General features: G+C 37.1%; 53 protein-coding genes, 2 pseudogenes and 2 riboswitches (1 of these 57 running past the window's edge). Of the genes and pseudogenes, 37 read left to right on the top strand and 18 right to left on the bottom strand.

Annotated elements, in window-relative coordinates; genetic code table 11:
* A protein-coding gene (locus tag ACQKMI_RS12105; protein ID WP_427489165.1) for a hypothetical protein crosses the window boundary here: on the top strand, nucleotides 1-112 show its final stretch. It extends 152 nt beyond the left edge of the window; 112 of the gene's 264 nt are visible here — the last part of the coding sequence; its start codon lies off the left edge, out of view; it ends in the stop codon at nucleotides 110-112.
* Between the two features lie 173 nt (nucleotides 113-285).
* On the opposite strand, the pseudogene ACQKMI_RS12100 reads toward ACQKMI_RS12105, so the two are convergent.
* Nucleotides 286-702: pseudogene (locus ACQKMI_RS12100) on the bottom strand (transposase); the annotation flags it as partial.
* A gap of 1,236 nt (nucleotides 703-1,938) precedes the next feature.
* On the opposite strand from ACQKMI_RS12100, the gene ACQKMI_RS12095 reads away from it, so the two are divergent.
* Nucleotides 1,939-2,070 carry a hypothetical protein gene (locus tag ACQKMI_RS12095; protein WP_427489163.1) on the top strand — a complete coding sequence of 44 codons (132 nt, stop codon included), beginning with the start codon at nucleotides 1,939-1,941 and terminating at the stop codon, nucleotides 2,068-2,070.
* A gap of 142 nt (nucleotides 2,071-2,212) precedes the next feature.
* Complete coding sequence (locus ACQKMI_RS12090; RefSeq protein WP_427489161.1) at nucleotides 2,213-3,106, top strand: LysR substrate-binding domain-containing protein; 894 nt, start codon at nucleotides 2,213-2,215, stop codon at nucleotides 3,104-3,106.
* A gap of 121 nt (nucleotides 3,107-3,227) precedes the next feature.
* Here the strand turns inward: ACQKMI_RS12090 and ACQKMI_RS12085 are convergent, their stop codons facing one another.
* A complete protein-coding gene (locus ACQKMI_RS12085) occupies nucleotides 3,228-4,217 on the bottom strand; it encodes an aldo/keto reductase family protein (protein WP_427489159.1) in 990 nt (329 codons plus the stop codon).
* Nucleotides 4,218-4,603: 386 nt separating this feature from the next.
* Between ACQKMI_RS12085 and ACQKMI_RS12080 the strand changes: the two genes are divergently transcribed.
* From ACQKMI_RS12080 to ACQKMI_RS12025, 12 genes are all read left to right on the top strand, one after another.
* Nucleotides 4,604-5,842 carry a substrate-binding domain-containing protein gene (locus tag ACQKMI_RS12080; protein ID WP_427489157.1) on the top strand — a complete coding sequence of 413 codons (1,239 nt, stop codon included), beginning with the start codon at nucleotides 4,604-4,606 and terminating at the stop codon, nucleotides 5,840-5,842.
* Nucleotides 5,843-5,941: 99 nt separating this feature from the next.
* On the top strand, nucleotides 5,942-6,718 hold the full coding sequence (locus ACQKMI_RS12075; protein WP_427489155.1) for an ABC transporter ATP-binding protein: 777 nt from the start codon (nucleotides 5,942-5,944) through the stop codon (nucleotides 6,716-6,718).
* Nucleotides 6,693-7,400 carry an ABC transporter ATP-binding protein gene (locus tag ACQKMI_RS12070; protein ID WP_427489153.1) on the top strand — a complete coding sequence of 236 codons (708 nt, stop codon included), beginning with the start codon at nucleotides 6,693-6,695 and terminating at the stop codon, nucleotides 7,398-7,400. Before ACQKMI_RS12075 ends, ACQKMI_RS12070 begins: the two co-directional genes overlap by 26 nt.
* 15 nt (nucleotides 7,401-7,415) lie before the next feature.
* Nucleotides 7,416-8,288, top strand: coding sequence for a branched-chain amino acid ABC transporter permease (locus tag ACQKMI_RS12065; RefSeq protein ID WP_427489151.1), 873 nt, complete (start codon nucleotides 7,416-7,418; stop codon nucleotides 8,286-8,288).
* Nucleotides 8,285-9,304 (top strand): branched-chain amino acid ABC transporter permease, encoded by a 1,020-nt coding sequence (locus ACQKMI_RS12060; RefSeq protein ID WP_427489149.1) that lies wholly within the window; start codon nucleotides 8,285-8,287, stop codon nucleotides 9,302-9,304. The genes ACQKMI_RS12065 and ACQKMI_RS12060 overlap by 4 nt, the downstream gene beginning before the upstream one ends.
* Entirely contained in the window at nucleotides 9,301-10,305 is a 1,005-nt protein-coding gene (locus tag ACQKMI_RS12055) for a 3-oxoacyl-ACP synthase (protein ID WP_427489147.1), read from the top strand. The genes ACQKMI_RS12060 and ACQKMI_RS12055 overlap by 4 nt, the downstream gene beginning before the upstream one ends.
* Before the next feature lie 12 nt (nucleotides 10,306-10,317).
* A complete protein-coding gene (locus ACQKMI_RS12050; RefSeq protein ID WP_427489145.1) occupies nucleotides 10,318-11,229 on the top strand; it encodes an alpha/beta fold hydrolase in 912 nt (303 codons plus the stop codon).
* On the top strand, nucleotides 11,213-11,944 hold the full coding sequence (gene fabG / locus ACQKMI_RS12045; RefSeq protein WP_427489143.1) for a 3-oxoacyl-ACP reductase FabG: 732 nt from the start codon (nucleotides 11,213-11,215) through the stop codon (nucleotides 11,942-11,944). Before ACQKMI_RS12050 ends, fabG begins: the two co-directional genes overlap by 17 nt.
* Before the next feature lie 16 nt (nucleotides 11,945-11,960).
* On the top strand, nucleotides 11,961-13,427 hold the full coding sequence (locus tag ACQKMI_RS12040; protein WP_427489141.1) for a class I adenylate-forming enzyme family protein: 1,467 nt from the start codon (nucleotides 11,961-11,963) through the stop codon (nucleotides 13,425-13,427).
* Nucleotides 13,428-13,670: 243 nt separating this feature from the next.
* Nucleotides 13,671-14,036 carry a hypothetical protein gene (locus ACQKMI_RS12035; RefSeq protein WP_427489140.1) on the top strand — a complete coding sequence of 122 codons (366 nt, stop codon included), beginning with the start codon at nucleotides 13,671-13,673 and terminating at the stop codon, nucleotides 14,034-14,036.
* 161 nt (nucleotides 14,037-14,197) lie between these two features.
* Entirely contained in the window at nucleotides 14,198-14,632 is a 435-nt protein-coding gene (locus ACQKMI_RS12030) for a MarR family winged helix-turn-helix transcriptional regulator (protein WP_427489138.1), read from the top strand.
* Nucleotides 14,633-14,651: 19 nt separating this feature from the next.
* Complete coding sequence (locus tag ACQKMI_RS12025; protein WP_427489136.1) at nucleotides 14,652-15,509, top strand: MBL fold metallo-hydrolase; 858 nt, start codon at nucleotides 14,652-14,654, stop codon at nucleotides 15,507-15,509.
* A gap of 75 nt (nucleotides 15,510-15,584) precedes the next feature.
* Here ACQKMI_RS12025 and ACQKMI_RS12020 read toward each other — a convergent pair whose 3' ends face one another.
* Nucleotides 15,585-16,145 carry an AAA family ATPase gene (locus tag ACQKMI_RS12020; protein ID WP_427489133.1) on the bottom strand — a complete coding sequence of 187 codons (561 nt, stop codon included), beginning with the start codon at nucleotides 16,143-16,145 and terminating at the stop codon, nucleotides 15,585-15,587.
* A 522-nt stretch (nucleotides 16,146-16,667) separates the two neighbouring features.
* Between ACQKMI_RS12020 and ACQKMI_RS12015 the strand changes: the two genes are divergently transcribed.
* The 7 genes and pseudogenes from ACQKMI_RS12015 (at nucleotide 16,668) to ACQKMI_RS11985 (ending at nucleotide 24,165) form a co-directional block, all read left to right on the top strand.
* A complete protein-coding gene (locus ACQKMI_RS12015; RefSeq protein ID WP_427489131.1) occupies nucleotides 16,668-18,362 on the top strand; it encodes a methyl-accepting chemotaxis protein in 1,695 nt (564 codons plus the stop codon).
* Between the two features lie 580 nt (nucleotides 18,363-18,942).
* Complete coding sequence (locus ACQKMI_RS12010; protein WP_427489129.1) at nucleotides 18,943-19,470, top strand: hypothetical protein; 528 nt, start codon at nucleotides 18,943-18,945, stop codon at nucleotides 19,468-19,470.
* Between the two features lie 291 nt (nucleotides 19,471-19,761).
* Nucleotides 19,762-20,211, top strand: coding sequence for an HTH domain-containing protein (locus tag ACQKMI_RS12005; RefSeq protein ID WP_427489127.1), 450 nt, complete (start codon nucleotides 19,762-19,764; stop codon nucleotides 20,209-20,211).
* Between the two features lie 209 nt (nucleotides 20,212-20,420).
* Nucleotides 20,421-21,879 (top strand): annotated as a pseudogene (locus tag ACQKMI_RS12000) (IS1182 family transposase).
* A 287-nt stretch (nucleotides 21,880-22,166) separates the two neighbouring features.
* A complete protein-coding gene (locus ACQKMI_RS11995; protein WP_427414122.1) occupies nucleotides 22,167-22,430 on the top strand; it encodes a YhdT family protein in 264 nt (87 codons plus the stop codon).
* Nucleotides 22,430-23,875, top strand: coding sequence for a sodium/pantothenate symporter (gene panF / locus ACQKMI_RS11990; RefSeq protein WP_427489124.1), 1,446 nt, complete (start codon nucleotides 22,430-22,432; stop codon nucleotides 23,873-23,875). The genes ACQKMI_RS11995 and panF overlap by 1 nt, the downstream gene beginning before the upstream one ends.
* Before the next feature lie 80 nt (nucleotides 23,876-23,955).
* Nucleotides 23,956-24,165 (top strand): hypothetical protein, encoded by a 210-nt coding sequence (locus tag ACQKMI_RS11985; RefSeq protein ID WP_427489122.1) that lies wholly within the window; start codon nucleotides 23,956-23,958, stop codon nucleotides 24,163-24,165.
* Between the two features lie 17 nt (nucleotides 24,166-24,182).
* On the opposite strand, the gene ACQKMI_RS11980 is transcribed toward ACQKMI_RS11985, so the two are convergent.
* Nucleotides 24,183-24,335 carry a hypothetical protein gene (locus ACQKMI_RS11980; protein ID WP_427489120.1) on the bottom strand — a complete coding sequence of 51 codons (153 nt, stop codon included), beginning with the start codon at nucleotides 24,333-24,335 and terminating at the stop codon, nucleotides 24,183-24,185.
* 199 nt (nucleotides 24,336-24,534) lie between these two features.
* Here ACQKMI_RS11980 and ACQKMI_RS11975 point away from each other — a divergent pair, with 199 nt between their 5' ends.
* Nucleotides 24,535-28,359, top strand: a complete 3,825-nt coding sequence (locus ACQKMI_RS11975; RefSeq protein ID WP_427489118.1) for a S8 family serine peptidase — start codon at nucleotides 24,535-24,537, stop codon at nucleotides 28,357-28,359.
* A gap of 447 nt (nucleotides 28,360-28,806) precedes the next feature.
* Here ACQKMI_RS11975 and ACQKMI_RS11970 read toward each other — a convergent pair whose 3' ends face one another.
* Nucleotides 28,807-29,580: a TSUP family transporter gene (locus ACQKMI_RS11970; RefSeq protein WP_427489116.1), complete on the bottom strand. Its 774-nt coding sequence runs from the start codon at nucleotides 29,578-29,580 to the stop codon at nucleotides 28,807-28,809.
* A gap of 126 nt (nucleotides 29,581-29,706) precedes the next feature.
* Between ACQKMI_RS11970 and ACQKMI_RS11965 the strand changes: the two genes are divergently transcribed.
* Nucleotides 29,707-30,489 carry a TrmB family transcriptional regulator gene (locus ACQKMI_RS11965; RefSeq protein WP_427489114.1) on the top strand — a complete coding sequence of 261 codons (783 nt, stop codon included), beginning with the start codon at nucleotides 29,707-29,709 and terminating at the stop codon, nucleotides 30,487-30,489.
* An 85-nt stretch (nucleotides 30,490-30,574) separates the two neighbouring features.
* Here ACQKMI_RS11965 and ACQKMI_RS11960 read toward each other — a convergent pair whose 3' ends face one another.
* Nucleotides 30,575-30,946 (bottom strand): nucleotide excision repair endonuclease, encoded by a 372-nt coding sequence (locus ACQKMI_RS11960; protein WP_142510422.1) that lies wholly within the window; start codon nucleotides 30,944-30,946, stop codon nucleotides 30,575-30,577.
* A 580-nt stretch (nucleotides 30,947-31,526) separates the two neighbouring features.
* A riboswitch (SAM riboswitch) is annotated at nucleotides 31,527-31,638 on the top strand.
* Between the two features lie 149 nt (nucleotides 31,639-31,787).
* Here ACQKMI_RS11960 and metA point away from each other — a divergent pair.
* Nucleotides 31,788-32,723 (top strand): homoserine O-acetyltransferase MetA, encoded by a 936-nt coding sequence (metA, locus tag ACQKMI_RS11955; RefSeq protein ID WP_323645828.1) that lies wholly within the window; start codon nucleotides 31,788-31,790, stop codon nucleotides 32,721-32,723.
* A 57-nt stretch (nucleotides 32,724-32,780) separates the two neighbouring features.
* On the opposite strand, the gene ACQKMI_RS11950 is transcribed toward metA, so the two are convergent.
* The 6 genes from ACQKMI_RS11950 to plsY all read right to left on the bottom strand — a co-directional run bounded on the left by ACQKMI_RS11950 (nucleotide 32,781) and on the right by plsY (nucleotide 38,697).
* The gene (locus tag ACQKMI_RS11950) at nucleotides 32,781-34,622 is read right to left on the bottom strand and encodes an endospore germination permease (protein WP_427489110.1); all 1,842 of its coding nucleotides are present in this window, start codon (nucleotides 34,620-34,622) and stop codon (nucleotides 32,781-32,783) included.
* 36 nt (nucleotides 34,623-34,658) lie between these two features.
* Entirely contained in the window at nucleotides 34,659-34,892 is a 234-nt protein-coding gene (locus ACQKMI_RS11945) for a hypothetical protein (RefSeq protein WP_427489108.1), read from the bottom strand.
* A 3-nt stretch (nucleotides 34,893-34,895) separates the two neighbouring features.
* Entirely contained in the window at nucleotides 34,896-36,095 is a 1,200-nt protein-coding gene (locus ACQKMI_RS11940) for a Ger(x)C family spore germination protein (protein ID WP_427489106.1), read from the bottom strand.
* A 14-nt stretch (nucleotides 36,096-36,109) separates the two neighbouring features.
* The gene (locus ACQKMI_RS11935) at nucleotides 36,110-37,657 is read right to left on the bottom strand and encodes a spore germination protein (protein ID WP_427489104.1); all 1,548 of its coding nucleotides are present in this window, start codon (nucleotides 37,655-37,657) and stop codon (nucleotides 36,110-36,112) included.
* 127 nt (nucleotides 37,658-37,784) lie between these two features.
* Entirely contained in the window at nucleotides 37,785-38,075 is a 291-nt protein-coding gene (locus ACQKMI_RS11930; protein WP_427414110.1) for a HesB/YadR/YfhF family protein, read from the bottom strand.
* A gap of 19 nt (nucleotides 38,076-38,094) precedes the next feature.
* The gene (plsY, locus tag ACQKMI_RS11925; RefSeq protein WP_427489102.1) at nucleotides 38,095-38,697 is read right to left on the bottom strand and encodes a glycerol-3-phosphate 1-O-acyltransferase PlsY; all 603 of its coding nucleotides are present in this window, start codon (nucleotides 38,695-38,697) and stop codon (nucleotides 38,095-38,097) included.
* 694 nt (nucleotides 38,698-39,391) lie between these two features.
* Here plsY and parE point away from each other — a divergent pair.
* The 3 genes from parE to ACQKMI_RS11910 all read left to right on the top strand — a co-directional run bounded on the left by parE (nucleotide 39,392) and on the right by ACQKMI_RS11910 (nucleotide 44,425).
* A complete protein-coding gene (gene parE, locus ACQKMI_RS11920; protein ID WP_427489101.1) occupies nucleotides 39,392-41,368 on the top strand; it encodes a DNA topoisomerase IV subunit B in 1,977 nt (658 codons plus the stop codon).
* Nucleotides 41,365-43,797: a DNA topoisomerase IV subunit A gene (gene parC, locus ACQKMI_RS11915; RefSeq protein WP_427489099.1), complete on the top strand. Its 2,433-nt coding sequence runs from the start codon at nucleotides 41,365-41,367 to the stop codon at nucleotides 43,795-43,797. The genes parE and parC overlap by 4 nt, the downstream gene beginning before the upstream one ends.
* A gap of 238 nt (nucleotides 43,798-44,035) precedes the next feature.
* On the top strand, nucleotides 44,036-44,425 hold the full coding sequence (locus ACQKMI_RS11910; protein ID WP_427489097.1) for a YidH family protein: 390 nt from the start codon (nucleotides 44,036-44,038) through the stop codon (nucleotides 44,423-44,425).
* A gap of 109 nt (nucleotides 44,426-44,534) precedes the next feature.
* On the opposite strand, the gene ACQKMI_RS11905 is transcribed toward ACQKMI_RS11910, so the two are convergent.
* The gene (locus tag ACQKMI_RS11905) at nucleotides 44,535-45,818 is read right to left on the bottom strand and encodes an MFS transporter (protein ID WP_427489095.1); all 1,284 of its coding nucleotides are present in this window, start codon (nucleotides 45,816-45,818) and stop codon (nucleotides 44,535-44,537) included.
* A gap of 64 nt (nucleotides 45,819-45,882) precedes the next feature.
* Entirely contained in the window at nucleotides 45,883-46,491 is a 609-nt protein-coding gene (locus ACQKMI_RS11900) for a TetR/AcrR family transcriptional regulator (protein ID WP_427489093.1), read from the bottom strand.
* A gap of 338 nt (nucleotides 46,492-46,829) precedes the next feature.
* A riboswitch (TPP riboswitch) is annotated at nucleotides 46,830-46,940 on the top strand.
* A gap of 132 nt (nucleotides 46,941-47,072) precedes the next feature.
* Here ACQKMI_RS11900 and ACQKMI_RS11895 point away from each other — a divergent pair.
* From ACQKMI_RS11895 to ACQKMI_RS11875, 5 genes are read left to right on the top strand one after another with little or no spacing between them, the layout of a single operon-like run.
* Complete coding sequence (locus ACQKMI_RS11895) at nucleotides 47,073-48,068, top strand: ABC transporter substrate-binding protein (RefSeq protein WP_427489091.1); 996 nt, start codon at nucleotides 47,073-47,075, stop codon at nucleotides 48,066-48,068.
* A 1-nt stretch (nucleotide 48,069) separates the two neighbouring features.
* Nucleotides 48,070-48,363 (top strand): thiamine-binding protein, encoded by a 294-nt coding sequence (locus tag ACQKMI_RS11890; protein WP_323645848.1) that lies wholly within the window; start codon nucleotides 48,070-48,072, stop codon nucleotides 48,361-48,363.
* Nucleotides 48,360-49,130 (top strand): ABC transporter permease, encoded by a 771-nt coding sequence (locus ACQKMI_RS11885; RefSeq protein WP_427489089.1) that lies wholly within the window; start codon nucleotides 48,360-48,362, stop codon nucleotides 49,128-49,130. Before ACQKMI_RS11890 ends, ACQKMI_RS11885 begins: the two co-directional genes overlap by 4 nt.
* Entirely contained in the window at nucleotides 49,108-49,857 is a 750-nt protein-coding gene (locus tag ACQKMI_RS11880) for an ABC transporter ATP-binding protein (protein ID WP_427489087.1), read from the top strand. Before ACQKMI_RS11885 ends, ACQKMI_RS11880 begins: the two co-directional genes overlap by 23 nt.
* The gene (locus ACQKMI_RS11875) at nucleotides 49,847-50,596 is read left to right on the top strand and encodes a TatD family hydrolase (RefSeq protein WP_427489085.1); all 750 of its coding nucleotides are present in this window, start codon (nucleotides 49,847-49,849) and stop codon (nucleotides 50,594-50,596) included. The genes ACQKMI_RS11880 and ACQKMI_RS11875 overlap by 11 nt, the downstream gene beginning before the upstream one ends.
* Before the next feature lie 255 nt (nucleotides 50,597-50,851).
* Here the strand turns inward: ACQKMI_RS11875 and ACQKMI_RS11870 are convergent, their stop codons facing one another.
* Nucleotides 50,852-52,270, bottom strand: a complete 1,419-nt coding sequence (locus ACQKMI_RS11870; protein WP_427489083.1) for a PLP-dependent aminotransferase family protein — start codon at nucleotides 52,268-52,270, stop codon at nucleotides 50,852-50,854.
* Between the two features lie 113 nt (nucleotides 52,271-52,383).
* On the opposite strand from ACQKMI_RS11870, the gene ACQKMI_RS11865 reads away from it, so the two are divergent.
* From ACQKMI_RS11865 to ACQKMI_RS11850, 4 genes are all read left to right on the top strand, one after another.
* The gene (locus ACQKMI_RS11865; protein ID WP_427489082.1) at nucleotides 52,384-53,307 is read left to right on the top strand and encodes a DMT family transporter; all 924 of its coding nucleotides are present in this window, start codon (nucleotides 52,384-52,386) and stop codon (nucleotides 53,305-53,307) included.
* A 265-nt stretch (nucleotides 53,308-53,572) separates the two neighbouring features.
* On the top strand, nucleotides 53,573-54,235 hold the full coding sequence (locus ACQKMI_RS11860; RefSeq protein WP_427489081.1) for an MBL fold metallo-hydrolase: 663 nt from the start codon (nucleotides 53,573-53,575) through the stop codon (nucleotides 54,233-54,235).
* 203 nt (nucleotides 54,236-54,438) lie between these two features.
* Nucleotides 54,439-55,011, top strand: coding sequence for a TetR/AcrR family transcriptional regulator (locus ACQKMI_RS11855; protein ID WP_427489079.1), 573 nt, complete (start codon nucleotides 54,439-54,441; stop codon nucleotides 55,009-55,011).
* Nucleotides 55,012-55,024: 13 nt separating this feature from the next.
* Complete coding sequence (locus ACQKMI_RS11850) at nucleotides 55,025-55,447, top strand: DUF5360 family protein (RefSeq protein WP_427489077.1); 423 nt, start codon at nucleotides 55,025-55,027, stop codon at nucleotides 55,445-55,447.
* Here ACQKMI_RS11850 and ACQKMI_RS11845 read toward each other — a convergent pair.
* The 3 genes from ACQKMI_RS11845 to ACQKMI_RS11835 all read right to left on the bottom strand — a co-directional run bounded on the left by ACQKMI_RS11845 (nucleotide 55,444) and on the right by ACQKMI_RS11835 (nucleotide 57,618).
* The gene (locus ACQKMI_RS11845; RefSeq protein WP_427489076.1) at nucleotides 55,444-55,626 is read right to left on the bottom strand and encodes a hypothetical protein; all 183 of its coding nucleotides are present in this window, start codon (nucleotides 55,624-55,626) and stop codon (nucleotides 55,444-55,446) included. The genes ACQKMI_RS11850 and ACQKMI_RS11845 overlap by 4 nt on opposite strands.
* Before the next feature lie 100 nt (nucleotides 55,627-55,726).
* Complete coding sequence (locus ACQKMI_RS11840; protein WP_427489332.1) at nucleotides 55,727-57,271, bottom strand: solute symporter family protein; 1,545 nt, start codon at nucleotides 57,269-57,271, stop codon at nucleotides 55,727-55,729.
* An 8-nt stretch (nucleotides 57,272-57,279) separates the two neighbouring features.
* Nucleotides 57,280-57,618 carry a DUF485 domain-containing protein gene (locus ACQKMI_RS11835; RefSeq protein ID WP_427489074.1) on the bottom strand — a complete coding sequence of 113 codons (339 nt, stop codon included), beginning with the start codon at nucleotides 57,616-57,618 and terminating at the stop codon, nucleotides 57,280-57,282.
* Nucleotides 57,619-57,671 lie beyond the last annotated feature (53 nt).

The following is a 57,671-nucleotide window of genomic DNA, read 5'->3' as shown; positions in this document are numbered from 1 at the left end:
ATCGATACCGATTTTATTATTCGGCAATAAAATTGTCCTACAAATAATGATCATATTCGTCATTATTATTATTGTTTTACTATATTTTCGATCAAGAAAGATGAAAAAATAATAAGAGGTTAAGCTACAAGTTAAAAAGTTTTCTTGTTCAACTAAACCAGCTAATAGATTGTCAATAAAAATCTTTTAAATTAAAAAACACTTCATGCTATACTAAAAAGCGCAACCCAAATAACCCTCCGAATTCAATTTGGAAGGTTTTTGTTGTATTTGAAAATGCTGTTACTACATGGTTTCTTGGAATGGTGTTTTCGTTTTTATAATCGCATAAATCCAGTGTGAAAGCTTATTAGCACAAGCAATAATAGCTACTTTATATGGTTTTCCTTCTTCGCGTTTTAAATCGTAGAAGGCTCGTAATCGTTTATTTCGTGCAATAGTCTCATCTGTTGTTTTCTTTTTACGGCTATCTCGAATGGAACAACGAACAGCTGTGTAAAGCATGTGGCGAAGCCTAGCCGAACCGCGTTTGGTAATGTGATTTTTCGTGCCTTTAAAGCGACCTGATTCAAACACACTTGGGTCTAGACCCGCAAAGGCTACTAACTTTTTTGGATGATTAAACCGGTCAATCTCCCCAATTTCTGAAAGTATCGTGGCTGCGATTTTTTCACCTATACCGGGAAGTGACTGGATTAATTCAAGTTATTTTAAATAGATATACAAAAGTGGGATTTTAAGTTTCATCACTATATTGAATGAATATCTGAAAGATAATGTTCAGCTTTACGTATAGGAAGGAGGAGCATAGTTTTGAAATTGATAGGATTAATCATTCTAGGTGGCTTATTTCTTCTTTTATTAAGTTTCATCTACATAATTATTAGTGTAGTGTTGCGAAATAAAAAAGAAAAGTAATTCTGGTTATTTTAATAGATTTGAATTATTTAATGGCTTCGCAAATATTGTGTTTTAGATGTTATGTTGGTTTATGTAATCAGAATTTTACTGCACAATATAAGGAAATTAATAAGTAGGGTTATCAACTACTTACTGCGAATATCAAAGAATTTGTGAAGAATCATACTTTAACTAACGGGGGCTTTCCTTGAAGAAAAAAGAGCTGTTTAGACAGCTCTTTTTTCTTATTGTACTCCCATGAAAGAGCTGGAATCATCTTTCATTTTCTGTGGTGAAGTGCTGATTTTTGCGCTTCATGGATGGCTAACGGGGCAGTTTAGTTGAAGAGTATTGTTTAACTTGTTGTTCAACAATCGGGCCATTTAATTGAATAACGTCCTTATAGAGGTTGAATAGTTATGTTAAAATTTAGATGTTTATTAAAGTATTAATTACTAAAGAAAAATGACTGGTTTATTGAGGAGGAGTATAATGCGCTTTCTTTTTTGGCTAAGTGTTGTAATCTCGGGAATTGTGAGTGTTGTCGGTTTTACATTCACTAATATGACTACTTCTTCTTTCGACCCCACAGGTGACAATTTTTTTGGAAACGGAAACCCAGGCTTAATGTTTGTTATGTTTCCGATGTTAATTATTCTTTATTTTTTCTTTGCAATGATGTTTGTTTTTGAAAAGTTACATGAACGTTTTTCAATGAAAAGGAAACTGTTTCAAGCATGCTATTCAGGGGCGTTTATGCTGATTTCAGGAATGACGATTTACCGAATCGTTTCATTTCGAAATGAAATCAATCCATATTTTGAATACGAAATGTCCTATTTAAACCCTTTTTCTAATCATTTATTTTTTAACTTCTGGACGTTTATAGCCTGCCTTTGTTTTTCAGGATTTTGCTCATTTTATTTCAAGAAAATAATGTGAAGAAATCTACTTAGGGGTACTTTAGTTAAATAACAATATTCAACAATCGGGCGCGATTATTGAATAAGCGTCGCTGTTCTTATTATATTTTCCTCATTGGAATCTATATCAATTTTTATAGTCTTAAGTTTTTCTTTAGTGACTTTCCCATCGTTATCCATTGTACGAATTATTGGCGTAATGAATATTGCGGAAGCATTAGTATTAAAGTTACTTATTATTGCTTGACCATTTGATTAATCCTCGGTTCCTTTTCCTAAACCAAAGAGCCGTAAAACATTAAAAGTATGGCTACGAAAATACTAGGCACTAAAATGAGTTTGGTATTAAAAGAATACCTTAATAGATTTAGTAGAAGGGATAGATGCAAATGGATATTAGGAAAATGCGATATTTCATAATGGTGGCAGAAGAATTGAATTTTAGTCGTGCAGCAGAACGACTTAGGATGGCGCAACCTCCTTTAAGCCAAGAAATTCGTAAATTAGAAGAAGAATTGGGCGTTCAACTTTTTCATCGAACGAAAAGAATGGTTGAACTTACAGATGCTGGAAAGATATTTTTAGAAGGATCTCAACAAACACTGCTTCAATTAGAAAGAACCATAAAAGAAACCCAACTCGCGGCTGAAGGGAAAATAGGGAGCTTAATAATTGGTTTTGTCGATTCCACAGAAATTGTTATAGAAGTTCTTAATAAATTTCGAGAACGCTTTCCTAAAATCCATCTTATATTACGTGAAATGACAACAGAGCAGCAATTAAAAGCACTTTATGAGAAACAAATTCATATTGGATTTATTCGTTCTAAACAGAACAACGGGATACTTTCTACTGAAGTTTGTTCGGAAGAATTTTTAAGATTGGTTTTACATCAAGATCACCCTTTCGCCTCATTGCCCGAAATACCACTCCGATTATTAATTGATGAACCATTTATTTTGTTTCCGCGTCATATGGGTCCAAATTTTTATGATTTAATTATTAGCTACTTTTGGGATCATGGTGTAAGTTTAAATGTTGTTCAAGAAGCTATTCAAATGCAAACGATTGTTAATTTAGTGGCAACCGGAATGGGAGTATCTGTCGTTCCATCGTCGGTGGAAAGTTATAAACATCCCGGGGTTATCTATAAAAAAATCCAAGAGGCTACACCAAAAGTAAATTTATATGTTGGTTGGAGAGAAGATGAAAAATCTGCAGTAGTAAATCATTTCTTAACAGTTGTTAGAGAGATGTATTCGATTTTGCAACTTAATCACTAATAATAAAAGCCCATCCTAATGGGATGGGCAATTAAAAATTAGCAAGGAAGAATTCTAATTTAACTTGAATTTTAAAGGAAGACTTAAAAGATATATATTTTTTGTAAAGTCACGTGCAAACTTAACCTGTTTTACTCGGATCGTACTCAACGAAACCTTCTAATACTTTGTCAATCTGATTCATTATTTCAATGTCTAGTTTGACACCAGATGCGAGCGCATTCTCTCTTACCTGTTCTGGGCTCGAGGCACCGATAATTGCTGAGGAAACGTTCTGGTTTTGTAGTACCCAAGCTACTGCGAGTTGAGCGAGGGTCAGATCAATCTCTTGTGCGATGGGGTTAAGCTTCTGAATAGCAGTGAGCACATTGTCGTTCATCCAACGTTGTGCAAGTTTATTAAAGAATGGTTTGCCAGCCGGAGAATTGGCACGCGAATGGGCTGGTACTGGTCTTTGGGGAAGGTATTTCCCTGTGAGAACACCTTGTGCGAGAGGTGACCATACTACTTGCCCAAGTCCCTCACGTTGACAGGTTGGTATAACATCGCTTTCGATAACTCTCCACAACATTGAATATTGGGGTTGGCTTGCGATGAATGGAATTTTCAATTCCCTTGAAAGTGCTGCACCACGGGTGATTTGTTCTGCTGTCCACTCACTTACACCGATATAAAGCACCTTACCTTGTCTTACAAGATCTGCGAAAGCTAACATCGTTTCTTCAAGAGGAGTAGTTGGGTCAAATCTGTGTGCGTAATAGACATCTATATAGTCTGTCTGTAACCGACGCAAAGATGCATGACAATTTTCTAGAATATGTTTTCGTGATAAACCCTTATCATTTTGCCCATTCCCAGTCGGATGGCACACCTTTGTACATAGTTCAATGCTCTCCCGGCGAATACCTTGTAAAGACCTGCCGAGTACTTCTTCAGCTTTAGTTTCAGAATAAACATCAGCAGTATCGAATGTTGTTATACCGACATCTAGTGCCGCTTTAACACACTCTTTTGCAGTATCCTCATCTACTTTACCCCCATGATTTATCCAGTTTCCGTATGCAATCTTGCTTATTGTTAATCCGCTATTGCCAAGTTTACTAAACTCCATTCCAGCCCCTCCTTTTAAAAGTGCTATCTTCATTATAAAAACCAGATTTCAATATGGATAATATATTATTACTAATGAATTAATATGAAATTTATATAAAACTGCTTTGCTGTCGTTGCAGAAAAAGCGGGGGATATCGATATTTTTCAAAAGTTGGGCGATAAACAATCAAAAGTTATCGATAAATCTCAAAAATGTCTCGATAAACTTCAAAAATGTTTCGATAAACCCCATCCCCGGAAAAAAAAACACTTTCGCCGCTGAAAAATGAGCTCCTCTAAAAAGAGAGCTCATTTATTGTAACTAATTTGTAACTGAAGTTTTATATAGTGTTTACATAGCACCGAAAGCGCTTTCTTTTAGTTCATTATGAAAGGGGATATGGGATGAAGAAGCATTGGTTGTTTGTGCTTTTATTTATGCTGACGATGTTGATGGCGGCTTGTAATTCGGATGAGACGAAGGATAGTTCAACTGGTAGTAAGTCTTCTGAGGACGATACAAAGGGGACTACGGAGGAAGGCGGCACAATAAAAATCGGTGTGCTTGCGTCATTGACGGGTGCTCTTGAATCGTATGGGAAACAAACACAGCGTGGCTTTGATTTAGGAATTGAATATGCGACTGGCGGCACGATGGAGGTTAACGGTAAGAAAATAGAAATTGTTTATGAAGATACAGAAACAAAGCCTGAGGTTGCGGTCCAAAAAGCGACAAAGCTCTTAGAAGATGACAAGGTTGATTTTTTAGTAGGTTCCTCAAGCTCTGGTGATACGCTTGCTGTTTTACCACTTGCGGAAGAGTACGAGAAGATTATGGTGGTGGAGCCTGCGGTAGCGGATAGTATTACGGGCTCTGAATTTAATAAATACATTTTCCGTACAGGTCGAAATTCTTCTCAGGATGCTTATGCAGCAGCGGCAGCAATCGCGGGAAAAGGTGTGAAAATTGCAACGTTCGCGCCGGATTATTCTTTTGGCTTGGATGGGGTAAAAGCCTTTAAGACAGCTGCGGAAAAGCTTGGCGCAGAAATTGTTTTAGAGGAATATGCAGATCCGGCAGCAACTGATTTTACATCCAATTTGCAAAAAGTAATTGATGCCAAACCAGATTATTTATTTGTTGTATGGGCTGGTGCAAACTCGCCGTGGAATCAAATTGCCGATTTAAAAATTCAAGAAAAGGGCATTAAAATTTCAACGGGTGCACCAGATATTATTGCATTAAAATTTATGAATCAATTAATTGGTATGGAAGGATTCTCTGTTTATTATAATACGTTACCACAAAATGATGTAAATAAATGGTTAGTTGAGGAACATAAAAAACGCTTTAATGAAGTTCCGGATTTATTTACGCCAGGAGGCATGTCTGCAGCCATCTCAATTGTAGATGCTCTGAAAAAATCAAATGGAGATACAGATTCAGAAAAACTGATCGGCATTATGGAAGGGATGTCATTTGAAACACCAAAAGGAACGATGACTTTCCGAAAAGAAGACCATCAAGCATTACAGTCGATGTATTCGATCCGTTTAGAAAAACAAGAAGGTGTAGATTATCCGGTACCGGTGCTAGTACGTGAGCTTAGCCCTGAAGAAACGGCCCCTCCGGTTATGAATTAGTGAAATTGGAGACAGATAGCTTTATTATTCTGTCTCTCTTCACCCACTTTCATATGAGAATGGGTGAAGAGAGATAGAAGTACTAGAAAGGAGAATACGATGGAACCCATTTTACGGACAGAAAACTTAACCATTCGTTTTGGCGGGCACACAGCTGTCGACCATGTGAATTTTAATATGCCAGAAAAGCATTTGAAGTCAATTATTGGACCAAATGGAGCTGGAAAAACAACCTTCTTTAATTTGATTAGTGGAGAGTTAAAGCCGACTACCGGGGATATCTATTTTAAGGGGCAATCACTCGCGCAAAAATCAGCAATTGAAAGAACACGCATGGGGCTAGGGCGATCTTTTCAAATTACGAATGTTTTCCCGAACTTGACAGTTTTAGAAAATGTCCGTTTGGCTGTGCAATCCAAGGAGAAAATTCGTTACCAATTATTTCGCCATTATAAAAGCTATAAGGCGATTACAGAAAAAGCGGAGGAGCTATTAACACTTGTTTTGCTTGACAATAAAAGAGATGCGCTCACGACAATGCTATCTCATGGAGAAAAGAGAAAGCTTGAGATTGCGATGCTGTTAGCACTTGATACGGAAATCCTTTTACTGGATGAACCAACGGCAGGCATGTCTTTAGAGGAGGTACCGACGATTTTAGAAGTGATTCGCACGATTAAAAATCAGGGTGATAAAACCATTCTCCTCATCGAGCACAAGATGGACATGATTCTAGATTTGTCGGACTCGATTATGGTGCTATTTAATGGGCAGCTTCTTGCAGATGGAACACCAGAGGACATCATGAAAAACGAAACCGTACAAAATGCATATTTAGGAGGTCTGTACGATGAACACCTTACTGAAATTAAATGATGTCCACACCTATATCGGGCAATACCATATTTTGCAGGGAGTTAATTTTGAGGCATTGGAGGGGCAAGTAAGTGTACTGCTTGGCAGAAATGGCGCAGGTAAAACGACTACTTTAAAAACGATTATGGGGTTAACGCCTGCTTCAAAGGGAGAGGTAGAATTTCGCTCACATTCTATTAAAAAAAACCCAACCTACAAAGTAGCGAAATTAGGAATCGGCTATGTACCTGAAAACCAAGGGATTTTTGCAGATTTAACGGTAGAGGAAAATATGAAAGTGGCAATGCGTAAAGAAGATACGGCTACTCTAGAGCGACAAAATTATGTGCTAGAGCTGTTTCCTGATTTAAAGAAATTTTGGAAGAAGGCTGGTGGCCATCTTTCGGGTGGTCAAAAACAAATGCTGGCCATGGCACGTGCATTTATCAATGATAGTAAGTTGATATTGATTGATGAGCCTTCGAAAGGATTAGCGCCCATTGTTGTAGAGAAAGTGATGGAGGCCATCGTTGAAATGAAAAAGCAAACGTCCATCGTTCTTGTAGAGCAAAACTTTATGATGGCGAGCCGAATTGGCGATACGTATACATTGATTGATGATGGCAGAACTGTTCACTCGGGCAAAATGCAAGATCTTATCCATCATGAAGAACTAAAAAGAAAATATCTTGGAATCGGATAAAGGTGGTGTACTTTATTGGAGCTTTTCGTCAATTTAGTCATTAATGGCCTTGCAACCGGCATGTTAATTTTTTTGTTGGCGGCTGGTCTGACGTTAATTTTTGGATTAATGGATGTTTTGAACTTTGCGCATGGTGGTTTATTTGTTTGGGGGGCTTATGCTGGGATCTTTACGTATATGTTCACAGAGAGCTTTCTCATTGGAATTGTAGGTGCCATCGTAACGGGAGCTTTATTGGGACTCATTACTGAAAAATTAATTATAACACCTGTGTACGGCAATCATATCCAGCAAATTTTAATTACATTAGGGTTGATGCTCGTGCTGCAGGAAATGATTAAAGTTGTTTTTGGTCCAAATGGTGTAGCAGTGAATACGCCGAGTTACTTATCAGGTAGCTGGGAAATTGGAGACGTTATTATCATAAAATATCGATTATTTATTATTGTTGTAGGTTTTATCATTTTTGGTATTTTCCAATACATGCTAAAGAAGACGAAAATCGGGCTTATCGTTCGGGCTGGTGTACAGGATAAAGAAATGGCACAGGCACTTGGTATTCATATAAAGCGAGTATTTTTATATGTCTTTATGGTTGGTGCGGCGCTAGCAGCACTTAGTGGTATGTTAATGGCTCCGTATTCAGGTGTCATCTATGCGGAAATGGGCATGGAGTATGCGATTTTAGGCTTTATCGTTGTCGTAATCGGAGGAATGGGTAGTTTTTCAGGCTCGCTATTGGCAGCTATATTAGTAGGTTTAGCAGGCAGCTTTATGGCTTATTATGTGCCAGTGTTATCGCTTGCGGTCAATATGATTTTAATGGCCATTGTTTTAATTTTCCGTCCACAAGGCTTATTTGCTATGAGAAAGGAGAGATCAACATGAAAATGGAGCTTTCATTGCAGCATCTATGTTTTTTCCTCATGTTAGCTATTTTAGTGCTTCTCCCTTTCGTCAATGATTCAAGGACGCTCATTATTTTATTAACGCAAATCTTTATTTTCGGTATTTTAGCGATGAGTTATGACATTCTCCTTGGTTATACAGGTATTGTGTCGTTCGGGCATGCGATGTTTTTTGGTATAGGTGCTTACACAACGGCTGTCATGCTGAAACAAATGGAGCCAACACTCTCAATATTTTTTTTATCGATCGTAGTCGGCATGTTGCTAGCAGGGTTCATTAGCTTTTTAGTAGGATTACTGACACTTCGATTAAAAAGTCATTTCTTTGCGATGCTGACATTAGCTTTTTCAGGACTATTTTTAGTGGTGGCAGAAAAATGGCGTTCTGTTACATACGGAAATGATGGCTTTACATTTAGAGCACCCGAAATATTTAGAGATCGAATGACGTTTTATTTCTTCGTGCTAGCATGCTTAGTCATTATTTTTATTGCGTTATATCGCTTCGTGAACTCGCCAACTGGTCGAATTTTAATTGCTGTTCGGGAAAATGAACAACGAACAAAATCATTAGGTTACAACACTTTGTACTATAAAGTGATTGCTTCAATTGTCGCAGGTACCGTTGCGAGCTTAGCAGGCTCCTTATATGCTATCTCACTCCGATTTGTTAATACGAGTGTGATGACAATGGACATTACGTTAGATGCATTATTAATGACGATTATTGGCGGTGTTGGCACATTAGTTGGACCATTACTAGGATCTGCTGTTATTGAATATGCACAGCATGCACTTTCAGGGTTAGCTCGTGATTATCCAATATTTGAACGTTGGATTATCTTTTTTGGGATTCTTTATATTTTAGCTGTTATCTTTTTCCCAAAAGGAATTATTGGATCACTGCGCATGATGTTTTGGAAATGGCGATTAAAGCACAAGGGAAAAGATCAATCATCGGTTGCCATGTCGCGGGAAAAGGAGCGATTTGAATGACTGTAGGCATTATAAGCACAGGACTCTATATTCCGAAAACGAAAATGACATCAAAAGAGATCGCGACGCTTTCCAATATTCCAGAGGATATTATTCGGCAAAAAATGGGTATTTATGAAAAGCCTATCCCTGGTGAGCACGATCATACGGTTCAAATGGGGATATGGGCCGCGCAGGACGCTATAGGCAAGGCTAGTATCGACCCGAAGGACATTGATGTTGTGATTTATATGGGAGAGGAGCATAAAGAGTATCCCTTGTGGACTGCTTCTATAAAAATGCAGGAGGAGCTAGGAGCCGTAAATGCTTGGGCATTCGATGTGCAATTAAGATGCGGCACGACCATTATGGCACTAAAGCTAGCGAAAAGCTTAATGGCGTCGGATGATTCCATTCATACCGTACTCCTAGCTGGTGGCTATAGAAACGTTGATTTTATCGATTACAGCAATCCTCGAACACGCTTTATGTACAATTTAGCAGCTGGTGGTGGCGCTATTCTTTTACAGAAAAACTATGACAAAAATCATTTATTAGAGGCGGATATTATGACGGATGGCTCGTTCTCAGAGGATGTCGTCGTGCCTGTCGGCGGTACAAAAAAACCTTTGACGCCTGATGATTTAGAAAATAATCTGTATCAGCTTGAAGTGATAGATCCAATTGGGATGAAGGAGCGCTTAGAGCAAAAATCTTTAAGCAATTTTTTGAAGGTAATTCGAACATCCTTGGCGAAAAGTGGATTCAATGAGGGCGATATTGGTTATTTAGCGATGCTTCACATGAAAAGATCGGCTCATGATTATATTTTATCTGAACTAGGGTTAAGGCAGGAGCAGTCCATATACTTACAAGAGTATGGTCATATCGGACAGATTGACCAAATCGTATCATTGCAGCTAGCGTTAGATGAAGGCCGTATCCGCGATGGAGACATCGTCACGCTTGTTAGTGCAGGGATTGGCTATGTATGGGGAGCTATTACGATTCAATGGGGATAAGGGGGAAATGCGATGTTAAAAACGGTTCAGCTATCAAATGGAGAAACGATTGCTTATCGCAAACGTCAAGGGGGAGAACGTGTTTTATTACTGATTCACGGTAATATGACATCCTCTAAACATTGGGACGTTCTAATCGACGCGTTGGATGAAAAATATACAATTTATGCAATGGATTTACGGGGATTCGGTGGTTCGTCTTATCATAAACCGATTTCCGCGATTAAAGATTTTAGTGATGATGTGAAGCTTTTTGTGGATGCCATTCGATTGCAACAGTTTGACATGATTGGCTGGTCAACGGGCGGAGCTGTATGTATGCAGTTTGTCGCTCAGTATCCAGGCTATTGTCAGCAGCTTATTTTACTAGCCTCGGCTTCTACGAGAGGCTATCCATTTTTCACGGATTTAGGTACTGGCAATCCAGCAGCATTCAAAAGGGCTTTTACCTATGAAGAAGTACTCGTTGATATATCTAAAACAAAATTAGTACAAGGCTTCTATGATTCGAAAAATGTGCAGGGCTTACAGTCGGTCTGGAACGCACTTATTTACACACATAAACAGCCTAGCCCAGAACACTATCAGAACTATGTAGAGGATATGCTGACGCAAAGAAATTTAGCCGAAGTTTATCATGCGTTAAACGTCTTCAATATAAGTGCAGTTGATCATGAGGTCACAAAAGGTACTCATGAGGTGCAACAGATCACTATTCCAGTTTTAGTGTTAAGAGGGGATCGTGATTACGTTATAACAGAAGGAATGAATGACGAGACAATGCTCGATTTAGGTGAAAATGCACAATTCGTTAGTTTAAAAGACTGCGGTCATTCCCCACTAATAGATGATTTACCACAGCTGACATCAGAAATTGAAGCTTTTTTAGAAATAGGAGGAAAAAAATATGCGTTTAAACAATAAAGTTGCCATTATTACGGGAGCTGCAAACGGGATTGGCTATGCTGCTGCTGAACGATTTATTGAAGAGGGTGCATTCGTTGTCATTGCTGATTTTAATGAGGATGCTGGTGTCTCAGCTGCCCAGCAATTAGGGAACCAGGCATTATTTGTGCAAGTAGACGTTGCGGATAGAGGAAGCGTCAAGAACTTAGTCGCAACAGTCATAGAGCAAATGGGCCGAGTCGATATTTTAGTGAACAATGCAGGTATTACACGTGATGCCATGTTAACAAAAATGACAGAAGACCAGTTTCACCAAGTGCTTGATGTGAATTTGACTGGCGTGTTTAATTGTACGCAGGAGGCCATTCCACATATGATTGCTGCCGGTGGGGGCAAAATTATTAATACATCTTCTGTTAGCGGTGTCTATGGCAATGTCGGCCAAACGAATTACGCTGCCACAAAGGCCGCTATTGTCGGCATGACAAAAACTTGGGCGAAGGAATTGGGGCGCAAGGGGATCAACGTTAATGCGGTGGCCCCTGGCTTTACAGAAACAGACATGGTGAAAAAAATGCCGGAGAATGTTCTGGCACAAATGCGCTCCATCGTGCCATTGCAAAGATTAGGAACACCTAGAGATATTGCTAATGCTTATTTATTTTTAGCATCTGATGAGGCTTCTTATGTCCACGGTCACACGCTTCAAGTGGATGGAGCAATTATGATGTGATAAGGGGGCTTTCAAGATGTTTGTAGAGCAATCCTGGATTTTAAAACGTGCATCGTTAACACCGACACGTCTAGCATTGGTGAACCTAGAAACTAAGGAGCAGTGGACTTATCAGCAATTAACAGAGGAAATTACAAAATGGAGTCATTTTTTGGAGCGCCAAAACTTGCGGGCAGGAAGTCGTGTTGCCGTATTTGCAAAAAATCATATCCAGCTTTTTGCTGTCTTATTCGCCTGTGGATTAAGAGGACTGATCTACGTCCCATTGAATTGGCGTATGAGCACGGAGGAATTACATGATATTTTAACGGATGCTACGCCTTCTATACTGCTTTACGATGAAACAATGAATTGTCCTATATGTTTAGAAAATATGCATTCTCTTCGTTTAGCTTGTGAAGAAGCTGTTCTCAACATTCGAGAAGTAGACCTGAATGATCCTTGGCTAATGATTTATACTGGGGGCACAACCGGCAAGGCAAAGGGTGTTGTCCTATCCTTTAATTCTGTGAATTGGAATGCAATTAATACGATTATTAGCTGGGGCTTGAGTGATAGTGATTGTACGTTAAATTATATGCCGTTGTTTCATACAGGAGGTTTGAATGCCCTCTGTATACCGCTATTAATGGCTGGCGGAACAGTGGTGATTGGTGATAAATTTGAGGCGGAAAACGCTCTACAGGCAATTAATCAGTATAAAACTACAATTTCACTTTTTGTGCCAACAATGTACCAAGCGATGATAGCGACAGATTACTTTAAGAAGAGTAGCTTCCCGTCCATGAACGTATTTTTATCAGGGGGGGCACCATGTCCTTATCCAATCTATGATGCATTTTTTAAGAAGGGACTATTTTTTAAAGAGGGCTATGGCTTAACAGAAGCGGGGCCCAATAATTTTTATATTTCCCGAGAAGCAGCCTGGTTGAAAAAAGGTGCCGTAGGGAAGAGTATGCAATTTAATGAAGCTAAAATTATTAATAGCGCTGGAGAAAGTTGTGCATCAAACGAAGTGGGAGAGCTATTGGTCAGAGGGAAGCATATGTTTCGATTTTATTGGAATAATCAGCAGGAGACTGAAAAGATCATGCATGAAGGCTGGTTGAAAACAGGTGACTTAGCCATGATGGATGAAGATGGTGACTTTTATATTGTCGGTCGCAGTAAAGAGATGATTATTTCTGGTGGGGAAAATGTGTACCCGCAAGAAGTAGAGCAATGTATTTTGCGCCATCAGCTAGTGCAAGAGGTAGCGGTGATTGGAGTAGCCGATGATTATTGGGGAGAAATCGTGGTGGCTGTTATCGTTTGTCAGGATCAGGATGAAACTATATTAGAGGAAATTAAAGAAATCTGTAGCAAGCATTTAGGTCGCTACAAAATCCCCAAAAAAATTATTGTCATCGATGAATTGCCAAAAACAAGTGTTGGGAAAATTGATAAAAAGGCATTACAAATGTATGCGAAAGCCGCAAAATAACAAAAAACGCTTGGAGATCCAAGCGTTTTTTAGCTCAATAAATGAAATGTCTCCTTAATTCTTTATTCGAGGAAGGAATAATACCTGTTAATGAAGGGGATAAACGGATAGAAGAAGCTATTCAATTGGGCCAGATGTTGAGAAATCCTCAATGTATTTATGTTAAAATATTGCGAGTGAAATCAGGTTCTTAACGATATTCTCACTTATCATTATTCGAAACGAAGAAAGGGCAGTACTCCTATGGAAAACGTATCAAATGTAGAAAAATTGGAATCAATAAAATCTTTACAATCGACAATCAGCAAACTCGAAAATGCCTTGTCTCAGATGACCCAGAAAGGCGCAAATACTACCTTAGTAAAGAAACGACTCAAAGCTGTTTGCATTGGTTTAGCAATACTAGAAAGCGTATGGAATCAAAGCCCTCATCATTATACCGAGGAAGATTTAGCAGAAGCGCGCAATGTTCTCGCTGGTTTATTACCATCAATTGAGAACATATATATGAAGTCAAAAGTTGGTAGTCCCCAAAGAACGCTTTTAGAAAGAAGAATTAAGGCCTTGAAACTAGCTGTTCAAACGATTGATGAACTTTTAACTCACTAACAACCTTTACTATTTTTAATATAAATGAGCTGTTAGTGAGCAGTGGCTATGAAAAAATAAAGAAGGATTACCATCTTTAATAAGTAAATACAATAATTTACAAATAAAAAATAGTTAAGTAAACTTAACTTAACTGAAGGTGAATTGGAGATGATAAATCTGTGCACGAATATTTAACAATTGTAGACAAAATCAATCAAAAGTTTGAGCAGTTCAAGTTGTTAGTTTTACAAGAAACCAAACAGGTTGAGGAATTAGAGAACTTTCACTTAACTCCTCAACAAGAAATTATTATGTTTTATATTATTCGAAATGAGCCTGTAATCGCGAATGATATTGCAAATCATTTTGGTATTTCAAAAAGTGCAGTTAGCCAAGTCATTTCAAAGCTAGAAGAAATGAAAATGATCTATCGTCAAGAGAATTCAATAAACCGTAGAGAGACCTTTATTTATCTTGGGGATAGAGGTCAAGAATTTCATCAGCTTCTAAATAAAATTGACGCCATTCTTGTGGAAAAATATTATTCGAAAGTTAGCTTAACCGAGTTAAAAAATGTTCTTGATACATTAAATAAGATTGTCGGAACTAATTAAAACAAAGGGAGTTAAGATAATGGAGAAAAATTTGAAACAACTAACCAATCGTATACATTATTTACCGCATGATCCAGAAACAGATCGACCAATACTGTCTGCCATTTGTGGGGATGACGAAACATTAATTGTAGATGCAGGAAATTCTGATAAACATGCTAAGTTATTTCTTGGTGAACTAAATCAAAGTCAAATTGCTAATTATCATTCTGTAGTATTAACACATTGGCATTGGGATCATAGCTTTGGAACAAATCAGATGAATCTATTAACCATAGCACATGAAAACACAAAAATGCATCTTGAAAAAATAACGGAATATGATTGGTCAGATGAAGCTTTAGATAATCGCGTCGAAAAAGGACTAGAGAATCAGTTTTGCTCCGACATGATAAAAAAAGAATTTGGAGAAGACAGAAATATCACCATCACTTTACCAAATACTATTTTTAAAGATAAATATGAGATTGATTTAGGTGGTATTCGATGTGTTGTCAAACATGTAGGTGGAGATCATTCTGATGACTCATCACTCATTTTTGTAGAGGAAGAAAAGGTACTTTTCTTAGGAGATTGCTTGTATCCGAGTATATACACACAACAACCACAATATAAAGTTGATAATGTTAGACATCTCTTAGAAATCATTGAAATGTTCGATGCCGAGATCTATGTACTTTCACACGAACCTCCATTATCTAAAGAGGATTTTATGGGTTATATAATGCTATTGAAGTTAATTTGTGATTTAACAGAAAAACACAATAGAAACCACTCGAATTTGGTTAATGAGCTATCTTCTCTACTAAATCGTAAATTAATTCAGTTAGAAGAAGAAATAGTATATTGTTTTATTAACGGATTATCGGCTGATTAAAATAAAGTTACAAGTGTTATGTAGTTCCAATTATAGAATCGAAAAAACGCTTGGAGATCCAGGCGTTTTTCAATTCTATAAATGAAATGCTTCCTTAATGCTCAAAGCAACTTCTTCAGCACTCAAGTTTGTGTTGTTGATCTTGAGATAATTTGCATAATTTAATTCGCCCTCTAAGGAATTTAATCTGTATTTTTCCATCGAGCTTTTCAAATCTTTTTCGGACCATTCAACATCTCTTTTTGAAGGTTTATGCTCAAGTCGATTACCGCTTTTATTTCTTTCTAATCTTTCTACTACATCAGCTTCAAGCTCTACAAAATAAACAGTACCTCCTCTAGATTCAAAAAGCTTTGCAAGATCGTCGACATAATCCCAATCCTCCTGCATATCAAAAGCCCAGACATAAGTAAAAATTAAACCATACAAATTACTATTGGATACCTCTTCAAATATTTCCTGACGAAACAAATTGACCAATCTTTTTCCTTCTGTTGTACCATAACCAAAAAAATGACCCACCAAATCAATCGTCATATGGTTATGAAAAAGTTTCAAATCCGTTATTTTAGCTAATTCCTGTCCAACAGTCATTTTTCCTACTGCTTGAGGACCAAATATTAGAACAAGTTTCATAAACTTCCCCCTTTTAAAAGATATATTAGCATAAATTTAAAATTACACCATAAAAATGAAGGATTTTAGTTCACCAGCGAGAGATGGTGATGACATTATGTTAAAGCATATGTTATGCGGATAAGTTGATTGGAGTGGAGACTGGGCGACTCCTCGGGATTAGCAATAGAGGAACGAAGGCTAAGTGCAACACATTCTGTGATAACGCCTTCGTGACCAACATCGTGCTGTTGCTGTCGCTGCGCTTTCGCACAAAAAACATCTGTTGGCCCGAGAACCTGCAGCAAAGCGAAGCGGCTCATCGGACGCCCCAGGAAAGCGCCCGGTCGGAACGGAAATCAACCACACGTTGTGAATTCATTGTATTCTCCTTAGCCACTGCTCATTAACAACTCATTTATATTAAAATTGTTAATTTATTGATAATGTATTGAAACTATTTATAGAATCATGTTTAATAAAAATGGTTTACGTTTTATACATAATATTCCTAATTAATGTGAAAAAGGAGAGATGAATTATTTGCGCACTTTTAAAATTAGTACCAAATTTAATTTACTTTTAGTGGGAGTTATCTTATTTTTAAGCGTGATGATTGGATTTGTATCCCATATACAAGTGAAGCAAATTATGCTTAGCAATTTTGAGCAGAGTGTAACCCATATTTCAAAGGTCGGCTATAAGCTTCTTGAAGAACGATTTAAGGGAGAGTGGACTATAAAAGATGGGGAACTTTACAAAGGGGATACAAAAATAGTTGATCAGGAAGCCTTTGTAGATGAGGTGGGAGAAAGCATCGATGGTGGTGTAACCATTTTCCAAGGCTCAAAAGGGCTTATCACCAATCTAAAGCTAAATGGAGAACGTTTAGTTGGCAAAGATGCGGATCCAAAAGTCGTTGAAAATGTAATGAAAAAAGGGGAAACCTTTATTGGCGAGGCAGATGTAGTAGGAACGAAATATTTAACACTCTATGCACCCATTAAAGATGCAAATGGAGACATCATCGGGATGTGGTTTGTCGGTGAAACGATCGATGGGGTGAATGCTATTATTTTTGCATTTATCGGTAAGCTTCTCATTGTATTGTTCATCGGAGCTGTTGTTGCTATATTAGGTAGCTTCCTGTTTACAAGAGCATTTGTGAAGCCACTTCGTGAAATGAATGCTCAACTTCGAGATATTGCGGATGGAGAGGGAGATTTAACAAAACAGCTACAAATTAATTCTAAAGATGAAGCAGGCGAGCTTGCGCAATCGTTTAATAAAATGCTGACAAGCTTAAAGGTAGTTATGCAACAAATAGCACAATCCTCTAAACAAGTTGATGTATCGTCTGACGGCTTAACATCTAAATCGCAGCAAACTGCGGATATGACGAGACAGTTAACATCAACACTACAAGATTTAGCGGATGGTTCAAGAACAACATTACATAGCACAAGTGATAGCTTAACGGCCATGCAGGAAATGGCAATTGGCATCCAACAAGTTGCTGAAACCGCTTCAACGGTTTCAGATGCTGCTGATTTAATGAGTGATGAGGCTGCCCAAGGAAATGACTCTTTAAATCGCGTATTGAATCAAATGACAATTATTAATGAATCATCTGACCATGTAGAGGCGCAGGTCCGAATATTAGGTGATCAGTCACAGCAAATTGGCAATATCGTTGATGTGATTACAAGCATCGCCGATCAAACGAACTTGCTTGCCTTAAATGCAGCCATTGAAGCAGCTCGTGCGGGTGAGCAAGGAAAAGGCTTTGCTGTCGTTGCAGATGAGGTTCGTAAATTAGCAGAACAATCAAAGGAATCTGCTGATCAAATAGCCTCACTTATTCATTCTATTCAAAATGATACGGCCAATGTTATTACGGCCATTTCTAGTAACTCGAAGGAAGCTGCAGCGGGTATGGATGTTGTTGATGATACAAAACTGGCCTTCCACAAGATTATGCAATCGATTAAGGGAGTTAGTACACAGTTGCATGACATCTCAGCTGTAACGGAGCAGATGTCCGCAAGTGTTGAAGAAGTTACTGCCTCAACAGAAGCAATGGCACGCATTGCAAGCAACGCAACTGAAAGTACGGAACATGTTACGATAACAGCAGAGGAGCAATTAGCTTTCATAGATAATATGGCTTCTTCAGCAAAAGAAATGGCACAACAGGCAGACGAGCTTCAAAGCTTATTAAAGAAATTCCAATATTAAAGATGGTGAAAAAACGCTGAGCCTAGCAATTTGAAGTACAAACAAGTACACAAATGGGAATCGTTTTTCTCAATAAAATTTTATTAAAAGGATAGAAGAGCTTAAATAAATTGGCTCTATCTATCCTTTTTTTACCATAAATAATCCTATTTACTTCAACAACTAATTGTTCGTTCATCTTTCTAACGCTGTGGTAATTAAAAAAGAAGTTTATATAGGATAGACTTTTTTCAAAGTGTTTATCTTATCGGGTACAGTTTATTAATAGTGCGGCTTTATTTTAAACAGTACAACTCTGTATTATATCGAAAGTAGTATATTATTTTCAGACTTTTATCAATTTTTGCTCAATTTATGACAAAAATTGATTTTTAAATATTTATAGCTAATGATATGCTTATTTAATACCCGGGTAAAAGCAAGACCAAAGCTAATTAAATTGCATACTTGATTACGATAACACTGTAACAAGTATCCATAATGGTATTATCGCTACACTTTAACATTACTTCAATATCCTTAATATTATATTTTTAAATAATTCATGTAATTAATACACATTTTATGGGAGGGTAAGAAATTGAAGCATTTATTTCCATTAGTTTTAACGATATTACTATTTATTGGATTGATGCCAATAAATAGTGCGCGAGCTGAAGAATATTCAGAAACTGAGGAATACTCGGAAGATTTTCTAACAACAATTAGTGTTCCGATTTATGAAGATAATAATGTTTTAGAGTTTGAAGAGGATACAGAGAATTCTGAGGATGTAAAAAACGAAACTTTTGCAATCGAAACTTTTTCTGCAGCGAAAGAAGTTGCTAAAGTGAATTTCGGTGTTGATAAAAATAATTTAATAAGTTACCAAGTGGTTATGAATAAAGGTTATACGTTTAAATCTTTTTCTGGATCATTAGTTACAACAGACTTAACAAGTGGTTTATCACAAGGCAGAAAACAACTTTCTGGAAAGAGTGGATCGGTTCAAATTGCTCAACTTAATGGTCATACATTCCGTTCCACATTAACTGGTACTGTTACTACTACAACGGGTTATGGTTCTAATCTCGCTGGGGCTAGTATAATGTGGATTTATAAAAAATAATTATTAAATTATTATTGAAGTTACTAAAAAAGAATGCGTCATGATGAAAAGAGGTATAAAGCATTCTATTTATTTTCAATACAAACCATATTTTTTTTGAACGATCCGAGCAAATTTGACTTCTACTAGTCTGATCATTACCTATGAAAAATTGTAATATCAATTGTCCTAGTTTTTTGTATTCTTTGAAAGAAGAAAAATTTAAAATATCATTTTAGGACCCTTTGCATTTATTTTAAGGGAATCATATACTATATTGTGATTAACAAATAAACGATGAGGTGTGATTTAATGGAGGATTATGAGAATGAAATGGAATTATTTGCTGTATCTAATCACTCAAAACAATATGACTACCTTAAAGATCAAACTCTAGAATTAGTAAAAAAATTCAATTTAAATAATAAACAACTAGCCAAATTATTAAATTTATCTGTAAGCGAGATAGGAAACTTAATGAATGATTCAGATATCATCACGAATGAAAAGTCTGAAGAAATTGATAATAAATTAACAATGTTGAATTTTGGATTTGAAAATTTCGATGTAAAGGAAAGAGTAAAATTAATATTGAATGATTTGCTAACTGATTACATGTTAACAACAGAAAAATTATCTAAAATCATTTATGTAGAAGAAAAAGATCTTATAGATTTTAGAAAAAAAACACTACTTGATAGAGAGATAGAATTAAAAATATGTGTAAATATTATCTTTCTTCATTTTATTTTACACAAATAATTATAGAAATTAAAAGTGCACCTATTGTAGTGACCCCTTAAAGTAGAGTTTTTATTATGCAGCTAATTGGCTGGCATGAGTTCGGTATTTTTCGAGGGCACTGAAAAACTTCAATTGGTTCCACTTAGCGAGGTATTCGACGATTCAATCGTCGAATACCTCGCCTTTTTAATTTATAATTGAGAGACTAAATGCAGGTGGTGTTCTCAATGATTTCAAACCAAGAGACTTTCAACTTAAGTCCATATATGGCCATTTACGATATTGTCGTGCCAAAAGATAATATGCTTCGTCAAATTAACGAACTAGTGGATTTCTCATTCATTTTAGAAGAATTGAAAACAAAATATTGTTTAGACAATGGAAGAAATGCGATTCCTCCGATTCGAATGTTTAAGTACTTATTGTTAAAAGCCATTTTTAATGTATCTGATGTAGACCTTGTCGAACGTTCAAAATATGACATGTCTTTCAAGTGTTTTTTAGGTATGGCGCCAGAAGATGACGTGATTGATTCAAGCTCACTCACAAAATTCCGCAGACTTCGTCTTCAAGACGTAAGTTTATTAGATATGCTCATTGGAAAAACAGTTGAAATCGCACTCGAAAAGAACATTATCAAAAGTAACGATCATTGTGGACGCAACACATACCAAAGCACGTTATAACCAAAAATCACCGAAAGAATTTTTACAAGAAAAATCAAAACATACCCGCAAAGCAGTGTATCAATTTGATAAATCCATGAAAGAAAAATTTCCAAAGAAGAATACTTCTAACGAAGTAAAAGATGAATTAGCTTACTGTGAAAGATTGATTGCCATTATTGAAAATAAACCACAAATCGCTCATCTACCAGCTGTAAAGGAAAAATTGAACGTGTTAAAAGAAGCTGTAGAAGATACGCAAGAACATCTAAATTATTCAACAGACACCGATGCACGAGTAGGACATAAAACAGCAGACAGTTCTTTCTTTGGTTATAAAACACATTTAGCAATTAATGATGAACGTATTATTACAGCAGCAGTCGTTACAACAGGTGAAAAACCAGATGGACATTATCTACAAGAACTGATTGAAAAAAGTAAAGTAACAGGAATGGAAGTTGAAACAGTCATCGCTGACACGGCTTATTCAGGGAAAAACAATTTACTTTATACAAAAGAACAAAGCATTCAACTGATTTCTAGGTTAAATCCAATGATTACTCAAAATGGGCGAGCAAACGGAAAAGGATTTAACTTTAATAAAGATGCAGGTTTATTTGTATGTCCAACAGGACATTTAGCAAATAGAAAAAGTAAAAAACCAGATTCACATCCAGGAGCAAGTGCAAGAATGGTTTATTTTTTTGATATTGAAAAATGTAAGGTCTGTCCACTCCGAGAAGGATGTTTTAAAGAAGGTGCAAAAACTAAAACCTATTCTGTTGCCATTAAATCAGAGGAACATTTAGACTAACAAGCTTTTCAAGAAACAGAAGAATTTAAACGCTTAGCTCGAGAACGTTATAAAATCGAAGCGAAAAATAGTGAGTTAAAAAATAAACACGGGTACAATCAAGCATCGGCTGCGGGTTCATTTGGCATGCAAATTCAGGGAGCAACGACGAAATTCGCTGTCAATCTAAAAAGAATCTTGAAGCTTCTGAATGGAAAAGGGTAATAAATAGGTAAAAAATTAGGGCGTTTCCTGTTCAAAATTGAACAAGAAGCGCCCTATCTTTCTATAAAACGAATTTATTTATAAAAAACGCAAGTTTTTCAGTACCCTCGTATTTTTCTGGACTCATGCCTTTTCATTTTGTTTTCATTTTTGTAGCGGCGATGCTAAACAATCTAAATAATGTCTCGAGAAGTGAGTCTTATTTTAAACAAACATTTATTTTTCTCACAAAGGTTCCCATAATACGAACATATCAGTAAAATAGAGAAGGTTAGGGGGACTGTATTTTGAAAGATCAACGCTTTAAAATTGCGCATCGAGAGGCGCTAATTGGTATCGGGCTTGTTATCGTTAACTTTGCGATTTGGTTCGGATTTGCTTACGGACTAGGATCTGGTGATCCAACAAGCTATACGTATGTATTCGGTTTCCCTGCATGGTTTTTCTATAGCTGTATTGCAGGGACAGGCTTTATGATTATTTTAATCTGGTTCGTCATGAAACTCTTTTTCAAAGAGGTACCATTTGACGATGAGGAGGTGGATCAATAATGCATTGGCAAGTTATTGTTCCGCTGCTATTATTTTTAATCATCATCTTTGGCATTGGTATCTGGTCAAATAAACATATACGCTCATCCAATTCATTTTTACAGGAGTACTTCCTTGGTGGTCGTGAAATGGGCGGCTTCATCCTTGCGATGACAATGATTGCTACGTACGGTAGTGCAAGTAGCTTTATTGGTGGTCCAGGTGTTGCTTATACGAAAGGGCTGGGTTGGGTATTACTAGCGATGGCTCAGCTTCCTGCAGGTTATTTTGTTTTAATGATTCTCGGGAAGAAATTTGCTATTATAGCAAGGCGTTATCAAGCCATCACGTTAATAGATTTTTTACGAGAGCGCTATAAAAGTCATGCCATAGTTATCTTATCAGCCATTAGTATTATTATCTTTTTATTTTCTGCCATGATGGCACAATGGGTAGGTGGTGCTCGATTAATTGAATCATTAACTGGCTTAAACTACACAACGGCACTCTTTATTTTTGCGATTTCCGTTTTAGTTTATGTGATCATTGGGGGCTTCCGCGCTGTTGCATTGACAGATACGGTGCAAGGCTCAATTATGGTTATCGGAACAATCATTTTATTAATTGGGACAATCATCGCTGGCGGAGGAATCGATAATATTATGGCCTCACTTGTCGCTGAGAATCCGAATCTTGTGTCTCCATTTGGAGCAGAAGGTGAATTAACGCCATTATACGTTTCTACATTTTGGATTTTGATCGGTGTTGGAGTGGTCGGGCTTCCACAAATCGCAGTTCGTGCGATGAGCTATAAAGATTCCAGAAGCATGCATTTAGCCATTATCATTGGCACTATTGCCATTGGGACAATCATGTTTGGGATGCATCTAATTGGTGTTTTAGCAAGACCAGTGATGCCAGGTATTGAGATTGGTGATAAAGTTATGCCACTGCTAACATTAAAGGTTTTACCGCCATTTTTAGCTGGCGTTGTCTTAGCAGCTCCAATGGCAGCAACGATGTCTACAGTTAATGCGCTACTAATGCTTGTTAGCTCAACAGTAGTGAAAGATATTTACTTAAATTATATAAAGCCAACAGCTAATGACACGGAAATTAAGCGTGCAAGCTTTATTGTTACTGCAGTGATTGGTTTAGTCGTTATCGTTTTTGCACTAAATCCACCAGATTTATTAGTTTGGCTTAATTTATTTGCCTTTGGCGGACTTGAGGCAGTCTTTATTTGGACCGTAGTATTAGGACTATATTGGAAAAAGGCCAACAAATATGGTGCAATCGCGTCAATGATTTCTGGTATGAGCTTGTATATTATCATTGATCGTTTTTATCCTTCCGTCTTTGGCATGCATACTGTGACAATCCCAATTGTCGCATCCTTTTTCATTTTTGTTATTGTTAGCTTATTAACAAGTCATAAATTTAAAGAAGAAAAGTTGTTTATCTAGCTAATAAAACGCCGTAGAGATAGAATATCTACGGCGTTTTATATTGTAGACAATAAGAGACGGATAGAACCTGCGAAATGATGGATAGAACGTTCAAAATCGTGGATAGAGTCTCTGAAATGATGGATAGAACATTCAAAATCGTGGATAGAGTCTCTGAAATGATGGATAGAACATCCAAAATCGTGGATAGAATCTTTGAAATGATGGATAGAACGTTCAAAATCGTGGATAGAACCTCTGAGGTGATAGATGATTCACCACAACCTATTAGCTGGTGGTTTTTTTAAAATAATCGCCAGTTATTTTAATTTCCCAGATCACTTACTAAACCGATTCTCTTCCAATCACTCATCTTACTCTCTCCTAATTTTCTATAAGCAACTACACCACCTACTGTTCTTTCAACTGCCGCATTGATAGGATTAATAGAAAAAATTAATGAATTACTGTAAGTCATTTCTCATTTGAAAGTTCTACTTTTTTTATTAAATTACTAGGAAGATAGATTTAAAATATATTTGATAAACTGATACTAATTATCAATATTTTAGAATGTTTAAATATTTCGATATTCGAATTAGTTCCCTTGTGATAAATTTGAAATATCACACTAAACTGAAAAGTGTGACAATTAAAGGTGGAGGGGGAAATGAGATTTGAAAAAGTTTAAGTTTACGAAGTTCTTTAGTAGTATTCTAGCTTTCGTTATGGTGCTTTCTCTATTGGTTCCATTGTCGGTTGCTAATGCTGAGGAATCGAAACCATTCAAGCAGGATAGTCAAAGTGAAAGTATAATTCAACAAAAGGCGGCTATCGCCGAACAGCTAAGCTTGTCTAAAGATGGTCCAACTCTTCACGAAAGCTTACAAAATGTATCAGGCAATCAAGATGTTGCAGTCATCGTTCATTTATCTGAAAAGCCTGTAGCACTAGAGCAAGGAATGAGCGAAGTCAAAGGCAAAAAATTCTCAAATGCCCGAGCAAATGAAGTTCGTTCAAATGTAAAAGCACAACAAGCAGAAGTTAAAAAAGAGTTAGCTGCTAAAAAAGTTCAGATGACTCAAGGATACACATTTGATACTGTTTTAAACGGTTTTGCGGCAACTGTGAAAGCAAATGATCTCCCAAAACTGCTTACAGTAGAAGGAATTACATTAATCGAACCTGATGCAATTGTTTACGCATCAGAAGATAATACGATGAAATCATCGGAACTTATGAAGGAAGATCAATTAGAAGCTCAAATGAATACAAGTAATTCTTTCCTTGGCATCGAACAGCTTTGGAAGGAAGGACTTGAAGGACAAGGAATAAAAGTAGCGGTATTAGATACTGGTATTGATGCAGATCACCCTGAGTTTGCCGGAAATTACAAAGGTGGAAAAAACTTCATTCCAAATTCATCAACATACACGAAGCCTCGGACAGATGACGATGCATCGGAAACATTGCCTTCGGAGCGTCCAGCCGGGACACCTGAATTTAATGAAAAGGGAAGCGCGTTCTATACTTCTCACGGTACACATGTTGCTGGAACAATTGCAGCAATCGGAGCTAACGAATTCGGTATTAAAGGAATTGCTCCAAAAGTAGACCTTTATGCTTACCGTGTTCTTGGGGCGTACGGAAGTGGAGCTACATCTGGTATTATTAAAGCAATTGAAACTGCTGTAAAAGAAAAAATGGACGTTATCAACCTTTCACTTGGTGGGGGAGCTAACTCTGAAACGGATGCTGGTTCATTTGCTATTAATAATGCAATGATGGCTGGAACAATCGGGGTTATTGCAACAGGGAACGAAGGTCCAAATCGCGGAACAATGGGCACGCCTGCAACCGCTCGTTTAGGAATTGCTGTTGGTAACACAACAAATCCTGAAACAATGTATAACGGGGAAGTGAATGTTACAGTTGGCAACTACAACTTAACAAAACAGCTTCCGTTAATGGGAACGACTTTTGGGAAAGATTTAGCAACACAGCTTCAAGGAGAATTTGACCTAGTTGCTGTTCCTGGAAACGGGGAAGTAAAAGACTTTGCAGGAATTGATGTAAAAGGTAAAGTGGCATTGATTTCTCGTGGCAGTATCGCATTCGTTGATAAAATTGCGAATGCAAAGGCAAAAGGAGCAGTCGCAACAATTATTCATAACTTTGCTGGTGGAACGAATGCACCGAACATTTCAGGCACATTCCTTGGTGATTCATTTGAGTTTCTGCCAACATTTGATATGTCACAAACGGATGGCGCTGCAATTCGCGCAGCATTAGCAGGTGGAACCGGAAAAGTAAGCTTTAGTAAATTTGCTTCCACAAAGACACTGGGAGATGATGTAAACGATTCAAGTTCACGTGGACCATCTACACCAAACTTTGATATTAAACCAGATGTAAGTGCACCTGGAACAAACATTATGTCAACGATTCCAATGTATAAAAAAGATTTCCCTGATGCAGATTACGGGGAAGCATATGGTCGTAAAACAGGAACTTCTATGGCAACACCGCATATTGCAGGTATTGCTGCATTAGTTAAACAAGCAAATCCTGATTGGAACGCGTTCGATGTAAAAGTGGCGCTTTCTAATACAGCAAAGGTTATAGATACAACAAAATACGATGTGTTTTCTCAGGGTGCAGGGCGTGTAGATGCTTATGCAGCAGCTCATCCGGAAATTCTTGCCTATGCACTTGATAGCGCAATTTTAGATGGAACTGGTGTAGTTACAGAAAACTTGAAAGGTACGGTTACTTTCGGTCCACAATCACTTAAAGACCGAGATATTTCTGTAACGAAACAAGTTTTAGTAAAAGATATTAAAGGGAACGGCGGCAATTATAACGTATCAATTGATGTAACAAAAACATTTGGTGATGCAACTGTTACAGTAGATCAGCCGACATTTAATCTAGATGGTGAGCAAGTTTTAAATATTACATTAACTGCTTCACAAGCTACGGCACCAAACGGCTCTGAAATACTAGGGTATATTAACATCAGCGGCGGAGATACAGAAATTTCATTGCCATTCGCAGCTGACTTTGGCGGCGCGGCAGCAACTCAAATCAAAGATTTTAAGATGACAGAAACAGACCTATCTTTTAACGGAGATGGAGTGAAAGACTCAGCTGTACTCTCATTCACATTAACTGGAGATGTAACAACTAACTATATCGAGCTTTGGGATATTATGAATCCTGAAGGTGGAGAATACGGAGACGGTTACATTGGTTATCTTCATGCAGGTACTGCGCTAGGGAAAGGCTCTTATACGCTGAATGTTGGAGGGCAGTACAAACCATGGGGAACAAAACCTGCCACAACGATTCCAGATGGTTTGTATACAATTGACTTCACAGGTCTTGCAGCATCAGGAGTAGTTTCCGATTATGTTGGACCAATTGTCGTGAAAAAGACTAAACCAGAAATTGCTGGTTCAGTAGCTGAAGGTGTCGTTACAGGACAGGTAACAGATAAGTATATCGACTACAATGAAGAGTTATCTTTATACGGTTTAAATTACAATTTAAATGATAAATTAAAAGCTTCCTATGTTTCGACGGTAAGTGGCCAGGTACAAGCGCCAGTTGCTTTTGAATTAAGTCAAGACGGTAGCTTTACATTCCCAGTAACAGCAGAAACTAATGCAGTATCAGTAATAATTAAAGACGCTGCCGGGAATGTTGGTGAAGCGAAGATATTTGAAAAAGAAGTAGTAGAACCAGTAGTAGCACTTTCTGTAAATCCAACTGAACTAGACCTAACAGCTGGAGAAACTGCACAACTTACGGTAACAGAAACATCAACACCTGCAGAAGGTGATGCAACAAAGAAAGACGTAACTTCAAAAGCTACTTATCTTGTTGGAGATGAAAATGTTGCAACAGTAGTAAATGGATTAGTAACTGCAGTGAGTGAGGGCACGACTACAATTACTATTTCATACGGTGGTAATGAAGTTACTGTAGATGTTACAGTTAAAGCACCTGGTGTTGAAGTACCAATAGTAACACTAGAAATTGACCAAGCTCAGGTTGAAACGAGAATAGGTAAAGAAGTTCCAGTTAAGATTACTGAAGTAACTACGTTTGATGGTAAAACAACAGAAAAAGATGTTACAAAGCTTGCAACCTACGAAGTAGCGAATGATAAAATAGCTACTGTAAAAGCAGGGGCTGTAAAAGGAAAAGGTCAAGGTAATACGACGATTACGGTAACGTATGGTGACCACACACTAACATTTGATGTGTTGGTTGTAAAGCCAGGAAATGATAATGGAAACGGCAACGGCAACGGCAACGGCAACGGTAATGGAAACGGTAATGGAAACGGCAACGGCAACGGCAACGGTAATGGAAACGGTAATGGAAACGGCAACGGCAACGGCAACGGTAATGGAAATGGCAATGGAAATGGCAACGGCAATGGAAATGGTAATGGTAATAAAAATAATAATGAAGTTACCGAGGATGAGTTATAATTAATTTCAGTTCAAGCAAAAAGAGAAATTGCACAGCGCAATTTCTCTTTTTGGTATTTAATATAAAGCAATCCCTTTAAAAAGATTATCTCCTGCTAAACTAACTGTGACATATTCTTTCTGATTTTTTTGCCATATTTTGAAAAGCCATGCCCGAACATCTTTTTTGCCGTTAAATTGAAAAACGTATAACTTTTATTACTTAGAAGTTTAAGAAATAGGCTTTTGCTCCTTTTAAATTACTGCAACATAAGATTGATTTAATTGTTGTAGTAAATAGGGTCATCGGTAGTAAAAAAGAGGATAGATAGAGCGAATTTATTTAAGCTCTTCTATCCTTTTAATTTCTATACAAATAATGTGTGCCATTAAATAAGAATTCACTATTTAAAATAGTTTCAGCTTATAACTTGACTTTAAAAAAAGTAGCATATCTACGGCGTTTTTTCACTGAACTATTATGTAATCATAAGCATTTTTAGTGAGCAATGTAATCGTTACGATAATAAACAATACGCGAACAAAGCCGCTACCTTTTTTAATTGCTAACCGTGAACCTACAAGTGCACCGGCAATCTGAGCTATACCCATTAGTAAACCATAGACATAATAAATTTGACCTAAGTAGGCGAACATTAAAAGACCTGCAAAATTACTTGCTAAATTTAAAAATTTGGCATTTCCTGCTGCCTTTAAGAAATCGAAGCCAACTAATAAAAAGCTAAAAATTAAAAATGAGCCAGTTCCTGGACCAAGAAATCCATCATAAAAACCAATGCTAAATAACAACAGCATGAATAAAACTAAGTGCGTAAACTTTAAATTTTTGACCGCAGCTACTGAACCCCAGTCTTTTTTAAAGATTGTATAGACTGCAACACTAGCAAGCATTATTAGCATAATTGGTTTTAATAATTCAGGGTTTATTAAATGTACTGTCCATGCACCACAAAGTGATCCTATGAAGGCTAGGGGAAAGTATTTGATAACCGAACGTATTTCTAGCTGACCGGAACGATAAAAGGCAATAGTTGATGTCAACGATCCCATTGTACCAGCAAGCTTATTGGTTGCTACAGCAGCTGCAGGATTTAACCCAGCAAACATGAGGGCAGGTAATGCAATTAAGCCACCACCACCAACGACCGCATCCACAAAGGCGGCTAAAAATCCAAAAGATATTAATAATATGACTACATTTAAATCTACATCAAATAGCATGCTTACACCTCTTTAGATAGTTACTACTGAAATAGTAACTAAATTTTACGTAGCTGTAAAGACAAATTTTTTTCGTTGGCTAATCCTCATAGCCTTCAACTATAATAGAGGAAATGGAGGGATTCGATGGAATTATTAATCGCCCAATTAAAAGAACTGGGATTCACAGAATATGAGGCAAAGGCCTATACGGCACTCGTACAAAATAGTTATGTTAGTGCCTATCAAGTAAGTAAAAACTCCGGTATCCCACGTGCAAGAATATATGACATACTAAATGTACTTGTTGAAAAAGGGTTAGTACTGAAAGAAGAAACCGCAGATCAAACGACATACTCTTCCATTCCTGTCGCTGTGTTTTTACAACAAATTCAGCAACGCTGGCAATCGAATTTCACGTCGATTAGTGATCAATTAGAAAAATTAGAGGTAAAAGAGCAGGAAACGGAGCATAAGGTTGTCACGTTAAAAGGAAAAGAGGCAATCATCAATTATTGTCAGTCGTTATTAAAAAAAGCGGAGAAAAAAGTTCTTTTATCAATGTGGGAAGATATGTATGAAGAATTGCGAGAAGATTTACATGAGGTCGCTCAGCGCATTCCGGTTCATGGCATTACATTGTATGTGGATGAAAATATTGCATCCGTTGACCAGCATCGCATTACTCAATATACGAGGAAAGCTTCTACGCCCCATTGGTTTATTCTATCTGTAGATGGTCAAGAGATGATTTATGGTCACTCACCGTCCAATCAAGAAACGGCTTTTATTACAAATGACCCTGTGCACATCTATTTATTAGAGGATTATATATGGCATGACGTGCTTGTCAATCGACTGTTAAAGCGCGATAATTCGGATCTTGGGGAATGGATTACTAAAGAACGTAAAGCCTTTTTTGTAGAGTGAAAACATAAAAAAGAATCTACAAGCCATCATGTACATTACAGATGGCGAGCAGATTCTTATTTTTTGTTAAATAGTAATTTTTATCTTAATAAAATACTTTATCAACATTGTATTTAGCGCGGAATGAATTGATTGCGTATGTTTCGTAAATTTCACGTTCCATAGGATCTTCCACTTCATACACTTCAATTTTGAAAATTTCATCACGATGATTTTTCATCGGTGAAACATTGTCCTCAAAATGCTTTTTAATACGTTGACGAATTTTACGTGCTTTACCGACAAATAATAGCTCGTTCTCTTCATTGTAGAATAAGAAAATGCCGCCATTTTCACGTGTGATTTTATGGAAATCAATAAAACCATGGTACGGCGTGATTGGTACATCACCTGGCTTTAAATCTTGTTCGCGTTGGCGAATTACTAAATCTGGTTTTGGAAAATCAATTTTAATCAAACTATTCACGTTCCTCTCTGTTACTAAAGGTATATGTTAACATAAGTACAGCATGTTTACCATCAAATTTAACTTTTTTCAGCAGTAGTCTCTCACCTCTATAGATGATGAGATGAATGCGGTTTTAAGTCACTTTCCAGCGGGTGTCCAAACATCAGCTGAAATAGAGGAACTCAGTCTAAGAACGCCACGTCCTGTGGCAACGACTGAGTGACCAACATCACGTTGGCCCAAAGCCTCCGGCGGATGTCACGGAATCGGAAAGGAGTTCTTAGGATGTTAGCCTAAAATCATCGCATCCATGCGATAACGGCTAACTGACCTGCATCGGTAAAAACGCCACGTCCTGTGGCATTACCGAAATGACCGACATCGTGTCGGCCCTCGTGCAGGCCTAAGCACAAAGCCGATTCCGGACGCAATTATGCCGAGGCATAATTGATTTGATTGATGTAAACTTAGTTTGCTTCAATATTAGTGTTAAACAAATTACATCATGACATGCATGGTTAATAACAAAATATTCTATGTATTATTGATATTCTTAATTGTTCATGTTACAATTCTTTTTAATTAAATAATCTTATCAAGAGAAGTAGAGGGATTTGGCCCGATGACGCTTCAGCAACCTCTAACAAAAGTTAGAAAGGTGCTAATTCCAGCAAAGGATAATGTCCTTTGAGAGATAAGAGTGAACGTGGTAAATCCTTCTCATTCTATCTCAAATGGAATGAGGGGGATTTTTTAATTTTATCGAAAAAGAAGACTTAATGAGCTTTGCGCAGGGCCTGTGAATGGAGACTAAGGCCAAATTGATTTTAACTAGAGAGGGGAAAGCAAGATGCCAATTAATATTCCAAAAAACTTACCAGCTGGAGAACATTTACGTGAGGAAAAAATCTTCGTTATGGAAGAGGACAGAGCGAAAACGCAACAAATTCGTCCATTAAATATATTAATTTTCAACTTAATGCCGGAAAAAGAAAAAACAGAGCTGCAATTACTACGTTTATTAGGTAATACCCCGTTACAAGTGAATATTACATTTTTAAATACTGCTACTCATGAATCGAAAAATGTTAGTAAATCACATTTACAATTATTTTATACGACTTTCAATCAAATTCGCCATCGTCGCTATGATGGCATGATTATTACGGGTGCACCAGTAGAAAAAATGGCGTTTGAAGAAGTGAACTACTGGCAGGAAATTTCAGAAATTATGGATTGGTCCAAAACAAACGTAACATCGGTCCTTCATATATGTTGGGGAGCACAGGCAGCATTATACCATCATTACGGTATTGGTAAAATTGGGCTTTCTGCTAAATGCTCAGGTGTATATTCTCATGTCATTACGGATTTAACAGTGGATTTAGTAAGGGGCTTTAGTGATTTGTTTACGGCACCACATTCACGTTATACATCTGTATCTATTGACGAAGTACGCAACCATCCTGATTTACGATTACTATCTTATTCAGAAGATGCTGGTGTTTTCATTGTGCAATCTAAGGACAACAAAAATATTATGATTACCGGTCACCTTGAATATGATGCGACAACTTTAGCGGATGAATATAGTCGTGATGTTGCGAAAGGAATAGATATTGAGGTACCCGTGAATTACTTCCCAAATGATGATCCAGGAAATGAACCGATTAATACGTGGCGTGCCCATACACATTTATTATTCTCGAATTGGCTGAACTACTATGTTTACCAAGAAACACCATATGAATGGGATTTTGTTGATCAGATTGAATATCATATTTAATGCTATAAATGGTGACCTTGATCATTTCAGGTCATCATTTTTTTTGCCATTATGCTGTTAATTTTCTGATGAATCTTTATTTTTATCACTGTTTGGCGTATTTCCGGTATCGCTATCATTCTGTGTAGTATTGCCGGCATCGTTTTCACTTTTACTTTGAGTAGTATTTTCGCCATTACTACTATTTGTACTTTCAGAAGCGTTTTCGTTATTGCTACTACTTGTATTTTGAGAAGCATTACCGGCATTGTTGTTACTTGAACTTTGAGAAGCGTTTTCGTTATTGCTACTACTTGAACTTTGAGAAGAATTACCGCCATTGTTGTTACTTTCACATTGAGCAGAATTTTCGTTATTGCTACTACTCGCACTTTTAGAAGTATTACCGTCATTGCTGTTACTTGAACTTTGAGCAGAATTTTCGTTATTGCTATTACTTGTACTTTGAGAAGAATTACCGCCATTGCTGTTACTTGAACTTTGAGAAGCGTTTTCGTTATTGCTACTACTTGTACTTTGAGAAGCATTACCGCCATTACTGTTACAATCACTTTGGGTAGAATTATCGTTATTGCTATTATTTGCACTTTGAACAGAATCATCGTTATTGCTATTACATGTACTTTGAGCAGAACTTTCTCCATTGTTGTTACTTGTACTTTGAGAAGAATCTCCACCATTGCTACTACTAGCATTCTGAGCAGAATTATCGTTATTATTACTACTGTCATTTTGTGTAGTATTCCCGCCAGTACTACCATTTTCATTTTGTGTATTACTATCGCATTGCGTTGTATTTCCTTGATTACCATTAATTTTACGAATCATCGCGACAAGTAATAAAACTATTGGTAATAAGATCATGAAAACGAAGGAAAACATAGGCCATGTTTCTCTATTGTAAATATCTGAATGAATGATATTAGGATGAACAATTTGTGAAAGTCCAAGGATAATCATACCGAGTGGAAAAATGAGCGGTCGATGATTTTTAATTTTAAATATTTGTGCAATACCGATCACCGAAGCATAAAAATACATAAAAGTTCTAATATAAATTGATATAATCCACATGGCTGCCATAATCACTTCAATGCGTTGTAAAAAGTTCCCGATTGAAATTCTTTGAGCTAATGAATAGCTAGGAAATGTCCTAGAAGCTGTATTTGCCGGACCTAGGACAAGGATAGACAGTGCGATGGTCGTAATTAAGACAATCCCTCCAATAATTGCGCCAATGTAAAACCCTTTTTGTGCAGATTTTTGGACGTTAACTGTGTAAGGGAAAATCATTAATAATACAGCAAGCGGGAATGAAAAAAGACTTATAAATCGAATTATACTAAAGAATATTGATTTTTTTGGTGTTTCCATTATTGGCTGTATATTTTCAATTTGGATGGATGGTGAAATAAAAATGACAAAGAAAATAAAAATTAAAATAAAAATTGGACATAGTACTTCTGCAGAACGGGCAAATACTTCAATTCCTAAAAATGCAGCATAAATAATGATAATACTGAACATAAATGCAAAGGCCATCGTAGGTGTTTCTGGCATTATTTCCGTTTTCATGAAAATTCCAATGAAATATAATAATTCACCGGCAGAAAGTAAGCATATAAGAATAAAGCCAATCGCAGTAAATTTTCCGAAAAAACGACCTAATATCTTTTCATTCGCCTCTACAAATGTAAGGGTAGGAGTTCTATTTCCTAAAGCAACGAAAAGCTTTAGTATGGGCAAACTTATTACGACACCAATGATCGCTGCAATCCAGGCATCTTGCTTTGCTTCGCTTGTTACACTTGCAGGGATAATTAAAATGGCTGTACCAATTGAAAAGAGAAGGGTAATGATCATAAATTGTCTTGAACTAATTATTTCTTTTTCCATCATGAACGATACCCCTTTTCTTAACATAAAGTTGCCTTATTATTTTGTCAGAGAGACGATTAAATCTTTAATTGGTGAAAAAATAAAGGAAATCAAATCTAGTGGGCTCGGTATTTTGAGCTTTAATAAGATCGCAATATTTAATGCAGTACCTAGCAATAAAAAAATCGAAAAAACAACGATCGTTTTCGTTTCTTTTTTTCTTTTTAATGTTGGAATAAAGGCAAAGGCAATACTAGCAGAAATGATTAGTATGAATATCGTCATAACCATAGCTTATTCTCCCTTCGGCTTATTCACTAATGAGTTTTCCATCGTCCCTAATCCTTGTGTGTTCACATGTACGTCAACTTTAACTGGTAGTTCTTGAAATATAGTTAGCCAGTCTTTTTTGATTTTTTTCCACTCTTTAGGGTTTTTGCGATGAAGTGCTTCACCAAATCCAAAAATATCGACCCGGTAACTTTGCTGAACTGTTTTGACTGTTTCTTCGATTCGCTTTTTTATAAGTTCTGCCGTTTTTTTATTGACGTAGTGAATCGATTTTTCCTTTGTAAGGTCTATATTACATTCAACTTCTCCGACATTTTGGTTAACATCTATAGAAACATTGATTTTGGGGGTTCCATTTTCAAATTTACCTTTTATTTTTGTCTTTGAGTGTGTAATTTCAGTTGATATCGTACCTCCCTTTGGGCAAGCAAGAATTTCAATTGTACTGTCTATTTTGTCCTTTAAAAAACCCACGCTTCTACTCTCATCTTCCGTTAAAAGCCCAATGAGTTTATCTTCTTTAAAAACAGCCAAGCCAGCATACTTCAACATCACAGAAGCCTTCGATTTTTTAATATTCGATTGGTTCATTCCCGCACTTTTATCCCCATGTATTTCAATGGCAGACATGACTATACTTGTTTCTTTGTTATTTAAAGTATTGATTAATTCATCAATTTTAATGGATTGGGTTGTACCCCAAGTTTTCTCCGCCGTTTTAAGAGAATTTAGCATTTTATTAGCTGGTACTTTTTCGATAGGTGTTAATACATTTAAAACTTCGTCGGCAGTCGCGTCATGAGCAACGATGACATCGAAATCATTTCTGAATTCATGATCTCTTGAAATTAAATCTAATGGCTTACCAATTCCTTCTTTTGCTAATTCATCGCCGAGCACAACTATTTGAAGATGAGAAAAATAAAGTTTTCTAGCTGTTACTGTTGTCATTTTTCGAATGGCCTCAAAGACCGTTTTACCTTTTGAATGGTAGGTAATAACGGGAGACCGTCCTGAAGTAGGCCGTTTGGAAGAGATTTCACCAGGATCTACAACTTGAACAGTTATGTCAAATTCATTATCTACTTTATCTATTCCTAATGCTGCGACAATTGCTAATTCATTGAGTTCACGCTTACTCCAGCAACCACTTAAAAGTAAAGTAAGAATCATTAGTAAACATATTGCCTTAGATTTTGACATAGTTTATTCCTCGTTTACACATTCTTTTGGTTCCTTTTTTTCGTATTAAAATATTTATGACCTCTGACAGTATTTTTTTGACTAATTAAGCGTGGTCGAGTCAATAAAGCTCTACGCGGGAACAATACTAGTGCATCTTTTTGATCCTTTAAAATTAATGGACCGAATGGACTTAAATATGGAACACCGAAAGTTCGTATGCTGCATAAGTGTAGAAGGATGATCATAAGGCCAAACATCACACCATATAACCCAACTATTGCTGCTACAATCATTAATGGGAAACGAAGCGCACGAACTGTATTGGATAAGCCATAAGCAGGGAACAAGAAGCTACAAATGGCTGTTAACGCTACAATAATGACCATTACGGCAGATACAACTCCTGCTTCTACAGCAGCTTGACCGATCACTAATGTTCCAACAATGGATACGGCTGGTCCAATAGTTCTTGGCATTCGAAGACCTGCTTCTCTTAACACCTCAAAGGCAATCTCCATAATGAGTGCCTCTACAACGGCAGGGAAGGGGACTCCTTCTCGTTGAGATGCAATACTTATCAGCATAGGAGTTGGTAGCATTTCTTGATGGAAGGTGGTGATCGCTACGTAAAGAGATGGCGCTATCAAGGCTAGGCCAATTCCGAAAAATCTCAATAAGCGTACAAGAGAACTAATCATCCAATGCTGATAATAATCTTCGGCAGATTGTAAAAAGGATGTAAATAAGGCTGGCACAATTAGGACAAACGGTGAACCGTCCACTAAAATAGCAATTTTACCGTCTAATAACTCACCAGCAATAACATCAGGCCGTTCAGAATTATAAATAGTAGGGAATATAGTGAATTTGTTATCTTGAATAAAATCTTCGATGTAGCCACTTTCTAAAATACCATCAATATTAATACGATCTAATCGGGCAAGAACCTCTGCTACTATTTTGTCATTAGCAATGCCATTTATATACATAACTGCAACATCCGTTTTTGTTACTTCACCGACAATTCGAGTCTTGATCCAAAGATTCGGACTTTTAATTTTTCGACGGACCAGAGCCGTGTTCGTACGTAATGTTTCCGTAAATGATTCCCTTGGACCTCTAATTACCGACTCTGTGGATGGTTCCATAACGGCTCTATCTTTTGGACCTTTTGTACTTGTCACGATACCAGTTGAAGATTCATCTAATAAGATGACCGTATCACCATTTAAAATAGAATTGTACAGTGCTGAAAAATGGAAAATATCATTCACATCGCCGGCTGTTAAACAAGAATCTCTCAAATATCGAATAATCTTTTCTATTTCTGTATCTTGATTATCTTCAATATCAAGCATTAATTTATCAATTACAGCATTAGAGATGCTTATTTTATCGGATAAGCCATCTACGTAGATAATCGCTAACGTATATTTTTCAGCTTTTCCAATGGTAATTTCTCGTATGACAAGGTCATTACTATTCCCGAGTGTGTTTTTAATCATCTTTAAATTTTGAGAAAGAGAACTATATAGTTGGTCATTGTTTTGGGAGGTATCTGCAATTTTAGAAATAGACATGTTCTTTCCTCCTCAAGTTTTAACATAAATATAGAATGTACAACTTTGAGAGAAGATAAACCAAAATTAGAAGTTAACTCATATAAAAAAGCAGTGTTCCCTTCGTCTAACGAAAGGAAACACTGCTTTATTTTTTATACTCATATTTTAATTCGTCATTTGTAGCATCCACATCTACATATAAATGGTGATCATTGAAGAACCATAAATCTTTTTCATCAATATAGTAGGTTACATCGTCAATAACTGTCTTAACACCAATTTCGATTGGTTCTTCACGTGTCATACCAAGAGAAAAGCCTTCGTGAAAAGGACTGGAACCGCCATATCTAGCATAAAAACGAATAGTATCTCCGGATTCTACTTCCATCTCTTGTTTGAACCATTGTAGGGCTTCATCTGTTAATACGATATTCATTAGAATGTTCCTCTCCTTGTTACAGCCATTTTACCTTTGGCTCGGTGCCATTTTTAATGCGGGCAATATTTGCTCGGTGACGATACATGATAAAGGTAAATAAACATGCTACTAAAATACCTAATGCAAAATCACCGGTAACAAAATAATAAACGATTGAATAAATAAGTGCTACTAAAGCGGCAATCATCGAAGTTAAACTTACAATTTTCGTTATTTTTAATGTTACAAAAAAAGCAATAAATAGTAAGACAAATAGAGGCCATGAATATCCTAAGAGAACGCCTGCTGATGTTGCCACCGCTTTCCCTCCACGGAAACCTGCAAAAATAGGGAACATATGACCAATAACGGCTACTATCCCAAGAATTAGCGAGTGAATGGAGACTTCAGAGAATATAGGGAGAGCTACAAGTAATACGGCTGCTGTACCTTTTAAGACATCCATAATCGTAACGACTATTCCTGCTTTTTTTCCTAAAATACGAAATGTATTCGTTGCACCTAAATTACCGCTTCCGTGTTCACGAATATCCGTTTTATAAAAAATTTTGCCTACCCATAATCCAGAAGGTATAGAGCCGATTAGATAAGCACATAAAATAATAAGTCCATTTAGCATAGCTGGACTCCTTTCATCCAAAGATTATCACTTGGTACTAATAATATGTAATAAATATTCTACACTTTTTCTCTACAATCTACAATGTCATGAAGGAGATTTCTTAGTGTATCTTGAATTCATTATAAAAGATAACTATTTTTTAAGGATTTTTATATGTAGTTAAATTTATTTTAGGCTTTTTGACATGATTCATGTTGGCAGCATGAATGTCCTTTCTAAAAATATAGGTATAAAGGCAATTTTGTCAATCATCCATTCCTTTGGTAGAATAGAAGTCTATCTTTAATTTCTAGAGTAAGTTAGTATAAATTTTCTAATAGACAGAAGAAACCTATGAAGTACTGTACTGTATATTTTTCAGGGGATATTCAAATGCTTCTGTAAGGAAGACCAAAACCTATAGCGATCGGCATCGTTTTGAAATGAGAGAAATGACCAGAAGTTAGCCATATGTAGTTTTATTTATGCAACTAATGTTTATGATCCTGCGTCAAGGGAATAGGATAGTTAGTAATACATATTAAAGCAACTATTGCAACTTTTTCTTCAGGTAAAAAGCTCAAAACGACTAAGCTGTGAGGAAATTTTAAAAATTTATTGGGTCTGTCACTAGCTATTGACAGGAAATGCTATTATTATTAGGAAGAGAACATAAATAGAACATGCGTTTTGTTTTTTGGAGGGGAATTTTTTGGCGAATAAACAGTCACCAAGCGTCTATAATGATGACGCCATTCAAGTATTAGAAGGATTAGAAGCGGTACGAAAACGACCCGGCATGTATATCGGTTCTACAGATGGCCGTGGACTTCATCACCTAGTATATGAAATCGTAGATAATGCGGTGGATGAAGCACTGGCTGGCTTTGGTACTCATATCATTGTCAATATTCATAAAGATCAAAGTATCAGCGTTCGAGACTTCGGCCGTGGAATGCCAACAGGTATGCATAAGATGGGGAAACCCACTCCCGAAATTATCTTTACTGTCTTACATGCTGGTGGTAAATTCGGGCAAGGTGGCTATAAAACAAGTGGTGGCTTACATGGTGTAGGTTCTTCTGTTGTTAATGCTTTATCCACTTTTTTAGAAGTAACGATTCATCGTGACGGTAAAAAGTATCGTCAACGCTTTGAAAACGGTGGCCATCCTGTAACAACATTAGAAGAAATAGGACAAACAAAACAGACAGGAACACTTGTACATTTTCTACCAGATGACACAATTTTCTCTGTAACAAAATTCAATTATGATACGCTTGCAGAACGTTTACGAGAGTCAGCATTTTTATTAAAAGGCTTAAAAATTGAGCTAATCGATGAACGCGAGGAAGGCAAAGGTGATGTTTTCTTTTATGAGAACGGCATTGAAGCTTTCGTTGCGTATTTGAATGAGGAAAAGGATGTCCTTCATCCCGTTAAGTATGTGGAAGGGATTCAAGACGATATTGAAGTAGAATTCGCCTTCCAATTCAATGATGGCTACTCAGAAACAATCCTTTCATTTGTTAACAATGTACGTACCCGTGATGGTGGGACACATGAAACAGGTGCCAAGTCAGCGTTAACTCGTGTTTTCAATGAATATGCACGGAAAATTGGGCTGTTAAAAGATAAAGATAAAAATCTTGAAGGGACAGACATTCGAGAGGGCTTAGCAGCGATAGTTTCTGTTCGTATTCCAGAGCATTTACTACAATTCGAAGGTCAAACGAAGGGTAAGCTCGGAACTAGTGAGGCACGCTCGGCAGTAGATAGTGTTGTTTCGGAGCAAATTTTATATGTGCTTGAGGAAAACGCTGAATTGTCTGCTTCTCTTGTGCGTAAAGCTATTCGTGCGCAGCAAGTACGTGAAGCGGCTCGTAAAGCACGTGAAGATGCACGAAACGGCAAAAAGAGCAAAAAAGGTAGTACGATTCTTTCCGGAAAATTAACACCTGCACAATCTCGAAATGCGGCGAGAAACGAGCTGTATTTAGTCGAAGGGGACTCTGCAGGAGGGTCTGCAAAACAAGGACGAGATCGTACGTTCCAAGCGATCTTACCATTGCGTGGTAAAGTTATTAATACTGAAAAAGCAAAGCTTCAGGATATAATGAAAAATGAAGAGATTTCAACGATTATCCATGCTATTGGTGCTGGCGTTGGAACAGATTTCTCTGTCGAAGATGCAGCGTATGACAAAGTCGTGATTATGACCGATGCGGATACGGACGGAGCGCATATTCAAGTGCTGCTGCTAACGTTCTTCTATCGTTATATGCGACCATTGATTGAATCTGGAAAAGTATTTATCGCATTACCACCACTTTATAAAGTATCAAAGGGTACTGGTAAAAAAGAAGTGATTGAATATGCTTGGACCGAAAATGATTTACAAAAGGCCATTAATAAAGTTGGAAAGGGTTACATATTACAGCGCTATAAAGGTCTTGGTGAGATGAATGCTGACCAGCTGTGGGATACGACGATGAACCCTGATACGCGTACATTAATACGTGTAACGATTGAGGATGGTGCACGTGCTGAAAGACGTGTGACAACATTAATGGGCGATAAAGTAGAGCCACGCCGTAAATGGATCGAAGCGAATGTAAACTTCGGTATGGAGGATGATTCAAATATTTTAGAAAATGAATTCATCCAACAAGAGGAGGACCAAGCATGAGTAGTACGGAAAAGTATCAAGATTTACCTTTAGAAGAAGTAATGGGTGACCGTTTTGGTCGCTATAGTAAATATATTATTCAAGACCGCGCGTTGCCAGATGCACGTGACGGTCTTAAGCCTGTGCAACGACGTATTTTATTTGCGATGTTTACAGAGGGCAATACGAACGATAAACCATTCCGTAAATCAGCCAAAACTGTCGGTAATGTTATCGGTAATTATCACCCACACGGTGACAGTTCAGTCTATGAAGCGATGGTGCGCATGAGTCAGGATTGGAAGGCGCGCCATATGCTTATTGAAATGCATGGGAATAACGGCTCTGTTGATGGTGACCCACCGGCAGCGATGCGTTATACAGAGGCAAGACTTTCTGCTATTGCAGCGGAAATGCTCCGCGATATTGGCAAGAAAACCGTTGAATTTGTACCAAACTTTGATGATCAGGATATGGAGCCGACTGTTTTACCAGCTCGTTTCCCGAACTTACTAGTCAACGGCTCAACGGGTATTTCGGCTGGTTATGCCACAGACATTCCTCCACACGCACTTGATGAGGTGCTAGACGGTGTTCTGATGCGCTTAGATAAGCCAAACTCCACTGTTGATGAATTAATGACCGTTATTAAAGGGCCTGATTTCCCAACAGGTGGGATCATCCAAGGTGTCGATGGTATTAAAAAGGCATATGAGACTGGACGCGGTAAAATCATTGTGCGCGCTCAAGCAGTCGTGGAGCCAATTAAAGGTGGCAAAGAGCAAATCGTTATTACGGAATTACCGTATGATGTCAATAAAGCAAATCTTGTGAAGAAAATCGATGAGCAACGCGTGGATAAACGACTTGAAGGAATTGCAGAGATTCGCGATGAATCGGATCGTACAGGCCTACGTGTTGTCATTGAACTGAAAAAAGATGTTCCAGGACAAGGGATTTTACATTACTTGTTCAAAACAACTGATTTACAAGTAGCCTATAATTTTAATATGATCGCTATCCATAATCGTCGTCCGACAATGATGACATTGCCATTGTTACTGGATTCTTATATTACCCATCAAAAGGAAGTTGTGACGAACCGCTCTATTTATGATTTGCAAAGAGCTAAAGATCGTTCGCATATTGTTGATGGCTTAATAAAGGCATTGTCCATTTTAGACGAAGTTATTGCAACGATTCGTTCGTCTAATGATAAACGAGATGCGAAAACGAATTTACAGGTGAAGTTTGACTTTACAGAAGTGCAATCTGAGGCAATCGTGAGCTTGCAATTATACCGATTAACAAATACGGATATCACAGAACTTCGTAATGAACAGGATGAATTAAGTAAACTAATCGATAAGCTTGAAGGGATTCTTAATAGCGAAGCAAAGCTTGTACGTGTCATTAAACAGGAACTACTTGACATTAAAAAGCGCTTTTCAGAGCCACGTCGCTCAAGAATCGAGCAAGAAATTGAAGAAATCAAAATTACGTTAGATGTCCTTGTGCCAAGTGAAGAGGTCGTAGTGACTGTCACAAAAGATGGCTATATTAAGCGGACATCTACACGTTCACATGCAGCTTCAAACGGTCAGGATTTTGCAATGAAAGATTCCGATTATTTATTATATGAAGCAAATTTAAATACACAGCATCATCTACTGCTGTTCACAAATCGAGGCAATTATATTTATCAGCCTGTCCATGAGCTACCTGATATTCGTTGGAAGGATCTTGGTCAGCATATTTCAAGTATTGTGCCAACCGGAGAAGATGAATCTATTATTGCTGTATATGGTTTTGAGACATTCGAACAGGCCAATACGTATATTTTAACGGCTACGAAAGATGGACAAATTAAACGCTCATCTGTAGCAGATTATGCTGTAACACGCTATTCGAAGCCGATAAAAACGATGAATGTCAAGTCAGGCGATGAAATGATTTTTGCGGGTATTGTGACGGACGAGGCAGAACTAATGTTAACGACAGATACTGCGTATGCAATTCGTTTCCCAATCGAGGAATTACCAGTTACAGGTGTGAAAACAGGCGGCGTCAAAGGAATTACGCTGAAAGACGGAGAAGCATTAGTCGGCTTCAATGTTTTACCGCCAGATGAAACGTCCTATGTGGCAATTGTTACGCAACGCGGTGCTGTGAAGAAAATGAATGTAGCCGAAGTAGAAATGACTAGTCGTGCAAAACGCGGCTTAAAAGTATTAACAGAGTTAAAATCGAACCCACATCGAATCGTAGCTGTAGTAAAAGTAACAAATGAGGATCAGCTTACGATCGAGACGGAAAAAGGCGTTCAAGAAATCCTTGACGTACAAGCATTAACTCGAGCAGATCGCCATTCCAACGGCTCCTTTAAAGTAGATATAGCTACAGACGGTGCCATTTCACATGTGTTCACGGTCAAAAAAGAAGAGAAATAACATTAATTTTCTAGCCCAGCTCCTTGTGAGAGCTGGGTTTTTTTGGTAAATCGAAACCAATAATCTCTGTGCATTGTCTAACATAGATGCAGGGAACGTTAACTTTACTATCATTCGTATTTTCTCCTCTAAAATTCTTACATCAGATGGCGGATCAAATATTACGTAAATCATTTCAAACTTCGGGAATTATCAGAGAAACTTTCACAAAAACGCTAAAGGAGGGGGCCAACTATTAATGGAAGCTTTAAATAACGTGAAAGGAATAAAAGAAGAAAGTGTCAAATATGCACAACAACATTTAGCTAATGAAAGAACGTATTTGGCTTGGGTACGGACTGCTGTGTCAATGGTAGGTGTAGGGTTTTTGACAACTTCATTGCATTTTACTATTAAAATTAGCTCAAATCATTATATTAATAACGTAGCTGTATTTCTAGGCATCTTTGCGTGTATTGTTGGTTTAATTGCAGGAGTATTGGCAACCCTTCAATATTCAAGGAAAAAGAAAGAAATTCAAGATGGTATATTTATTCCTTCTAGTCGTAGTATTTTCTTTATATCTGCCTTATTCTCCTTATTAATTTGCATTATTTTTATGTATCTTTCTTTCTTACTATTCATGTAGGCTCTTATTATATTAGAAAGAATAGAGGGATACATAAAAATGCTGCTACGTTAACACAAAAAATATCGTCTTGGTCTAAAGCCTCGAGCAATTGCCGCGACATAATTGATTAAGAAACATGTACTTTTCTATCATTCCTTTCACTAACTTTAGCGTTTAGCGTTTTTGTTATTATGTAGTACAAAAATGTACCTGTTAATCCTAGAATAAGGAGCAATCCGCTCATATATATAGGGGGAATCCACTGTCCGACGATGATCAATAACGAAGCTATAATCATTGCTCCATAGGTAGTTAAGCTATTAAAAGCCATATAAGTGCTACGAGCGTTAGATGGGGCAAGTTCTCCTATCATCGCCTGTTTAATAGGCACAAACATTAGCTCACCAATTGTTCCAATAAACATGGCAATAAAAAGAATCAACACACTATTTGAAGAAGCAAAGACACTAAAACATATAGAAAAGATCAACATTCCTGTTACAAGAGTCCAGCGATCACTACATTTTTTTAATAAGAATAATACAGCACTTGAGAGGAGAACTACAAGAATAGTATTCTCCGTTCGAAGAAAACCAAGCATTTTTGTGCCATCTACCATGAAATCTATGCCAAAGAAGGAGGTTGAATGTTGAGGTATATCTTTTTCGAGACGTATCCCAATATAGTTTGATAAAGACTGTTCCAAGGTAAAGATCAAGATTGCTCCTAAAATATAAAACATAAATAGCTTATCTTTTATAACGGTTGAATAAGTTTGAAACATTTCTACTGATGAAGATTTTTTCTTATGATTAGAAGACTTAGGTGAAGGTTCTGGTAAATAAGTTTCTGTGATAAAAAATACAGTCATAAATACAGATAACAACGAGATTAGTGAAATCCCAATAAATAGCTCAAATAAGTAGTTTTTAAAAAGAAATGCCCCAATGATTCCTCCAATTGCCGTTGATAAATTCCCCAACCAGTAGCTAATCGTAAATACAAGCTTTCTCGATTCGGAATTAGTAACATCAATCATCATAGCTTGTGCGGCTGGCTGAAACATTCCTCCGCAAAACATATTAATGATGAAGAATGCTGCAGAAATATAAGGAAGGTTAAACCAAGGGGAATTACAAAGTGCTATTAACAGATATGAAAGCAATATACCTATTTCAGAATAAATCATTATTTTTTTTCGCCCTATTTTATCTGAAATATGCCCTCCGATAAACCCTCCAATAACCCCACTAATTACTATTATTATAAGAATAATACCAGTTTTAGTAGCTCCGATATTCTGGGTAAAATAAATTGCCAGAAAAGGAATAACAGCCATAGAAATAAGGCCGCCTAGAAATTGCATGGCTAGACGAAGTTTGATGTTGGGATGAATATCTCTCAATTTCATATAATCACTCCTATTTAATAATATATTGTCTACAAGTGCTGGCTGGGCAAAGTGGGGAGGAGGCTTATTTATTTGTGATAGGCCCAAATAATCTCAGAGCTTGTCTCGATATATCCTGCCGCATCACGTTTGTATATTCATCAATAAATGTTAAACGCATGCCGTTTAAGATGGAAAAGTATGACTCAGCAATTAATGAAGGGGATTCTTCATAAAAGTAACCGAGCCTTTGACCTTCTTCAATAACCGGATAAATACTATCTTTAAATACTTTTACGAAATCATCTAGTTCTTTAAAAAGTTTTGGGAAACGATCAGGTCTTGCAAGAACCTGCTGAATTAGACGTAAGTATTCACTTCTCATTGAAAAAAGCTGTATATGGCAATCTATCATTTCCTTCACAACTTCAAGAGGCTCACCTTTAAAGTGTTCTCCTAACTCAATAAAATAAGGTGTGATTTCCTTCAATGGCTCCAAAATAGCTGATTCATAAAGTGCTTCTTTTGAATCAAAATACGTAAATACGGTACCAAAGCTAACACCCGCTTCCTTTGCTATGTCGGCAACTTTTGTCTCCGCAAAACCAGTATCACTATATAATTTAATGGCAGCATTTAGGATAGTAGATCTTTTTCTTTTCTTTTTCTCATCATTAGTAAGTTTAGTTTCCATTTTATATACTCCTTCCAAAATAAATGATTGATTGGTCAATCAAATCTTATTGTAATATGTTTCCATTGTCAATATGTTGAGGGAATTTTTTGAATTTTATAGTTAGTTATAACGGAATTACTACAATGAAGGGCCATTATTCGCTAAAAGTATCTAGGTCTCCTTAAGAACGTTTTTGAAAGGAGAGGGCATAGCAGTTATTTAGTGTGAATGAAAAAAATATTTCAGAAGGTGGATTTGAAAAGAGGCCGTTTAATAATTTTTCAGCACTATCGGTAAACAGACCCTTGTCATTAACGGATTGATATGGGTATAATTATCATCGAAAAGTTCATATGGAAAGAATGTAGGGGGGCTGGTAGTTGCCAGCTGAGATTGTGTCCGATAGACGCTGACCCTTTGAACCTGATTTGGCTCGTACCAGCGTAGGGAACATCTATTCAAAAAAAGAAAGTTTTTGATACTGATTGTAAAACGTCTGGGAGGAATCCTAGGCGTTTTTTATGTTTTCAGACTTTTTTTCTTCTGGTAAAGACATTCATTCATGAACACTTTCACATTACTTACTTGGAGGAATCAGCATGAAAAAATGGTTATTGGTCCTAATGGCTGCACTTTTAACATTAGTGGGTTGTAGCGAAAAAGAGGCTAAAAAGGATGCTAAAGGATTAACAAAAGTATCGGTAGTTCTAGATTGGACACCGAATACAAATCATACCGGTTTATATGTAGCGGAAAAACTGGGCTACTTTAAGGAGCAGGGCTTAGATGTTGATATTTTATTACCTGGCGAAACGGGCGCAGATCAGCTTGTGGCGTCTGGGAAGGCTCAGTTTGGCGTAAGCTATCAGGAAGGGATTACACAGGCGCGTGTACAGGATGTACCTTTAGTATCGATTGCAGCGGTTATACAACATAATACTTCTGGCTTCGCATCTACCGCATCAAAAGGCATTAAGTCACCAAAGGATTTTGAAGGTAAAACATACGGGGGCTGGGGTGCGCCACTTGAAAAGGCTGTACTACAATCACTTATGCAAACAGAAAATGCGGATATTAATAAGTTAGATATCGTCAATGCAGGCGATTTAGACTTCTTTACAATGATGAAAAAAGATATTGATTTTGCGTGGATTTATTATGCATGGACAGGTATTGAAGCAGAACTTCGTGGCGAAAAGCTGAACATGCTTTATTTAACAGATTATAGTGAGCAGTTAGATTATTACACACCTGTACTTGCTACAAATGAAAAAATGATTAAGGATGATCCTGAGACGGTAAAAGCATTTGTCGCTGCTGCGGCTAAGGGTTATGAATATGCGATAAATCACCCAAATGAGGCAGCTGATATTTTACTAGAAGCGGTTCCTGATTTAGATAAGAACCTTGTGCATAAAAGTCAGGAATGGTTAGCAGATAAGTATCAAGACGACGCTGCACGATGGGGCGAGCAAAAACTTGCTGTTTGGGAAAACTACGCGAAATGGATGGCTAACAACAAAGTTTTAGAGGGCGAATTTAACGCAAAACAAGCATTTACAAACGATTTTTTACCGAAAAAGGAGACAAAGTAATATGGCAAACTCATTAATAAGTGTCCAAATTATCCCGAAAACTGAAACATACGCAGATGTGATCCCGTTTGTTGATGCAGCGATTGCGGTTATCGACGCATCAGGGGTGAAATATGAAGTTCATCCATTAGAAACGACAATGGAGGGTGAGCTTACGACTTTACTACAAATTATTGAAAAAATGAATGACAAAATGATAGAGCTTGGCGCGATCAATGTCATTACGCAAGTGAAAATTTTATATCAACCATCCGGTATTACAATGGATACGCTAACGGAGAAATACAAGGGATGAAGCAGGCTGTTATACAAGGAAGGACGATAATTTTTATCGCCTTCCTCTTATTCATATGGGAACTAATTGTCCGTTTTGCTAATATCCCACATTGGCTTTTGCCAGCACCGAGTGCCATTTTGAAAGAAGGTTTTCAATCGTATGAAACGTTTGTGCCGCATGCTTTCGCGACAATTCAATTAGCACTTCTAGGTCTTGCAATCGGGATATTATGTGGGCTAACGGTTGCCGTACTATTACATCGTTTTACTTTAGTAAGGGAGTTATTTTACCCTATTCTTATTATGTCGCAAAATGTCCCTGTGCTCGTCCTAGCACCTTTATTAATTATTTGGTTTGGCTTTGGTTTATTGCCAAAGCTCATTATTATTTGTCTTGTGTGCTTTTTTCCTATTGTTATTTCGGCAATGGATGGCTTTCGTCAAACTCCGCCTGAACTGAAGCATTATTTTGAGATGATTGGTGCAACGAAAGCACAAACCTTTTGGAAGCTAGAATGGCCTTATGCGTATCCAGCGATTTTTTCAGGCATTAAGATAGCGGCAACCTATAGTGTCATGGGGGCTATCATTGCGGAATGGTTAGGTGCGAAAATGGGGATTGGTGTCTACATGACGTTGGCACAATCTTCATTTCGAACGGATCGTGTATTTGTAGCAATTTTTGCTATCGTATTTTTAAGTTTGTTATTATTTAGTGCTATTCGATTACTAGAAAAACTTGTTGTAAAGGGGAGAGGACACCATGCTAAGCATTCAAAACATTGATAAATCCTTTGATTCCCTTCCAGTCATCCGTAATTTATATTTTGAGGTGAAGGACGGGGAGTTTGTGGCGATTATAGGTCCGTCAGGCAGTGGAAAAAGTACACTCTTTCAATTAATTGGTGGTGTTTCTTCAATTGATAAGGGTGCCATTTTATTAAACGGTACAGACATCCAGCGAACAAGAGGAACGATTGGCTATATGCCTCAGCAGCCATGTTTATTACCGTGGCGTACGATAATAGAAAACGTCACGATGGTCGAGGAGCTTCATGGAAAACCAAATGTTAACGTTGCGAAGGAATGGTTACATAAAGTGGGGCTCGCAACATTTGAAAATGCATATCCTGATGAGCTGTCGGGTGGTATGCAACAGCGGGTATCGTTTATTCGTGCAATTGTCAGTAATAAGCCTATTTTATGCTTAGATGAGCCATTTTCTGCACTTGATGAGTTTACAAGGCTTGAAATGCAGGCGTGGCTATTATCGATTTGGGAGAAATATCGAAAGTCTATTTTGTTCGTTACACATAGTATCGAGGAAGCTCTGTTTTTAGCTGATCGTATTATTGTACTCACGAAACGGCCAGCAACAATGAAAAAGGAAATAATCGTACCTTTTGCAAGGCCACGACAAGAAGAAATTCGTCATTCCGCTTCATTTACGGCTTTGAAGCAACAATTATTCACGTATTTAAAAGAAGAAAAGGATGAGGCGAATGTTGATTGATGCACATATTCATTTAGATCAGTATAAGGAAAACGACATACCTACTTTGCTAGAAGAAGCGGAACATGTCATTGCAGTAAGCATGAATCTACCGTCGTGTGAGAAGACGTTGAAGCTGTCGAAAGCCTATGCTAAGGTAAAGGCGGCGTTTGGCTTTCATCCTGAACAATCGCTACCTAGTGCTGCAGAGGAAGAGGCATTATTCGAGTGGATACGTCAACATGCTCATGACATGGTGGCAATTGGCGAGGTAGGGTTGCCTTATTATTTGAGGCAGGAGAAGGCTATTGATAATCGTTCGTATGTGGCTTTGTTAGAACGGTTTATTGTATTGGCAAAGGAATTAAATAAACCGATTGTCTTACATGCTGTTTATGAGGATGCGGCGATTGTTTGTGATTTGCTAGAAAAACATCATATAACGAAAGCGCACTTCCATTGGTTTAAAGGCGATGATGAAGTAGTTGAACGAATGATTTATAATGGGTATTTCATTTCTGTGACGCCTGATTGTACGTATGAGGTTGACATTCAAGAACTGATCAAAAAATACCCCATCGAGCTGATGATGGTAGAAACAGATGGGCCGTGGCCGTTCGAAGGTCCTTTTGACAACAAACGAACATCACCTTGGATGATGAATCATTCCATTGAGGTTATTGCCTCGATAAAAGGGCTTACAACACAGGCAGCGGCTCGCATCATTACAAGTAATTCGACAACATTTTATAATTTATAACAAAAAACACAGCTGTTTTTTTAGAGTAGCTGTGTTTTTTTAGGACCAAAATCGCTTATAAAACCACGAACATTGCTGATGAAAATAGTAGAATCACGATAGCATACATTCGTTTACGAAGGTGTTCTTAGGACCGTCCACCTTTAAGCGAAAGTTTAAAAAGGGATCTATTTATTAACCTAACTTTCGCAGAGCAAAATAGGAAGATAGTGGCCCTGATATCGCTTTGCAAACCTTTAATCCAAGCCCCTTTCCTCACTTAGAAAGAGATTGTGCCAATGCAACAAACCTTTTTACCCCTTCCCTAAGTTGTTTTTCATTTGCGTAAGAATAGCTTAAACGTATCCAGGATGATTGTTGTTTTAATGGATCACAAACTTGACCTGGCACAAAGGATATAGATTGTTCGATACTTTTGGTTAATAATAATTCAGTTTGAAGTGTATCTGGGAGTTGCACCCATAAATTAAGACCGCCTTTTGGACTGGTCCATTTCCAATCTGTTACTGCTAGCTCTTCCTCCATGATTTCCTTTCGAATCTGTAGGGCGATCCGGATTTTCTCCATGTGCTGCTGCAATCTTAGTGATGAAAAGTAATGAAGGAAAATTTTTTGATTGAGAAGTGGTGAGCCATTATCAGCTAATGATTTTACTGTTAGTAGTGAATTCATTAATGATGATTGACAAATAACAGCTGCAATTCTCAAACCAGGTGAGATATATTTGCAAAAGCTTCGGATATAAATGACTGTCCCAACAGTATCATATGTGTAAATTGGTGGTGGCGGGGCGTGATCAAAATATATGTCGTGATAGGCATCGTCCTCAATTAATAGACATCGATATTGTTCAGCTAATTCTACTAATCTTTTTCGCTGCTCAACTGAAACCGTATAACCAGTCGGGTTATGAAATGTTGGGTTGAGATAAAATAAGCGTGGTTTATATTGTTTCATATATAATTCAACCTGCTTTAAATCGTAACCGTCTGGATGGATATCAACTGTTATAATCTGTGCTCCTTGTGCTCTGAAAATATCAATCGCAGCACTATAGCTTGGACGTTCAAATAAAACGACGTCTCTTGACTTAATGAAAGTTTGAGCGATTAAGTGAATCGCTTGCTGTGAGCCAGAAGTGATTAGCAGATCACCTGCACCCAGATGAGTTTTATACTGGTTGATAAAATATTGAGTGAGTGTTTCACGTAGCTCTAAATCACCTTGCACAGTTGAGTAGGTTGCAAGTACTTTTGGATAAAGATCAAACACTCTCTTCACATAATCTGAAAAATAATGATTAGGCAAAAGATTTGGATCAACTAACGCCTGAGAAAAATGATAGGAGACAGGTGATTGATGGATTTCAGATAAATGATTTTTTTGTACGTATGCAGAAACAATTGGATTGTCCAAATCTAGATATTCAAGATTTTTCGTCACATTTGATTGGACAAAATAACCTGCTTTATCTTTTACGTAAACTTTGTCATGCTGTTTCAGTAATTGATAGGCCTTTAATACAGTTAATCGATGAACATTCATTTCAGATGCTAATTGCCTAACGGAGGGAATCTTTTCATGTTCTTTCCATTCTTTACGTTCTATTCTGTGAAGTACATAATCATATACTTTCTTAAAAAGATAGTCTCCATTTTGAATCGCTTTGCTCACTTCGATTCCTCCTATTCAAGACGATTGTACCACGATCCAATCTAATCTGTTCTACCTTTTTCAATCTGTTCTATCGTCTTTCTTTTATGATAGAAAAAGAGGAGGGGTTTTATATGGTTATTATTAATTATTTCTTCATGTGTTTGATTTTTGGAACAACATTTTTAGCGATTAAAATTGGTGTTGATGCAGGATTGCCTCCATTTTTTTCAGCCGGACTTCGTTTTTTCATTGCTGGCTTGCTGCTATTTAGTTTTATGGTGTGGAGAGAAAAAACGACAATATGGTTATTATTTCGGAAAGAGATGTTTTTTACAGGAGTAGGTTTAACCTTTGGGACGTTCGCCACATTATACTGGGCAGAACAGTATGTGACATCAGGGATTGCAGCTGTCTTATCTGCTACAGGTCCAATGATGATCATAGTTATTCAGATATTCATATTGAAGCAAAAAGGAAATTGGAAATCATTCATTGGTTGTGTCGTCGGAGTCATTGGTGTCACGCTCTTGATCTTACCTAGTTTTTCAATTGAGATTAGTCCCTTCTGGATGGTTGGTTGTTTCGCCGTTATATTGGGTGAAGTTTTTTACGCTTCTGGAACGATTTATTCGAAGCATGTCATCCGAAAATTTGAAACGACATCACCGATTGCTTTAAATGCAGCGCAAATGATGCATGGTGGGATTTTATTAATCATCTTGTCATTTTTCACCGAGAACATTCAGCTTGATTATCTTTTAAGCCCAGCTTCAATTGGCTCTTTTCTTTATTTAACTATTATTGGTTCAATGATCGGCCATAGTATTTATTATTGGCTTGTCTCACGGACAAATCCTGTTTTTCCTTCTACATGGCTGTATATCTCACCATTAATTGCCGTTATGCTAGGTGTTATCTTCTATCATGAATATATTTCTTGGCTAACAGGCATAGGAACTTTGACGATTATTGCAGGAACGGTTTTAGTCAATTTCGAAACATTACGGAAGCTGCTTTGGGGGAAGGGGACTGTTCTTCACGATGTTAAAAATTAACATGCTAGATTTTGTTCCGGTAAATTTATTTGAGTTTAATAATAAATAAGATAGCAGAAAATCTAATAATAATTACATTATTCGTAATCGGACGCGATTGTTGAAGAACAGCAGGAACTTTTAGAAGCAGTGGTAATAAGTAATTAGTGATACTGCGTAAATAAATAGTATTACGCACAAAATTAGCTTTATTCTTTCGACTTTTTAACGTAACAAAACCTACACTTTTACATCAATAAAATCTAATTATAAAGGAGCGTAAAGTATGGAAATTTCTAAGGGAGTAGAGATGCTCCAGCTTGAATTTCACGGAACTATTATTCATCCGACTCTTTTATGGGATCAAGAAATGGCTGTTTTAATTGACACTGGGTTCCCTATACAAATTGAAGATTTACGCCTGGGAATGGAAAAAGTAGGCGTGTCGTTCGACAAACTAAAAGTTATCATTTTGACGCATCAGGATATAGATCATATAGGTAGTCTTCCTGAGATATTACAGGAGTGTGGAAGGAATATTAAAGTTTATGCCCACGAACTAGATAAGCCGTATATCCAGGGGGATTTACCTCTTTTGAAAGACGGGCACATAGAGAATCCACCGAAGGGAAAAGTGAATGATACCTTGATTGACGGCCAAGAACTGTCATATTGTGGCGGGATTCGTGTCATTCATACTCCGGGGCATACTCCTGGCCATGTCAGCCTATATTTGAAACAAAGTAAAACTCTGATTGCTGGGGATTCGATGTACAGTGTAGACGGAATAATTGGGGGAATTCATGTCCCAACAGTACTGGATTTAAAAGAGGCTCGACTTTCTTTGAAGAAATACCTAGACCTCGACATTGAATCTGTGGTTTGTTACCACGGGGGATTAACTAAGGTAAATATTAATGATCAGATACAAAAAGTAATTTCATATTAAAATTTTAGAACTAAAACGGGCTGATTGTTGAATAAAACTTTATTTTACCCCCATCCAAAACAGGATGGGGGTATGTTTTCGGAAGTATTTAACTTTTATTGTGTTATCAAAACATTGACATTACTTTCATCTGGTACTATCATAAAATGGAAAACAAGGAAAATGAAATACTTTTTTTATTTTCCTATAGGTAGGTGATGATATTGAAAGATAGAATTTTAAAGGTATCAATAAGTGAAGCTGAACGAAAAGGATTCCGCTTTACGATGGGGGATTTAGCAAAGCAACTAGGTATGAGTACTAAAACATTGTATGGATACTATCCCTCAAAGGAAGAATTGCTAAATGAAATGATTGATCTAGCAATTCATGAATTGAAGTTGAAAGAGAATGAAATACTACATGATTCAACGTTAAATCTTGTAGAAAAACTACAGAAATGTCTTGTGCTAATTCCAGCTGATTTTACATTTGCTCAGCTCCAATATTTAGAGGAGCTTCAACGATATTATCCAAAGCAATGGGAAACACTTGATGAATTTATTCATGAACAATGGTCAGGGGTCGTTTCGTTAATAGATGAAGGAATTGCAACAAATAAAATACGTCCCTTTAATAAAGAGATATTTATAGAAGTCTATATTGGAGGTCTTTATCGATTGATGGATCGTGCATCCAAAAACAGAAATATGATTTCACTTCAGGATACAATGCAGGAAATGGTGGACGTACTTATGCTTGGTATTCTTAATGGCAACGTTAATGAAGAAAACTAAATGGGGGCTGTAAATGAGTAAAACTTTAAGAATACTATTTTTAGGTACGGATTTCTTTTTTATACTCTATTGGCTTGTCACTTTTTTTCATTTGATACCAGAAGAGTATTTATATCAGGATTATCAAAATGAATTATTAGTTATATGGAATTGGTCGTTTTTCCCACTAGATATTTTAATCTCAGTTACGGGTTTTATTACTCTCTATCTATTTAAAATAAAAAATGAAAAGTGGAGAGCATTTGCCTTACTATCTCTGACACTAACAAGTTGTTCTGGATTACAGGCGCTTGCTTTTTGGACAATAAAGCTTGATTTTGATCTTATGTGGTGGATACCTAACCTTTTTCTTTTACTGTATCCGTTATACTTCATATCAAAACTGATTACTTCTAAACAACAAAATGTCCCATTACAAGCAAAACACAACCACTAACAATCCTCAGTGTGGTTGTGTTTTTTGTGCTTTGTAATAGTATGTTCAATGCTTTCTTTTTTCGTTTTCGTTAAACGCTCATGTGTACTGAAAGGGGAAGATTGACGATTTTTTTCAACGTCCTTCCCTTTAGTGCGCTTTACATGCATGCGTTTCTTTTTTGCTTTTGAGTGTGTCATGTTACATTACCCCCTAACTGTCATTTGTAAATATAGTACCGAATACGGAAGAAAAAGTAAAACCTCGTAAGTGTTAACTTACGAGGCGGTTGTCGTATTATTAGTGAGATACGTCCTGTACAGAAATACCTGTGTTCGCTTTAACATCGACTTCGCGATATTTCTTATCATTTGTTTCCTTAGAAAGCATTGTTCCGATGAAGCCTCCAAGGAAGCCAAGTGGAACAGAGATGATAGCTGGATTCGTTAACATAATTAACGGATCACCAACGAAAATTGCTTTACCTTCAACTGGATTCCAAATGTTTGGTGAAACAGCAACAAGGACTAAAGCAGAGATTAAACCTGTTAACATTGCTGTTATAGCACCAGCTGTATTGAAGCGTTTCCAGTAAATTGTATAGATGATTACAGGTAAGTTAGCCGAACCTGCAATACAGAATGCAAGTGATACTAAGAACGCTACGTTTAATGTTTGTGCACCAAGTGCTAAAAGGATAGAAATAACAGCGATTGTGATAGAACCGATACGAGCTGCAAGTACTTGTTCTTTCTCTGTAACTTTTCCCTTTTTAATGATTTGACCGTAAATATCATGTGATAGGGCAGATGCGCCTGAAAGTACAAGTCCAGCTACTACCGCTAAGATTGTTGCGAAAGCTACCGCACATACGAATGAGAATAGGATGTCCCCACCGAGTGCATCCGCCAGAAGTGGAGCAGCCATGTTACCAGCAGCATTTGCTTCAATAATTTTTTCTTTACCAACGAATTTAGCTGCACCGAATCCTAAGAAGATTGTAAGAATGTAGAAGATACCTACAATCCAAGTAGCCCAAATAACTGAGGAACGAGCAGTTTTCGCATCTTTAACTGTAAAGAAGCGCATTAGGATATGTGGAAGACCAGCTGTACCTAATACTAAAGCGATTAGCATTGAAATAGTATCAACACCATTTGTATATTTAAGACCAGGATTCAAATAAGCTGCACCGCTATCAGTTGCAGTTTCCATTTCTTTGAACATCGTCGCAATACTAAAGCCGAACTCTTTTAATACTAAGAATGAAATAATAACTGTACCTAACATTAAAAGACAAGCTTTAATAATTTGTACCCATGATGTTGCAGTCATACCACCGAATAATACGTAAGTCGTCATCATAAATCCAACGATTAAAACAGCAACCCAATAGTCGATTCCTAAAAGTAATTGAATAAGTGCTCCTGCACCAACTAGTTGTGCAATCATGTAGAATAATACAATTGTAATAGTGCTTAAAGCTGCTGTACCACGAACTTTAGAGCTATCAAAACGCGCTGTGATCATGTCAGCTAATGTGAATTTACCAAGATTACGTAATGGCTCAGCAACGATATATAGAACCACTAAGTAAGCTACTAAATATCCGATAGAGAAGAAGAATCCATCAAATCCAAATAATGCAACTGCTCCGGCGATCCCTAAGAAAGATGCTGCTGATAAGTAGTCACCAGCGATGGCTAGTCCATTTTGCCAGCCTGTTAATCCACCGCCTGCAGTATAGAAATCACTTGCAGAAGAAGTTCGTTTTGATGCCCACCATGTAATAACTAATGTTAAACCAACAATGGATACAAAGAAGAATATGGCTGTAAAACTCATCCCGTTACTCATCGGCGGCCACCTCCGTTCTCGTATTCAGCGATAATCGCCTTTGCCTCTTTATCAAAGCTATTTGCTTTTGCTACATATAAGTGACATAAGCACCAAGTCATGATGAATAGTCCAGCTGCATATACCCACACCCAAGTAATTTCCCCAATTGCCTTATGGTGTAGTATTTTCGTGAACGAAGTCAGAATTGGTAGCAACATGTAAGCTGCTAAAAAGATTGCAGTCATTGACCAAAGAAATGAATTCTTTCTTCGAACAAGCGCTTTAAATGATTCTTGATTAGCAATCGCGTCATAGTCAATCACAACGCCCTTGTTTGCTTGTTTGTTCCCCATTAACATTCCCCATTTTGTGTTTATTTTTACTGCTTAAAGACTAAATTTTGCTA

The sequence above is a fragment of the Lysinibacillus sp. NPDC097214 genome (assembly GCF_050277945.1).
Taxonomy (GTDB): Bacteria; Bacillota; Bacilli; order Bacillales_A; family Planococcaceae; genus Lysinibacillus; species Lysinibacillus xylanilyticus_B.
Note: the sequence above shows the minus strand (reverse complement) of the source record. Positions and strands in the feature narration are given on the sequence as shown.

What these genes read in the sequence shown, in the direction of transcription:
- plsY (WP_427489102.1), bottom strand. Translation starts at nt 38,697, where the DNA reads ATGCTAAATGGACTTATTATTTTATGTGCTTATCTAATCGGCTCTATA.
- ACQKMI_RS12085 (WP_427489159.1), bottom strand. Translation starts at nt 4,217, where the DNA reads ATGGAGTTTAGTAAACTTGGCAATAGCGGATTAACAATAAGCAAGATT.
- fabG (WP_427489143.1), top strand. Translation starts at nt 11,213, where the DNA reads ATGCGTTTAAACAATAAAGTTGCCATTATTACGGGAGCTGCAAACGGG.
- ACQKMI_RS11910 (WP_427489097.1), top strand. Translation starts at nt 44,036, where the DNA reads ATGGAAGCTTTAAATAACGTGAAAGGAATAAAAGAAGAAAGTGTCAAA.
- ACQKMI_RS11900 (WP_427489093.1), bottom strand. Translation starts at nt 46,491, where the DNA reads ATGGAAACTAAACTTACTAATGATGAGAAAAAGAAAAGAAAAAGATCT.
- ACQKMI_RS11835 (WP_427489074.1), bottom strand. Translation starts at nt 57,618, where the DNA reads ATGGGGAACAAACAAGCAAACAAGGGCGTTGTGATTGACTATGACGCG.
- ACQKMI_RS11970 (WP_427489116.1), bottom strand. Translation starts at nt 29,580, where the DNA reads ATGCTATTTGATGTAGATTTAAATGTAGTCATATTATTAATATCTTTT.
- ACQKMI_RS11880 (WP_427489087.1), top strand. Translation starts at nt 49,108, where the DNA reads ATGCTAAGCATTCAAAACATTGATAAATCCTTTGATTCCCTTCCAGTC.
- ACQKMI_RS11850 (WP_427489077.1), top strand. Translation starts at nt 55,025, where the DNA reads ATGAGTAAAACTTTAAGAATACTATTTTTAGGTACGGATTTCTTTTTT.
- ACQKMI_RS11865 (WP_427489082.1), top strand. Translation starts at nt 52,384, where the DNA reads ATGGTTATTATTAATTATTTCTTCATGTGTTTGATTTTTGGAACAACA.
- ACQKMI_RS11840 (WP_427489332.1), bottom strand. Translation starts at nt 57,271, where the DNA reads ATGAGTTTTACAGCCATATTCTTCTTTGTATCCATTGTTGGTTTAACA.
- ACQKMI_RS11860 (WP_427489081.1), top strand. Translation starts at nt 53,573, where the DNA reads ATGGAAATTTCTAAGGGAGTAGAGATGCTCCAGCTTGAATTTCACGGA.
- ACQKMI_RS12005 (WP_427489127.1), top strand. Translation starts at nt 19,762, where the DNA reads ATGGAGGATTATGAGAATGAAATGGAATTATTTGCTGTATCTAATCAC.
- panF (WP_427489124.1), top strand. Translation starts at nt 22,430, where the DNA reads ATGCATTGGCAAGTTATTGTTCCGCTGCTATTATTTTTAATCATCATC.
- ACQKMI_RS12035 (WP_427489140.1), top strand. Translation starts at nt 13,671, where the DNA reads ATGGAAAACGTATCAAATGTAGAAAAATTGGAATCAATAAAATCTTTA.
- ACQKMI_RS12040 (WP_427489141.1), top strand. Translation starts at nt 11,961, where the DNA reads ATGTTTGTAGAGCAATCCTGGATTTTAAAACGTGCATCGTTAACACCG.
- ACQKMI_RS12025 (WP_427489136.1), top strand. Translation starts at nt 14,652, where the DNA reads ATGGAGAAAAATTTGAAACAACTAACCAATCGTATACATTATTTACCG.
- ACQKMI_RS12055 (WP_427489147.1), top strand. Translation starts at nt 9,301, where the DNA reads ATGACTGTAGGCATTATAAGCACAGGACTCTATATTCCGAAAACGAAA.
- ACQKMI_RS11905 (WP_427489095.1), bottom strand. Translation starts at nt 45,818, where the DNA reads ATGAAATTGAGAGATATTCATCCCAACATCAAACTTCGTCTAGCCATG.
- ACQKMI_RS11945 (WP_427489108.1), bottom strand. Translation starts at nt 34,892, where the DNA reads ATGGTTATGACGATATTCATACTAATCATTTCTGCTAGTATTGCCTTT.
- ACQKMI_RS12070 (WP_427489153.1), top strand. Translation starts at nt 6,693, where the DNA reads ATGAACACCTTACTGAAATTAAATGATGTCCACACCTATATCGGGCAA.
- ACQKMI_RS11930 (WP_427414110.1), bottom strand. Translation starts at nt 38,075, where the DNA reads ATGAATATCGTATTAACAGATGAAGCCCTACAATGGTTCAAACAAGAG.
- ACQKMI_RS11885 (WP_427489089.1), top strand. Translation starts at nt 48,360, where the DNA reads ATGAAGCAGGCTGTTATACAAGGAAGGACGATAATTTTTATCGCCTTC.
- ACQKMI_RS11845 (WP_427489076.1), bottom strand. Translation starts at nt 55,626, where the DNA reads ATGACACACTCAAAAGCAAAAAAGAAACGCATGCATGTAAAGCGCACT.
- parC (WP_427489099.1), top strand. Translation starts at nt 41,365, where the DNA reads ATGAGTAGTACGGAAAAGTATCAAGATTTACCTTTAGAAGAAGTAATG.
- ACQKMI_RS11895 (WP_427489091.1), top strand. Translation starts at nt 47,073, where the DNA reads ATGAAAAAATGGTTATTGGTCCTAATGGCTGCACTTTTAACATTAGTG.
- ACQKMI_RS11950 (WP_427489110.1), bottom strand. Translation starts at nt 34,622, where the DNA reads ATGATGGAAAAAGAAATAATTAGTTCAAGACAATTTATGATCATTACC.
- ACQKMI_RS12080 (WP_427489157.1), top strand. Translation starts at nt 4,604, where the DNA reads ATGAAGAAGCATTGGTTGTTTGTGCTTTTATTTATGCTGACGATGTTG.
- ACQKMI_RS12090 (WP_427489161.1), top strand. Translation starts at nt 2,213, where the DNA reads ATGGATATTAGGAAAATGCGATATTTCATAATGGTGGCAGAAGAATTG.
- ACQKMI_RS12050 (WP_427489145.1), top strand. Translation starts at nt 10,318, where the DNA reads ATGTTAAAAACGGTTCAGCTATCAAATGGAGAAACGATTGCTTATCGC.
- ACQKMI_RS11985 (WP_427489122.1), top strand. Translation starts at nt 23,956, where the DNA reads ATGGATAGAACGTTCAAAATCGTGGATAGAGTCTCTGAAATGATGGAT.
- ACQKMI_RS12075 (WP_427489155.1), top strand. Translation starts at nt 5,942, where the DNA reads ATGGAACCCATTTTACGGACAGAAAACTTAACCATTCGTTTTGGCGGG.
- ACQKMI_RS12060 (WP_427489149.1), top strand. Translation starts at nt 8,285, where the DNA reads ATGAAAATGGAGCTTTCATTGCAGCATCTATGTTTTTTCCTCATGTTA.
- ACQKMI_RS12020 (WP_427489133.1), bottom strand. Translation starts at nt 16,145, where the DNA reads ATGAAACTTGTTCTAATATTTGGTCCTCAAGCAGTAGGAAAAATGACT.
- ACQKMI_RS11940 (WP_427489106.1), bottom strand. Translation starts at nt 36,095, where the DNA reads ATGTCAAAATCTAAGGCAATATGTTTACTAATGATTCTTACTTTACTT.
- ACQKMI_RS11980 (WP_427489120.1), bottom strand. Translation starts at nt 24,335, where the DNA reads ATGACTTACAGTAATTCATTAATTTTTTCTATTAATCCTATCAATGCG.
- ACQKMI_RS11965 (WP_427489114.1), top strand. Translation starts at nt 29,707, where the DNA reads ATGGAATTATTAATCGCCCAATTAAAAGAACTGGGATTCACAGAATAT.
- ACQKMI_RS11890 (WP_323645848.1), top strand. Translation starts at nt 48,070, where the DNA reads ATGGCAAACTCATTAATAAGTGTCCAAATTATCCCGAAAACTGAAACA.
- metA (WP_323645828.1), top strand. Translation starts at nt 31,788, where the DNA reads ATGCCAATTAATATTCCAAAAAACTTACCAGCTGGAGAACATTTACGT.
- ACQKMI_RS11875 (WP_427489085.1), top strand. Translation starts at nt 49,847, where the DNA reads ATGTTGATTGATGCACATATTCATTTAGATCAGTATAAGGAAAACGAC.
- ACQKMI_RS11935 (WP_427489104.1), bottom strand. Translation starts at nt 37,657, where the DNA reads ATGTCTATTTCTAAAATTGCAGATACCTCCCAAAACAATGACCAACTA.